Source organism: Cellulophaga sp., assembly GCF_039943695.1.
Taxonomy (GTDB): domain Bacteria; phylum Bacteroidota; class Bacteroidia; order Flavobacteriales; family Flavobacteriaceae; genus Cellulophaga.
In genome coordinates, this window is the sequence record NZ_JBDVAA010000216.1 from 1 (window position 1) to 53,074 (window position 53,074).

40 protein-coding genes are annotated in these 53,074 nt (G+C 32.7%); 11 read left to right on the forward strand and 29 right to left on the reverse strand.

Translation table 11 applies throughout. From position 1 onward, the window contains the following. On the forward strand, positions 1-945 hold a 945-nt coding region (locus ABJD66_RS15795), incomplete at its 5' end, for a hypothetical protein (protein ID WP_348133419.1). Positions 946-1,491: 546 nt separating this feature from the next. Here ABJD66_RS15795 and ABJD66_RS15800 read toward each other — a convergent pair. The 6 genes from ABJD66_RS15800 to ABJD66_RS15825 form a co-directional block, all read right to left on the reverse strand. Continuing rightward, positions 1,492-2,292, reverse strand: a complete 801-nt coding sequence (locus ABJD66_RS15800) for an anti-sigma factor (protein ID WP_348133422.1) — start codon at positions 2,290-2,292, stop codon at positions 1,492-1,494. A gap of 4 nt (positions 2,293-2,296) precedes the next feature. Beyond that, positions 2,297-2,827, reverse strand: coding sequence for a sigma-70 family RNA polymerase sigma factor (locus ABJD66_RS15805; protein WP_100896338.1), 531 nt, complete (start codon positions 2,825-2,827; stop codon positions 2,297-2,299). A gap of 79 nt (positions 2,828-2,906) precedes the next feature. Next, positions 2,907-3,485: a superoxide dismutase family protein gene (locus ABJD66_RS15810; protein WP_348133426.1), complete on the reverse strand. Its 579-nt coding sequence runs from the start codon at positions 3,483-3,485 to the stop codon at positions 2,907-2,909. 106 nt (positions 3,486-3,591) lie between these two features. Then, complete coding sequence (locus ABJD66_RS15815) at positions 3,592-4,248, reverse strand: hypothetical protein (RefSeq protein ID WP_348133429.1); 657 nt, start codon at positions 4,246-4,248, stop codon at positions 3,592-3,594. 52 nt (positions 4,249-4,300) lie between these two features. Then, positions 4,301-7,507, reverse strand: a complete 3,207-nt coding sequence (locus ABJD66_RS15820) for a hypothetical protein (RefSeq protein ID WP_348133432.1) — start codon at positions 7,505-7,507, stop codon at positions 4,301-4,303. Between the two features lie 49 nt (positions 7,508-7,556). Continuing rightward, on the reverse strand, positions 7,557-8,117 hold the full coding sequence (locus ABJD66_RS15825) for a PepSY-associated TM helix domain-containing protein (protein ID WP_348133435.1): 561 nt from the start codon (positions 8,115-8,117) through the stop codon (positions 7,557-7,559). Between the two features lie 155 nt (positions 8,118-8,272). Between ABJD66_RS15825 and ABJD66_RS15830 the strand changes: the two genes are divergently transcribed. Continuing rightward, on the forward strand, positions 8,273-9,400 hold the full coding sequence (locus ABJD66_RS15830) for a VWA domain-containing protein (RefSeq protein ID WP_348133438.1): 1,128 nt from the start codon (positions 8,273-8,275) through the stop codon (positions 9,398-9,400). An 81-nt stretch (positions 9,401-9,481) separates the two neighbouring features. After that, positions 9,482-10,948: a magnesium chelatase gene (locus tag ABJD66_RS15835; RefSeq protein ID WP_348133441.1), complete on the forward strand. Its 1,467-nt coding sequence runs from the start codon at positions 9,482-9,484 to the stop codon at positions 10,946-10,948. A gap of 1 nt (position 10,949) precedes the next feature. Here the strand turns inward: ABJD66_RS15835 and ABJD66_RS15840 are convergent, their stop codons facing one another. Next, positions 10,950-11,525, reverse strand: coding sequence for a YdeI/OmpD-associated family protein (locus tag ABJD66_RS15840; RefSeq protein WP_348133443.1), 576 nt, complete (start codon positions 11,523-11,525; stop codon positions 10,950-10,952). A 64-nt stretch (positions 11,526-11,589) separates the two neighbouring features. Here ABJD66_RS15840 and ABJD66_RS15845 point away from each other — a divergent pair, with 64 nt between their 5' ends. Together ABJD66_RS15845 and ABJD66_RS15850 are read left to right on the forward strand one after the other, a co-directional pair. Then, the gene (locus ABJD66_RS15845) at positions 11,590-12,168 is read left to right on the forward strand and encodes a hypothetical protein (protein ID WP_348133446.1); all 579 of its coding nucleotides are present in this window, start codon (positions 11,590-11,592) and stop codon (positions 12,166-12,168) included. A gap of 36 nt (positions 12,169-12,204) precedes the next feature. Beyond that, on the forward strand, positions 12,205-15,057 hold the full coding sequence (locus ABJD66_RS15850; RefSeq protein ID WP_348133449.1) for a pitrilysin family protein: 2,853 nt from the start codon (positions 12,205-12,207) through the stop codon (positions 15,055-15,057). An 82-nt stretch (positions 15,058-15,139) separates the two neighbouring features. On the opposite strand, the gene ABJD66_RS15855 is transcribed toward ABJD66_RS15850, so the two are convergent. The 5 genes from ABJD66_RS15855 to ABJD66_RS15875 all read right to left on the reverse strand — a co-directional run bounded on the left by ABJD66_RS15855 (position 15,140) and on the right by ABJD66_RS15875 (position 22,208). Then, positions 15,140-16,762, reverse strand: coding sequence for a M1 family metallopeptidase (locus tag ABJD66_RS15855; protein ID WP_348133452.1), 1,623 nt, complete (start codon positions 16,760-16,762; stop codon positions 15,140-15,142). Between the two features lie 110 nt (positions 16,763-16,872). Next, positions 16,873-17,343, reverse strand: a complete 471-nt coding sequence (locus tag ABJD66_RS15860; protein WP_100896327.1) for an FKBP-type peptidyl-prolyl cis-trans isomerase — start codon at positions 17,341-17,343, stop codon at positions 16,873-16,875. A gap of 74 nt (positions 17,344-17,417) precedes the next feature. After that, positions 17,418-18,755 carry a M28 family metallopeptidase gene (locus ABJD66_RS15865; protein ID WP_348133456.1) on the reverse strand — a complete coding sequence of 446 codons (1,338 nt, stop codon included), beginning with the start codon at positions 18,753-18,755 and terminating at the stop codon, positions 17,418-17,420. A gap of 19 nt (positions 18,756-18,774) precedes the next feature. Further along, the gene (locus ABJD66_RS15870; RefSeq protein ID WP_348133459.1) at positions 18,775-19,950 is read right to left on the reverse strand and encodes an MFS transporter; all 1,176 of its coding nucleotides are present in this window, start codon (positions 19,948-19,950) and stop codon (positions 18,775-18,777) included. A gap of 50 nt (positions 19,951-20,000) precedes the next feature. After that, a complete protein-coding gene (locus tag ABJD66_RS15875) occupies positions 20,001-22,208 on the reverse strand; it encodes a bifunctional alpha,alpha-trehalose-phosphate synthase (UDP-forming)/trehalose-phosphatase (RefSeq protein WP_303543929.1) in 2,208 nt (735 codons plus the stop codon). A gap of 102 nt (positions 22,209-22,310) precedes the next feature. On the opposite strand from ABJD66_RS15875, the gene ABJD66_RS15880 reads away from it, so the two are divergent. After that, positions 22,311-24,113, forward strand: a complete 1,803-nt coding sequence (locus ABJD66_RS15880) for a glycoside hydrolase family 15 protein (protein ID WP_348133462.1) — start codon at positions 22,311-22,313, stop codon at positions 24,111-24,113. A gap of 61 nt (positions 24,114-24,174) precedes the next feature. On the opposite strand, the gene ABJD66_RS15885 is transcribed toward ABJD66_RS15880, so the two are convergent. From ABJD66_RS15885 to ABJD66_RS15910, 6 genes are all read right to left on the reverse strand, one after another. Continuing rightward, positions 24,175-25,590, reverse strand: a complete 1,416-nt coding sequence (locus ABJD66_RS15885; RefSeq protein WP_348133465.1) for an aminotransferase class I/II-fold pyridoxal phosphate-dependent enzyme — start codon at positions 25,588-25,590, stop codon at positions 24,175-24,177. Between the two features lie 177 nt (positions 25,591-25,767). Next, positions 25,768-27,576 carry an acyl-CoA dehydrogenase family protein gene (locus ABJD66_RS15890; RefSeq protein WP_100896321.1) on the reverse strand — a complete coding sequence of 603 codons (1,809 nt, stop codon included), beginning with the start codon at positions 27,574-27,576 and terminating at the stop codon, positions 25,768-25,770. Positions 27,577-27,702: 126 nt separating this feature from the next. After that, a complete protein-coding gene (locus ABJD66_RS15895; RefSeq protein WP_100896320.1) occupies positions 27,703-28,893 on the reverse strand; it encodes an acetyl-CoA C-acyltransferase in 1,191 nt (396 codons plus the stop codon). A gap of 74 nt (positions 28,894-28,967) precedes the next feature. Beyond that, complete coding sequence (locus tag ABJD66_RS15900; RefSeq protein WP_303543943.1) at positions 28,968-31,373, reverse strand: 3-hydroxyacyl-CoA dehydrogenase/enoyl-CoA hydratase family protein; 2,406 nt, start codon at positions 31,371-31,373, stop codon at positions 28,968-28,970. Positions 31,374-31,401: 28 nt separating this feature from the next. Then, a complete protein-coding gene (locus ABJD66_RS15905) occupies positions 31,402-31,836 on the reverse strand; it encodes a MarR family transcriptional regulator (protein ID WP_100896318.1) in 435 nt (144 codons plus the stop codon). Positions 31,837-32,004: 168 nt separating this feature from the next. Beyond that, complete coding sequence (locus ABJD66_RS15910) at positions 32,005-33,774, reverse strand: AMP-binding protein (protein WP_348133469.1); 1,770 nt, start codon at positions 33,772-33,774, stop codon at positions 32,005-32,007. 441 nt (positions 33,775-34,215) lie between these two features. Here ABJD66_RS15910 and ABJD66_RS15915 point away from each other — a divergent pair, with 441 nt between their 5' ends. Beyond that, positions 34,216-36,807 (forward strand): T9SS type A sorting domain-containing protein, encoded by a 2,592-nt coding sequence (locus tag ABJD66_RS15915; RefSeq protein ID WP_348133472.1) that lies wholly within the window; start codon positions 34,216-34,218, stop codon positions 36,805-36,807. A 91-nt stretch (positions 36,808-36,898) separates the two neighbouring features. Here the strand turns inward: ABJD66_RS15915 and ABJD66_RS15920 are convergent, their stop codons facing one another. Then, the gene (locus ABJD66_RS15920) at positions 36,899-37,552 is read right to left on the reverse strand and encodes a DinB family protein (protein ID WP_303543954.1); all 654 of its coding nucleotides are present in this window, start codon (positions 37,550-37,552) and stop codon (positions 36,899-36,901) included. A gap of 144 nt (positions 37,553-37,696) precedes the next feature. On the opposite strand from ABJD66_RS15920, the gene ABJD66_RS15925 reads away from it, so the two are divergent. Then, complete coding sequence (locus tag ABJD66_RS15925; protein ID WP_303543957.1) at positions 37,697-38,251, forward strand: hypothetical protein; 555 nt, start codon at positions 37,697-37,699, stop codon at positions 38,249-38,251. Then, positions 38,251-38,703, forward strand: coding sequence for a hypothetical protein (locus ABJD66_RS15930; RefSeq protein ID WP_348133475.1), 453 nt, complete (start codon positions 38,251-38,253; stop codon positions 38,701-38,703). The genes ABJD66_RS15925 and ABJD66_RS15930 overlap by 1 nt, the downstream gene beginning before the upstream one ends. A 4-nt stretch (positions 38,704-38,707) precedes the next feature. Here the strand turns inward: ABJD66_RS15930 and ABJD66_RS15935 are convergent, their stop codons facing one another. Both ABJD66_RS15935 and purL read right to left on the reverse strand, forming a co-directional pair. Further along, positions 38,708-39,190 carry a CIA30 family protein gene (locus ABJD66_RS15935; RefSeq protein WP_348133478.1) on the reverse strand — a complete coding sequence of 161 codons (483 nt, stop codon included), beginning with the start codon at positions 39,188-39,190 and terminating at the stop codon, positions 38,708-38,710. 107 nt (positions 39,191-39,297) lie between these two features. Then, the gene (gene purL, locus ABJD66_RS15940) at positions 39,298-42,957 is read right to left on the reverse strand and encodes a phosphoribosylformylglycinamidine synthase (RefSeq protein WP_348133482.1); all 3,660 of its coding nucleotides are present in this window, start codon (positions 42,955-42,957) and stop codon (positions 39,298-39,300) included. Positions 42,958-43,683: 726 nt separating this feature from the next. Between purL and ABJD66_RS15945 the strand changes: the two genes are divergently transcribed. Then, the gene (locus ABJD66_RS15945; RefSeq protein WP_348133485.1) at positions 43,684-44,118 is read left to right on the forward strand and encodes a hypothetical protein; all 435 of its coding nucleotides are present in this window, start codon (positions 43,684-43,686) and stop codon (positions 44,116-44,118) included. Between the two features lie 80 nt (positions 44,119-44,198). Here ABJD66_RS15945 and ABJD66_RS15950 read toward each other — a convergent pair whose 3' ends face one another. Continuing rightward, a complete protein-coding gene (locus ABJD66_RS15950; protein ID WP_100896309.1) occupies positions 44,199-45,410 on the reverse strand; it encodes a methyltransferase domain-containing protein in 1,212 nt (403 codons plus the stop codon). A gap of 283 nt (positions 45,411-45,693) precedes the next feature. Here ABJD66_RS15950 and ABJD66_RS15955 point away from each other — a divergent pair, with 283 nt between their 5' ends. Then, the gene (locus ABJD66_RS15955; RefSeq protein ID WP_348133488.1) at positions 45,694-46,722 is read left to right on the forward strand and encodes an oxidoreductase; all 1,029 of its coding nucleotides are present in this window, start codon (positions 45,694-45,696) and stop codon (positions 46,720-46,722) included. Positions 46,723-46,738: 16 nt separating this feature from the next. Here the strand turns inward: ABJD66_RS15955 and ABJD66_RS15960 are convergent, their stop codons facing one another. The 7 genes from ABJD66_RS15960 to ABJD66_RS15990 all read right to left on the reverse strand — a co-directional run. Further along, on the reverse strand, positions 46,739-47,188 hold the full coding sequence (locus ABJD66_RS15960) for a hypothetical protein (RefSeq protein WP_303542386.1): 450 nt from the start codon (positions 47,186-47,188) through the stop codon (positions 46,739-46,741). Then, positions 47,178-47,705 carry a hypothetical protein gene (locus ABJD66_RS15965; RefSeq protein ID WP_100896306.1) on the reverse strand — a complete coding sequence of 176 codons (528 nt, stop codon included), beginning with the start codon at positions 47,703-47,705 and terminating at the stop codon, positions 47,178-47,180. The genes ABJD66_RS15960 and ABJD66_RS15965 overlap by 11 nt, the downstream gene beginning before the upstream one ends. Positions 47,706-47,738: 33 nt before the next feature. Continuing rightward, positions 47,739-48,281, reverse strand: coding sequence for an RNA polymerase sigma factor (locus ABJD66_RS15970; RefSeq protein WP_348133492.1), 543 nt, complete (start codon positions 48,279-48,281; stop codon positions 47,739-47,741). 51 nt (positions 48,282-48,332) lie between these two features. After that, complete coding sequence (locus tag ABJD66_RS15975; RefSeq protein WP_348133495.1) at positions 48,333-50,162, reverse strand: ABC transporter ATP-binding protein; 1,830 nt, start codon at positions 50,160-50,162, stop codon at positions 48,333-48,335. Next, positions 50,162-51,871 carry a phospho-sugar mutase gene (locus ABJD66_RS15980; RefSeq protein ID WP_348133498.1) on the reverse strand — a complete coding sequence of 570 codons (1,710 nt, stop codon included), beginning with the start codon at positions 51,869-51,871 and terminating at the stop codon, positions 50,162-50,164. The genes ABJD66_RS15975 and ABJD66_RS15980 overlap by 1 nt, the downstream gene beginning before the upstream one ends. Positions 51,872-51,902: 31 nt before the next feature. After that, positions 51,903-52,853: a glycosyltransferase family 2 protein gene (locus tag ABJD66_RS15985; protein WP_100896302.1), complete on the reverse strand. Its 951-nt coding sequence runs from the start codon at positions 52,851-52,853 to the stop codon at positions 51,903-51,905. 41 nt (positions 52,854-52,894) lie between these two features. Further along, positions 52,895-53,074, reverse strand: a 180-nt coding sequence (locus ABJD66_RS15990; protein WP_348133501.1) for a hypothetical protein, incomplete at its 5' end; no start/stop codon positions are given.

Sequence of the window (53,074 nt, forward strand, 5' to 3'; positions counted from 1 at the left end):
TATATTTCTCAGCATAGGTTTAAAGAAGCTTTAGAAATGGCACTAGCAGCCCAAAAAATGGGAAGTGGAGTAGCGCAAACACATAGCCTTTTGTTTGATGTTTATATGGAACTAGGTGAATATAAAAAGGCAGAAGAAAATTTATTATCATTAAAAGATAAAAACAGCTTTGGTTATTTAATTAGAATAGCAAAATGGAAAGACTATAAAGGAGATTTAGATGCTACTATAGTTTATATGGAAAAAGCGAAACAGTTGGCAGAAATGTCTAACAATACTAATTTAAAAGTATGGTCTTATACAAATATAGCAGACTATTATGGGCACGCCGGAAGAATTAAAGACTCTTACAAGTATTATTTAAAATCTTTAGAATTAGAACCTCACAATGCATATGCTAAAAAAGGAATTGCTTGGATTGCTTTTTCTTATGAACGTAACCCAACAGAGGCATTACGTATTTTAAATGCAATTACTAAAAATTATAACACTCCAGATTATTACTTGTTAAAAGCTGAAATAGCAGAATATCAAGAAAACAAAATAGAGAAGCTTAAAAATATGGATAGATACATAAAAGCAGTCAAAAACCCTGCTTACGGAGCTATGTATAATGCTTATAATGTTAACTTTTATTTAGACTATACAGATTTGTATAGTAAAGCTTTAGAAATTGCAAAAGAAGAGATTAGTAACAGAAAAACACCAGAATCCTATATGTTATTGGCACATAGTTTTTACAAAAAAGGAGATGTATCTAATGCCGTAAACATTATTAAAGAGCATATAGAAGGTAAAACGTTTGAACCGCATATTTTATACAATGTAGCAGAAATATACAAAGCAGCAGGTGATACAGAAAAGGTAAAGGAGCTAAAGACAGAATTAACAGGTGCCATTTATGAATTAGGGCCAAATATGGAGAAGAAAATAACAAATTTATAGGTAGGTAATAAAATATTTACAAGTACAACTTTTGTAGAGTTTAGTTGTAGGTTGTTGCTTAAAGCACTGAAACGGTTGGGTTTCGGTGCTTTTTAGTGAAGTGTAATTTTAAGATTTTTTTATGTTAATATACTAAAACAATAAAAATGTAGTTTTAATAAAACCACTTAACCTAAAACTCCGTATGTAGTAAAAATAGGAGTAGTACTATTTAAGAACTATTGCTATTAAAACATATTTGTTATGGAATATTATTTTTTTATTATTTGGATAGCCGTAATGGCATTTTATTGTTACAAGTTGTTTTCGGCTCATAAGTCTTTGAAAAAAGTAGAGTATAATAACGCTCATAAATTAAAAGAAAAACAGATTAAAATACACAAGTAGTGTTTTTTAAATTCTGAATTAAAATATGTTTGTTTAACATTTATTGGTTTTGTTAAATATAAAGTCCTGTGTTCGCAGGGCTTTTTTTATTGTTTTAAGTTTTACGCATAAAAAAATCCTCTATTTCTAGAGGATTTTTTTATCTAATATGTGATTTTTTTAAGAACTAGCGGCTACACCTAAAGTGTATAATTGCTCCAGTGTAGGAGACTCGCTACCACCTGCAGGTTCTAAGGTAATACCAAAGGCTTCTGAATTGTTGGCATTTGCTAAAGCAAATATTTTATTTTCATCTCCCTTAAAGTCTTCAAGTAATCCTAAGCTAGTTGGTGTTAAAGGATTAAGTTTTAAAGACCACACTTGGTAAACAAAACCATCTGGTGGCTCTGGTAATCCTTTAGCATCTATAAATACTTTTTGTTCCTTTTTGTTCCAATATGCTTTTGCAAATGACTCTGGAGAAACTGTTTGTCCTCCTAAAGCAACAACATCTATATCTTTATCTCTAATTGTATTTAATAAATCTTGTGTTTCAGTTAAAGAATTATTTGCATTGTCAATTTTAGATTCTAAGTCTACTTTCTCTTTTGAAACTATTTCGATCTTAGACTCTAAATCTTTATTCTGGTTGTACATCCACAACATACCTGCAGATAAAACCACAGCAGCAGCCCAACCAGTATAAGTTGCCCAGCTGGTTTTTTGTTTAGGTAATTGTACAACTTTAGTATCTTCTGTAAAATTAAGTTTACGCTTAATAGAGGTAAACATACCACTATTTATTTTAGGCGAAGCAGATTTACTAAGTGCTAGTATAGACGCTTCTATGGCCTCTATTTCTTTTTTAATTTCCGGGTATTGTTCTGCGTCTTTATGTATTTGCAGGTTTTCCTCTTCAGAGAGTAACCCAGCAACATAAAGTTCTAATTTTCCCGACGCTATGTATTCTTCAATATTCATATACCTAGTCTAATACATTTTTTCTTAGTTGCGATATGCAACTTCTATTTCTTGTCTTAATTGTTCCCAATGGAATATCTAATTCTTCTGAAGCTTCTTTTTGAGTGTAGCCTTTAAAGTATAGCATTTCTATAATTTGTACGCACTTGTCTTTTAGATTTACTAAAAACTTTTTAATTCCAATAGCATCCATTTGACTATCAAGATTATTACCATCTTCAAGTATACTTACGAAGTAATCTGCAGATAGGTTTTGTTTACTGTTTTTGTGGGATTTAGAACGCACTTCGTCTATTGCAGCATTACGAGCTATATTTAAAATCCAAGTAAAAAACCTGCCTTTAGAAGAGTTGTATTTGTCTGAGTTATTCCAAATTTTTACAAATACATCTTGACAAATTTCTTGTGAGATGTCTGTGTTTTTTACAATTGTATTTATAACACCACAGATATTTTCAGCATACATATTATATAGCTTTTCAAAAGCTTTGGGGTCTTTCTTTTGAAATTGTATTACTAGGGTTTCTAATTGCATATATTGTATTTACTGTTGTAAGATAATATAAAAAAGCTACATAAGTGTAGCTTTTTTATAATGTATAAGTTTGTTTAATTTATTCTATGATTCCGGCACAACTTACTCTTGTACCAGCATCTCCACTTGGCTGAGATGTAAAATCGTCTACACCTTCATGAACTATTATTCCTTTTCCTAAAATATTTTTTTTGGGATCTTCACAGTCTAGACACCATTCATTGGTGCTAAATTTAATTTCAGAATTACCGTTTTTATCTGTAATAAAATTACCTATATCTCCTTTATGGTATCCTTCTTTATCACCCCATTTTCCGTGTTTTTCAAAAGTAGGATTCCAGTGTCCGCCTGCCGACTTACCATCTTCAGAAGAGCAATCTGCTTTTTCGTGAATATGTATGGCATGTTCACCTTCTTTTAAACCAGTAAGGTTGGCAACCATTGCTACTTTGTTTTTGCTTTGGGTAAAGGTAATTTTACCAGTAACATTACTGTTACTTTTAGGCTCTAATGTAATTGTTAATGATTTTGATTCCTTATTATCAGGAATTACGGTGGCATTTGTAGTAGTAGTTTCCTCCGCTTTTTTATTTTGATTTTTACAGCTGTATGTAAAACTTATAAAAAGAATTGATAGCGTTACTATTATTTTTTTCATCTTATTATGGTTTTCTATTAGTACAAAATTATTGCACTAAACTAAGAGTAATGCTCTTATATCTTTAACCCATAAAAAGTAAATAGTAACGCTATCAATTAAAAAATTACTTCTTAGCTAAAAGTACTTCGCCTTTTATCTGTACATCGCTCCAAGTTTTACTAACACCATCTGCACCAGTATGTAAAGCCTCACAAGCTTTGTTTATAGATGCAACTGCGTCTAAAGCATTCCAGTTTTCTAAATTCATTACACCTGTAAATGTAAATTTAGTATCAGATAATTTTTCAGTCTCTAATGGAATGTTTGCTGTTTCTCCGTTTAAAGTAACATCTAATGAAGCTTTATCATCTTCAACTTTTAAAACTCCAGAAATTAATTCTGTGTTTTTCATCACTCCAAAAAAGAATTCTATAATTTTTGGGTCTCTTGTACCAGTGCCATCATTTGTAAATAAACTACTTACAGGAATGCTAAACTCTGTACCGTTTAAAGCTTCTAAAGGAGTAGATCCTGTGTTAAATTTTTTAATGTTAACCGTCTTAAATGTCCCGCCAACACCAATTTTATCTGTAGTTTTATATGCTGTAAAACTAGCTTTTGTAGAGTCTGCAACTAAAGAATATTGAGCCTCTGCCTCTGTGTGACTATGATCTGCATTTTTATGATCTTCAGAGTTATGAGAGTTTTCTTTGTTTGCATTTTTACAACTAAAAGCTGCTACAGCTAATAAGCTTACACATACTAATTTTATCTTTTTCATAATACTATAAATTTTAAAGTATAAAGGTAAAAAATCTATTACTCTTATCCTTTTAATTAATTGTAAAGGTTTTTATTTCTTTAAAAGAATTGGTTTCTAAACTGCTAATTTTTGTTTTGTACGGATTCCATTTTTCTGAGAAAAAGGTATTTGTTTTTTCTAAAGCCGTTTCTAACTCTTTTTTAGCAAATTGTATTAGGTTGTTTTCTGTGCTAGTTAAACCTGTTTTTCTGCTACGTACATAACCGTTTGCAGCCCCAATTCTTTGCATAACTGTAATTTCTGGGTTTCTTGTAATTCCTTGTCTTTTATCTACTTTACCTATATAAAGAGCAATTACAGCATCTATATCTTTTATAATAGTTGCAGAAGCTTTAATTTCTTCTTTGTATTTTTCTTTGTCTAGTTTTGATAAATCTGACTTGTACTTTGTGGCAGTATTTTTACTTTCTACAAGTTGTTTAACAGCGTCTGCAGCAGTTTGGGTATAACTTGCTAATGTTTTGCTAGCATTGTATATTTCATCAATATTAGCTTTAGATACATTTAACCTTGGGTCTGACTTTACAGTTAGTATTGTTTCATCTGTGGTTAAGCCGTAGGTTAACTGTACTTTATAAGTACCAGGTTTAACTCTTTGTCCGCTTGGTTCTCTTTTAGATTTACGTATGCTACGTGATGGTCTTTCTGAACCTTTTTCAGACATATTCCAGTAGTAACGGTGTAATCCTGTTTTTTTAGGAGCTTTAATTTTAATAGTACGTATTAATTCTTCACCATTAAAAAACTGAAATTGTAAAGAATCTTTAGAAGCTACACCATCTTTTTTTGTAGGAGTATTTTCTTTTTCTTCCTTTTTGTTTTCATCTTTAGGCTTTTCTACTTTTTCTTTCTTTTTATAGAAGTACGTTAGCATAGCACCACCTTTTTTGTTTTCACCATTAAATAATGCATCTGCACCAAATCTGCTACCTGTAGGTTGTTGGTAAGCTGCTTGGTAGGCAACAGGAGGTGTAAATAAAGCAACATCTTTAGCAAGTACAGTTTTGTCTTTTGCTATAGCGCGTAGTGGTCTAATATCATCTAAAACCCACGCAGCTCTACCAAAAGTACCAATTACAAGGTCGTTTTCTCTAGGGTGTATTATTAAATCTTTTGTAGATACAGTAGGGAAACCTTCTGTCCATTTTTGCCATTTACTACCGGCATCAAAAGATATATACAAACCATCATCTGTACCTAAAAATAATAAGTTTGGTGTTTCTGGATCTTCAATAATAGATAAAGCATAACTTTTAACATCGCTCTCATCAACAATTCTAGTCCACGTTTTACCATAATTAACGGTTTTGTAAACGTAAGGTGCGTAGTTAAACCTACGATAATCGTTAGCAACTAATAAAGCTTCTCCTTTATTTTTGTTAGATGCTTTAATTTGTGGTATCCAGCTACCTTTTGGTAGACCTTTTATATTTTTGGTCACATCTGTCCAGTTGGTACCGCCATTCTGTGTTACGTGTACACGGCCATCATCTGTACCAACCCACAACATATCTTTTTCTACAGGAGAAGGTTCTATTACTAAAATAGTACAGTGGTTTTCTGCTCCGGTAGCATCCATAGTTAATCCGCCACTTTCGCTTTGTTTTTGTTTTTCTGGATCATTAGTGGTTAAATCCGGAGAAATAATTGTCCACGTTAACCCCTTGTCTGTTGTTTTGTGTACAAACTGACTACCAAAATATGCTGTAGCATTGTTAAAAGGATCTTGACCAATAGCAGAGTTCCAGTTAAAACGCAATTTTGTTTCTGCGTCTGGTGGTGTTGGTCTTACAGAGTAATTGTTCCCTGTTTTCCAATCATATCTAGATACATTTCCTTGCTGACTCATTGTATAACCAAATTGCGAATCATCTAAATCTGGTACAACATCAAAACCATCACCAAAAGAAATTTCTTGCCAGTAGCTGTTACGTATACCTTGTGCTTTCCAAACAAAAGCAGGTCCACGCCAAGAGCCATTATCTTGCATACCTCCATAAACGTTGTATGGGAACTCGTTATCTACATTAATATGGTAAAACTGCGCTACAGGTAGGTTACCAATAAAACGCCAAGATTTACCACCGTCTTTGGTAATATTTAGTCCACCATCATTACCGTCCATCATAAACTGTCCGTTTTCTGGGTGTATCCACCAGGCATGATGATCTGGGTGTACGCCATTATCTGCACCATAAGCAGGCATTAATTGGCTAAAGTTTTTACCACCATCTTCAGATACATTTATATAAGTAAAAACAGAATAAACTCTATTTTCGTTTTGTGGATCTACATAAATTTCTGAGTAATAAAAAGGTCTATTTCCTATATCAGATTTATCATTAATTTTTTTCCATTTAAAGCCACCGTCGGTAGATTTGTATAATGCATTTTTTTTAGCTTCAACTAAAGCATAAACAACATTAGGTTTGTTGCGCGCAATTGCAACACCAATACGGCCTAAATTTCCTTTAGGTAAACCATCTTCTTCAGTAATTTTTTTCCAGTTTTCTCCACCATCGTGCGTCATATATAAGCCACTACCAACACCACCAGATTTAAAAAACCAAGGGTCTCTTTTGTGCTCCCACATTGCAGCAATTAGCTTGTTTGGGTTTGTAGGGTCCATTACCAAATCTGCAACACCAGATTTATTATTGGTATATAGTATTTTTTTCCAGGTAACACCACCATCTGTTGTTTTAAAAACACCACGTTCTGGGTGCTCTCCCCAAGGAGAACCAATTGCACCAGCATAAACAATGTTTGGGTTTGTTGGGTCTATTACAATTCTGTGTATATGTCTGGTTTTTTCTAAGCCCATTGGTAACCAGTTTTTACCGCCATCTAAAGACTTGTAAATACCATAACCACCATTTAAACTATTTCTAGGGTTGCCTTCTCCTGTGCCTACCCAAATTACAGAAGGGTTGCTTTGTTGTATGGCAACAGCACCAACAGAAGCTGTAACTTCTTTATCAAAAATAGGGTCCCATTTTATACCTCCAGAGGTAGATTTCCATAATCCACCAGAGGCTGTACCTGCATAAATAATATCAGGATTACTATGTACAGCATCTATAGCAGTTACACGGCCGCTCATACCTCCAGGGCCAATATTTCTGGGTTTTAAGTCTTGTACATAATCCATTTTAAAGTCTTGCGCAGACAAGCACAAAACAGTAAAAAAGAATAAAAGTGAGTGTAGTTTTTTCATTTTTTAGAGTTGTTAGTTGATTTTTAAAAATAAGTAATATTGAGTTAAGTTATTGATTATTAGTGGTCTTTATTTTTTTTATCTTCTTAGGGTTTATCCATAGTATAATACCACTTACACTAATAAATATGAGTCCTAAAGCAAGTATAGTAGAATATAAAAGTTTAAATATTGAAGCATCATTTTTTATAAAATAATCTATAATAGATCCATCGTGTATTTTTTCAATAATAGTATCTGTACGTTGCTTTACAGATACAACTTTGCCAGTGTAGCAGTTAATTTGTAACTCTGTAAAATGCTCATCAAACCTAACTTTAGCTATACCTTTTTTAGGTCTGTAATCTATACGGTCTATTATTGTAGATAATTGTAAAGAATCTATATACGCTATGGCATTTTCTTCTATAGTTTTTAAAGGAACAAGAGTATTGTTTTTTGTAGTTATTTTGTGGGTAGAAGGTTTTAAGTAAAGTTCGCTTTTCCAGGCAAGCAAAGCTCCGGTAACACTTATAATTAATATAAAAGCAACCAAAATTATTGCTACTGTTTTATGTAGATTTCTGTATAAACGAGTGCTTTTTGCGAGTTTGTTAATCTTAATTTTCAATAGGAACTTATTTAAAGTTTCCGAAAATAACGAAAACTGCACCAAAATTTCATAATAATATGTTAACAAAGTAAGCTTACATTTAGCAAACATTTAATACAAATACGTTTTTGAAAATAGAAGGTTTATTGAAAAAGCCGTATTTTTATACTTGTATGAAGAATGATAAAATAAACAGAAAAGGTTTTGTGTTTAAGCAATACAAAGCCCCTTCACAAACTCCGTTTGAAAAGCTTTTTGAGATTTTTAAAGAGCTAATTACACATACATCTGGAGATTTTGATGAAGCTATAGATTGGTTGCGGGAGTTAGATAAAGAATATAAGCTTACTACAGAAGATTATACTATTGATGATTTTATAGAAGATCTAAAGGCTAAAGGCTATATTAGAGAAGAAATAAAACCAGATGGTAACAATGGTACTGCTATTACGGCTAAAACAGAAAGAGCTATTAGACAAGCCGCATTAGACCAAATTTTTGGTAAAATAAAACGTAGCGGTTCTGGTAACCATAAAAGCAAAGGTGTTGGAGCAGGTGATGAGCATACTGGCGATTTTAGAAATTACCAATTTGGAGATGCTTTAGATAAAGTGTCTATGACAGAAAGTCTCCGTAATGCACAAGTAAATAACGGTATTGGTGACTTTAGGTTAACGGAAGATGATTTGGTGGTTGAAGAAACTATGCATAAGTCGCAGATGAGTACTGTACTTATGATAGATATTAGCCATAGTATGATTCTCTATGGTGAAGACCGTATTACTCCTGCTAAAAAAGTTGCAATGGCCTTGGCAGAATTAATTACCACACGTTACCCAAAAGATACGTTAGATATACTTGTTTTTGGTAATGATGCTTGGCCTATTAAAATTGCAGACTTACCGTATTTACAAGTTGGCCCTTACCATACTAATACTGTTGCTGGTTTGCAATTGGCAATGGATTTACTCCGTAGAAAGCGTAATACCAACAAGCAAATTTTTATGATTACAGATGGTAAACCAAGTTGTTTACAAATGCCAGATGGTACGTATTATAAAAATAGTGTTGGTTTAGACGAGAACATTATAAATAAATGCTACGGTATGGCACAACAAGCAAGAAAGCTACACATACCTATAACTACATTTATGATTGCGCAAGACCCATATTTAATGCAATTTGTAAGGGAGTTTACACACGCAAACCAAGGAAAAGCATTTTATACAGGTTTAAAAGGACTTGGAGAAATGATTTTTGAAGATTACGAAACCAATAGAAAAAAACGAATTAAAGGATAAAAGAATTTAGAGAATAGAAATAAGATAAGACAATAAAGTCAGTTTTCTTAAATTTATAAACCTCTTTTCTAAAAAGAAAATATGAAAATAGATACAATAAAAACACTAGGCGATTTAAAAAAAGCTGGTTACCAAAGTAAGTCTATAAAGGATGAGCTAAGAGATAATTTAATAGAAAAAATTAAAAATAAGGAAACCACATTTACAGGCGTTCACGGGTATCAAAATACTGTAATACCAGAATTAGAGCGTGCTGTACTATCTAGACACAACATAAACTTATTAGGTTTACGCGGACAAGCAAAAACACGTTTGGCTAGACTAATGCTTAATTTATTAGATGAATATATACCAGTGGTAAAAGGATCTGAAATTAATGATGATCCTTTACAGCCAATTTCTAGATACGCTGTAGAACTTATTAAAGAAGAAGGAGATAGTACACCTATTACTTGGCTACACAGAAGCGAGCGTTTTGCAGAAAAGTTGGCTACACCAGATGTTACTGTAGCAGATATTATTGGAGATGTAGATCCTATAAAAGCAGCAAACTTAAAGTTGAGTTATGCAGATGATAGAGTAATACATTACGGAATGATACCACGTGCTAACCGTTGTATTTTTGTTATTAATGAGCTGCCAGATTTACAAGCAAGAATTCAGGTTGCATTGTTTAACATATTGCAAGAAGGCGATATACAAATTAGAGGATTTAAATTACGTTTGCCTTTAGATATGCAATTTGTTTTTACAGCAAATCCAGAAGATTATACCAACCGTGGTAGTATTGTTACGCCTTTAAAAGATAGAATAGGGTCACAAATTCTTACCCATTACCCAGAAGATATAGAAACAGCTAAAGTAATAACAGCGCAAGAGGCTAAGTTAGACGAAAGGCAGTCTAATGCTGTAATGGTTCCAGAGCTAGCAAAAGACCTATTAGAACAAATTGTTTTTGAAGCACGTAAAAGCGAATATATAGATGCTAAAAGTGGTGTAAGTGCTAGACTAAGTATTACTGCTTTTGAAAATTTATTAAGTACAGCAGAACTTAGAGCATTAAAAAATGGAGACACTAAAACTATGGTTAGACTTAGTGATTTTATAGGTATTATACCTGCAATTACGGGTAAAGTAGAGTTAGTTTATGAAGGAGAACAGGAAGGTGCAGCAAGCGTAGCTTATAATCTAATAGGTGAGGCTGTACAAACGTTGTTTGTAGATTATTTTCCTAAAATTGAAAAACTTAAAAAACAAGAAGACGATAGTCCTTATGATGATGTGGTTTCTTGGTTTTTTAATAATGAAGCCGGATTTGAACTTCTTGATGATTTAAGTGATAAACAATACAAGAATATGTTAGATGCTGTTTCTCCTTTAGATGATTTGTTAGGAGCACATCAACCAAAATTAAAAAAAGAAGAAAGCTATTTTGTAAAAGAGTTTATACTTTGGGGCTTAGTACAGTTTAAGCAATTAAGTAAATACAGATTTACAGAAGGTATACAGTTTAAAGATCCGTATAGTAATTATATAAGCGGATTGTAAACTACCACGTATTCCTAGATTTTATATTAGCATCGCAGAGTTTTATAATCTCTGCGATTCTTTTTTGCTTTGTTTCCTCTCTTTTGGCTTGGTTTAACCAGTATAGATAATGTTTTTTATAGGATGGAGCAAAACTATTGTAGTTGCTAAAAGCATTGGGGTTTTTATTAAACGCTTCTTGTAAGTTTTTAGGTATAACTCCGTTTTCTACATCATCTAAAGCTGTCCAAGAACCATTTTGCTTACCAATTTTAATACTATCTAATCCACTTTGGTGCATTAAATCAGCAGCAATTAGATTTTTTATATGTGTTTTATTTAATTTACTCCAAACGCTTTTTGCTTTTCGTTTGCAAAAATATTGCCTTCTTTTTCCGTCACCTAAATTTTTAACGGTACTATCTATCCAACCAAAACAAAGTGCAACCTTAACCGCATCTTCCCAAAGCATACTTTCTTTAGCGTGACTTACTTTGTATAGTATTATATAAATTCCAGAACTAGTTTTGTGGTTGTTATGCAACCACTCTCGCCATTCGGTAGTGTTTTTAAAATAGAGTTCTGGTTTTGTTTCCATTTTGGCTTGGTGATATTTTAGTATAAACTTTAATGTATATTTATATCCAAAAATAACTAAAAAGATGCAACGTACTTATACCTTTATTGTTTTAACCTTTATAATTATGATGTCTGTAAATGCGCAAGAACTGTCTAAACAAGATCTACCATATTATCAAATACCAGAAGCACCAGACAGTTTTACAGCTGGCACAGTAGCTGCCAGAACTATAGATGCTTTGGGTTTTAGATATTATTGGGCAACAGAAGGGTTACAGCCAAAAGATTTAGAGTATAAACCAAACAAAGAGGGTAGGAGCACTGGTGAAACCGTAGATCATATTTATGGTTTATCTAAAATGATTTTAAAAACAACCAGTTTAAAGATTGATGAAGATAAAAACCAAAAACTAACCTTTAAGGAAAAAAGAAAAAAAACATTAGAGAACTTTAAAAAAGCTAGTGATATTTTAAAAAATGCGACTGACTTAAAAGAACACGAGTTGGTTTTTAATGAAGAATTTAAGCTTCCGTTTTGGAATGCTATAAACGGACCTATTGCAGATGCAATATGGCACAGCGGACAAATAGTAGTTATGCGCAGATCTTCTGGAAACCCAATGACTAAAGGGGTAAATGTATTAATGGGAACTAAAAAATAATTATACTTAACTTAAAACTAATTCATCAATAAAAAAATGAGAAAATTACAATCTTTTTTGGCAGCAGTAACTGTGTTGCTTGTAATCTCTTGTAAAGAGAAAACAGAAAAAACATCAGAAGAAATAGCAAAAACAGAATTTAAAGTAGATTATGATAAATTTACATTGGATAATGGCTTGCAAGTTATTTTTCATATAGATAGGTCAGATCCTGTTGTGGCAGTAGCATTAACTAGTCACGTTGGTTCTGCTCGTGAAAAAGTAGGCAGAACAGGTTTTGCTCATTTATTTGAGCACTTATTGTTTTTAGAATCTGAAAATCTTGGTAAAGGTGGTTTAGACAAAATGAGTGCGCGTATTGGCGGTTCTGGTGCAAACGGATCTACAAGTAGAGACCGTACCAATTATTTTCAGACAGTGCCTAAAGATGCCTTAGAAAAAATGATTTGGGCAGAGGCAGACAAGCTTGGGTATTTTATAAATACAGTTACAGAACCTGTTTTAGCCAAAGAAAAAGAGGTTGTAAAAAATGAGAAAAGACAAAGAGTAGATAATAATCCTTACGGACACGTAAACTATGTGCAAACAAAGGCATTATATCCAGAAGGTCACCCATATAGCTGGACAGTTATTGGGTCTTTAGAAGATTTGCAAAATGCAACTTTACAAGATGTAAAAGATTTTTACAATAAGTGGTATGTTCCTAATAATGTTACATTAACAATTGCTGGTGATTTTGATAAAAACCAAGCAAAAGAATGGGTTAAAAAGTATTTTGATGAAATTAAAAAAGGTGATGATATACCAGCTTTAGAGAAGCAGCCTGTTACTTTACCAGAAACTAAAAAGTTATACTATGAAGATAACTTTGCACGTTTGCCACAACTATCTATAACGTGGCCATCTGTACCAGAGTTTCATAAAGATGCGTATGCATTAGATGTATTATCATCATACCTAGCATATGGTAAAAAAGCACCTTTATATAAGGTTTTGGTAGAAGATAAAAAGCTAACAGATCGTGTGCGTATGTATAATTACTCATCAGAACTTGCAGGTGAATTAACATTATCTGTTACTGCTTTTGATACTACAGAGCTTACAAGTGTAAATAATGCTGTACAAGAAGCTTTTACTAAGTTTGAAAAAGATGGTATTTCTGATGCAGATATTAACAGAATAAAAGCAGGTCAAGAAACAGATTTTTACAATTCACTTTCTAGTGTTCTGGGTAAAGGATTTCAGTTGGCACAATATGAGATTTTTGCAGGTGATCCTGGCTATGTTAGTGAAGATGTAAAAAACATATTAGCAGTAACTAAAGAAGATGTTATGCGTGTGTACAACACGTATGTAAAAGGAAAGAATTTTGTTGCGGTAAGTTCTGTGCCAAAAGGTCAATCTTCTTTGGTTTTAGAAGGGTCTATAAAAGCTGAGGTTGTAGAAGAGAAAATTGTTGAAGGTAAAGAAAGTACTTTTGATCCTAGTATTGCTGCTACTTACCAAAAAACACCTTCTAGTTTTGACCGTAGTATAGAGCCTCCTTACGGAGATAGCCCAGATGTAAAAGTACCAGACGTTTATAAAAAGGAGCTTTCATCTGGAATTAAGGTATTTGGTATAGAGAATAATGAAGTGCCACTAGTAGAATTTAATTTTATAATTAATGGTGGTATGTTACTAGAAGATAAAAATAAAATAGGTGTTTCTAATTTGTTAGCATCTATGTTAACCAAAGGGACAAAAAATAAAACGCCAGAAGAATTAGAGAATGCTATAGAAACTTTAGGAGCAACAATTGTTGCATCTGCAAGCAACCAGTATATTATAATTTCTGGCAATTGTTTAGCTAAAAACTATACAAAAGTAATGGATTTGGTTAATGAAATTATTTTGGAACCACGTTGGGATGCTAAAGAGTTTAATTTGCTTAAACAAAGTACTATTAGTCAATTGCAAAGAGCGCAAGCTAACCCTAATAGTATTGCTAGAAACGAATTTTATAAAGTACTTTATGGTGCAGACAATATTTTAGCAAATAATAATGCAGGTACAACAACATCTGTAAAGGCAATAACTTTAGATGATTTAAAAGAATACTACAATGCAAATGTATCGCCAACGGTTGCTAATTTTCATATAGTAGGAGATATTACTGCAGCTAACGCTACAGCATCTTTAGAGACTTTAAATACTAAATGGGAACAAAAAAATGTAACTGTACCAACAGTAATTGCAGCTAAAACTCCAGAAAAATCTAAAGTGTATTTTTATAATGTACCAGATGCTAAACAATCTGTTCTTTTATTTGGTGCGCCAGCTGTAGCGGCAACAAACAAAGATTATTACCCAGCACAGGTAATGAACTATAGACTAGGAGGCGGTAGTTTTGCATCACAATTAACACAAGAACTTAGAGAAGGTAAAGGATATACTTATGGGGTAGGCTCTAGCTTTAGTGGTGGTAAAACATCTGGTTTATTTACAGTATCTAGTGGTGTACGTACCAATGTAACTTATGAGGCTTCTCAGTTGGTTAAAGATATTATGAAAAATTATAGTAAAGGCTATAACCAAAACGATTTGGAGGTATCTAAAGGCTATATGGTAAAAAGTAATGCAAGAGCTTTTGAAACTATAGGGTCTAAATTAAATATGCTAGAGAATATTAGTATGTATAATTACCCTGTAGATTATGCTAAGCAAAGAGAGCAGGGAGTAAAAAATATGTCTGTAGAAGATGTTAAAGCATTAGCAGATGAATATGTTAATCCAGATAAAATGATTTACTTAATTGTAGGTGATGCTAAAACGCAGCTTAATAAACTTAATAAGTTAGGGTACGGTGAGCCAGAATTATTAAATCCTGATGTGATATTAAAAGACTAAACACTAGTTTTTAATCATAAAAAATCCGCTTTACACATTGTAGAGCGGATTTTTTTATACTCATTTTATAAGTGCTATATATTTATATTTTTTTAAGATTGATGTAAAAATTAGGATCAAAAACTACAGTAGCGTTTTCAGAAGATACTTTAGTTGTTTTCCAATCAGCAGAAGGAAAAACCCATTGTTCTTTATCGTTAATTTTTACTTTTATAGGCATATCAAAACCACTTACAATATTTGTATATCTGTACTTTAGTTTATTGTCTTCAATTTTATATTCTAAGTTAGGAATACGTACGTCTCTTAAATACTGATTAAATATAGTTGTTAAATCTATTCCAGATTGATGACTTAAGTAATCTTCAATTTCATCTGTGGTTACAACAGAATGGTAAAAGTCTTTATTTAACCCTCTTAAAATACGTCTCCATTTTTCATCATTATCAACCAACTGCCTAATACTATGTATCATATTAGCACCCTTGTAATACATATCTCCAGAGCCTTCATCATTTACATTGTAATTACCAATAATAGGAATGTCGTTTGCAATGCTTCTACGAGTACCAATAACGTACTCGTTAGCAGCTTGGGTTCCGTAATAGTAATCTAAAAATAGACTTTCAGAATAAGCCGTAAAACTCTCATGTATCCACATATCTGCAATGTCTTTGTTGGTAATGTTATTTGCAAACCACTCGTGACCAGATTCGTGAATAATTAAAAAGTCAAACTTTAAACCCCAACCAGAACCAGACAAATCTCTGCCCAAATAACCTTGCATATATTTGTTACCATACGTAACTGAACTTTGGTGTTCCATACCTAAATAAGGAGCTTCAACCAGTTTGTAACCATCTTCATAAAAAGGATAAGGTCCAAACCAATGCTCAAAAGCCTTCATCATTTTTGGAGCATCTTTAAAATGTACTTTTGCTTTTTCTAAGTTATCGCGTAGCACATAATAATTCATATCTAAAGGACCTTTTTCACCTTTATAAACTTCAGAAAATTGTACATAGTCACCAATATTAACATTAACACCATAGTTATTAATTGGGTTTTTAACTACCCAATGAGATGTTACAGTATTAGCGTGTTCTTCAATTTTTTCTAGTCTTCCGTTAGAAATGTTAGATAGTCCTTTAGGATTAGTAACACTAATGCGCATACTATCTACTTCATCATACATATGGTCTTTATTTGGCCACCAAACACTGGCACCTAAACCTTGGCAAGATGTAGCTACAAATGGCTTGCCGTTTTTATCTTTAGACCAAGAAAAACCACCATCCCAAGGTGCATTTACAGCTTCTTTTGGGTTACCCTCATAATACACCACAATTTGGTTAACGGCACCAATTTGTTGTTTTTGCTTTAGTTTTATAAAATGCGCATTTGTTGCTGAGGTGAATTTTAGCTTTTTCCCTTTTTGTGTTACTTTGGTTATTTTTAAAGGTGGTTGTAGATCTACCTGAAGCACTTGATTTTCATCTAAAACAGTATACATAATGGTGTTTTTACCAGAAATATACTTTGTAGCAGGGTCTACTGTTACGTCTAAATGGTAGTAATTTAAATCCCACCAAGCGCGTTCTGGAGTAATTGTGCCACGTAAAGTATCTGTTTTTGTAAATGTTTTTTGTGCATATACACCAAAAGATAGGAGTAGGGTAGCACAAATTAATAAAGCTTTTTTCATATGAGTAGTTTGTTAGTAGTACAAATATATTTATCTGTAAATGTAATAAAAAGAAAAAGCCATTAAAGAGTTTCCTAATTAATGGCTTGTTTAACTTGTATTTTTAAGGTTTAATTTTGATTTACACTTAGTAGATTAATATCAAAAATTAAAACAGATCCTCCTGGTATGCGGCTTACATCATTACTGCCATACCCTAATCTAGATGGTATTAGTAACACACCATTACCACCTTCTTTAAAGTAGGTAATACCTTCTGTCCAGCCAGCAATTACTTGTTGTAGGTTAAAAGAAATTCCGTTAGCATCACTTTCATCAAAAGTGTTGCCGTCTGTAAAATATCCTTTATAAGCTACAGTAACATCAGAGCTTGCTGTTGGTCTTATTCCGTTACCTTCATCATTTATTACATAATATAAACCGCTATCACTCTTTAGAGCAGTAAGGTTGTTTTTTTCTATGTAAGTTTTAATTTCTGCTTCGTTTTGTGCAGTGTAATCTACAGGTTCTTTAATTGTAACATCGTCATTTTTACAAGATATAAATAGTGTAAAAACAAGTATCAGTATTCCGTATTTCATTTATAGTTTTTTTTAAGCTTAGCAAATATAAGTGTTTAGCTTTAGCTTTAATTTTAAAAATAAGTTAATGTTAACTACCTCATAATTTTATTAGGAAAAACTACAACACTCTCAAAACCATCTTTTCCAACGGCTGCAACACCAAAAAATGAATTATCAATTACAATACCGTTTAAAGTTTGCTCTGTAACATTACCTACATATTTACTGTTGTCCCAAGTAGGCGAAGTAGTATCTCTCCAATATATTTTATAACCTATAGCACCTTCTACCGGCGACCACTCAAGTTTGGCAGAAGCCTCTACAATACCTCCAATTTTAACTGTTGTAGGAGAAGGAGGTGCCCAAGCTAAATTAGCCATTGTTATAGCATTTACAGCAGTTAGTTTTTTTGCGTATCCAAAATTAACGTGTTCTACAACATCGCCATAAGCAATGCCATTTTCCGTTCTAATATCTTGGTGTTGTTGAGTGTAGTTTTCATGCGCTTCCATTATTCTTATGCCAGGAAAACCAAGATCGTTAAAAGGTCTGTGATGTCCACCTCTGCCAAATCTATCTAACCTATAAATCATCATCGGATTCATTTCTGGCATATATGTTTTTACATTTTTGTGAATGTAGCGTGCTAATTGGCGAGATATACCGTCTACCTCACCACCATAAAAACGTCTTGCTTTACGTTGCCTTTCTGTTTCGTTTGCAGGTACAGGTTCAGAAAAAATTCTAAAATCCCTATTACTTATTACGCCATCAACACCTTTAATATTCCCAATCATATCATTATTTAGAATACCAATAATATCCCATTCTTTTTCTTTGGCATATTTAGCTAAACCAGCACCACCAAATAAGCCTTGTTCTTCACCAGATAAACCTACATAAATTATACTATTTTCAAATTTATATTTTGATAAGACACGTGCAGCTTCCATTGTGCCAGCCATACCGCTAGCATTATCATTTGCGCCGGGAGCATCTGTAGTAAAATCCATAGTGTCACTAGCTCTAGAGTCTATATCGCCACTCATAATTATATATCTGTTAGGGTATTTTGTGCCTTTTTGTATAGCAACAACATTTACAACCCACGCATCATGCGGTACTCTACCGTTTCCTTTTTTTGTAACAAAATCTTTCTGATAAAATACATTTAAGCAGTTGTTACATTCGGTAGACATTTTGTCAAATTCAGATTTTATCCATCTTCTTGCAGCTCCAATTCCTCTTGTATTAGATACAGTGTCACTAAAGGTGTTACGTGTGCCAAAGTTAGCTAGTGTAGTAATATCATTTTTAATGCGCTCTTCTGAAACCGCATTTATAATATCGTAAATTTTAGAGTTTGTTTGTGCATATGCAAACGTTACACCAATAATAAACAAGAGCGAGAATAATTTTTTGAGTGTCATTTTTTAGTTTTTATGTGAGTTAGTTGTATTTCTTTTTAAGTAAAGCAAATAAACCAATAAGTGGTCCAATGCCTAAAAATAAGAAAATAAAAGAAGCATTAATGCTTGTTGCTAAAGCTGCTAAAAGCTGAATACTTAAAATGCTAATAGCAAACCCTATAGAGTTTACAAGTGTAAGTCCAGTTCCTTTTAATTCTGTTGGTGCGGCTTGTGCAACTAGACTAGAGAATTGTGGAGAATCTGCTGTTACTGCCATTCCCCAAATACACCAACTAATAATAAAAAATAGCGCAGGTAGTTTAAAAAATAGAGGAGATAAAAAGCAGCAGAGTCCAGAAATAAATAAAGCAATTACAGCTACTTTATAGCTACCGTGCTTTTTAGAAAAAGAGCCGCCAACAGCACAGGATACTGCACCTAAAGCAATAACCATAAAGGTAAAAATAGGAACAGAATAGTTGGTGTTTTGTATGTTGTTTATTGTTTTTATAGCTAATGGTGTAAATGCCCAAAATGCATAGAGTTCCCACATATGACCAAAGTAACCTATTGCAGCTTTTGTAAAAATGGGATTTTTAAACAATTGTACGCCTGCTTTTAGTTTAAGTTTAGAACTTTGTTTTCTGTAAGGTCCGTTAGGAACAAAAATAACAACTACTAAGCCTCCTAGTAAAGCTAAAATTGATGTTGCTTGTAATATTGTTTGGTAATTACTGCCCCAATTTAAGCCACTAATTAAAAAAGGAAAAGCTGTTCCTAGAACTAAAGCACCAACTAAATAGCCTAACGCTTTACCAAGTCCGTCTTTGTAATAATCAGAGGCAATTTTCATACCTACAGGATATATTCCGGCTAAAAAAAAACCGGTTCCGAACCTAGCACCTAAAATGTGCCATTTGGTAATAGTATCTGCAAGTAAACTAAAATTGCATAATGCAGCAAACAAAGCACAAATTGCAAAAACCTTAGATGGTGAAAACCGGTCTGCAATCATTAATAAAGCAAACACCAAAGTACCTAATATAAAACCTAATTGTACAGAGGATAAAACATAACCTATTATACTGTTTCCTAGTCCGGTTTTTAAAGCTAAATCGTCTACAATAGCATTACCAGCAAACCATAAAGATGTACACGCAAATTGCGATACTATTAATAATGGTAAAATATAGGATTTCCTTGTTAAGCTATTCATATAGGTTTTTGGTTGGTCGTACAAAAGTACTAAACCTAAATCCTAAAATATTAATCTATAAAACGTTTTAATAGTTTGCGCACATCTGTAGTACCATCTACATAATATTTTGCTTGTGTTTTTTGGTGACCTACTTTTACGGTAATAGCACTTTCTGGTAATTCTTGAAACATAAATTCATCTGTCCAGTCATCACCAATAGCAAAAACAAAATCATACGTATCATCATTATAAACACGCATAGCAGCACGACCTTTGTTTACGTTACTACTTTTAATTTCCATTACTTTATTACCATTTAGTACGCTTAAATCATCATTAGCAATTAAACTGGTTAGTACTGTGTTTAATTCTGTTGCTCTTTTGTTTCCAAAATCTGGATCTGTTTTTCTATAATGCCAAGCTAAAGAATAATTTTTTTCTTCAATAAAACTACCAGGTGTACGGTCTACAAATGATTCTAAAACAGGATGAATTTTTTGCATCCATTCTTTCTTTACATTTTCTAGCATTCTAAATTCTTCTCCGTTTTGAGAAATCCAAACACCGTGTTCTACAATCATATTATATTTTTTATGTAAAAACCACTTGGTAAAAGTTTCTTTATCTCTACCGCTAATTAAGTACATATCTGTATTTGGTTGTGCAGCAATATTATCTAATAAAGTGTAAAGCTCTTCGTCTGGACTAGCCTTTTGAGGATCGTTTTTAAAGGCAGCTAAAGTACCATCATAATCTATAAATAATAACTTCTTTTTAGCTAGTTTGTAGTTTTTTTCTACAGTACTTAAAAGCTCTTTTCCTAATTTTTTAGATACATAAGAAATGCTATTTTCTTTTTGTTCTTTTAAAGAATTTACAAAGTCGTTAGCCCATTTTTCTACATTATAACGCTCTAGTCTTTTTTGCAAAATATCATTACGTTCTTGTTGCTCTTCTACAGGCATATTAATTGCTTGCTGCAGCGCTTCTACGGTTTGCTCAAAGTTATTAGGGTTAATTAGTAAGGACTCGTTCATTTCATTAGCAGAGCCAGCCATTTCACTTAAAATTAATACCCCTGTTTTGTCTGTTCTAGTAGCAATATATTCTTTAGCAACAAGGTTCATACCATCACGAATAGGGGTAAGCCAAGCAATATCACAAGAGGTATATAAATCTATTAAGTTCTCAAAAGGCATAGACCTGTAGAAATACCATATTGGAGTCCAGTTCACTGTAGAAAATTCTCCGTTAATTCTACCAACCAATTCATCAACTTCTTTTTTCAGTAGTTGGTATTGTGGCACGTTAGATCTAGATGGTACGGCTAAGATTATTAGTCTAACTTTTTCTTTATACTCTGGATGCTTGTTTAAAAAATACTCAAAAGCGTTTAATCTTTTTGCAATTCCTTTAGTGTAATCTAACCTATCTATAGATAAAATTAGTTTAGCGTCTTTAGTAGATGCTTTGTGAGCGTTTAATCGTTGTTGAAAATCTGACTGGTTTTCTGTAGCGTTTAATGAGTTTGCTTTACCAGCTTCACTAAACTTTTTATAATCTATTCCCATAGGAAAAGAATCTACTTTTACAATTCTGTTTTCTATATGTACTTCATTAAAGCTAACGTCTAAACCAAGTAAACGTCTAACAGAACTTAAAAAATGTCTTTCGTAATCATAGGTATGAAAACCAATAAGGTCTGACCCCATTAAGCCTCGTAAAATTTCTTCACGCCAAGGTAGCGTTCTAAAAATTTCGTAAGACGGAAAAGGAATGTGCAAAAAGAAACCAATAGAAATATCTGGTTTTTTCTCTTTAACCATTTGTGGTACTAACATTAATTGGTAGTCGTGTACCCATATAATATCATCATCGTCTGCTTTAGCTATAATTGCGTCAGCAAATTTTTGATTTACAGCTTTATATATCTCCCAATTATCAAGTTCAAATTCAGAATACTCTAAAAAATAATGAAATAAAGGCCAAATAGTTCTATTACTAAATCCAAAATAAAATCCGTCTACCTCTTCTGCATTTAATTTAACTTTAGCACAACCGTGATCTTTTAAGGTAGCATCAATATTACTTTCTAAACCTTCTGGTATATTTTCATCTGTTAAACCACTCCATCCTATCCATAAATCATTACTTCCAGAGTGTACAGATTTCATACCAGTTGCCAATCCGCCAACACTAGGTGTTGTTTTTATTTCATTATTATGAATTTCTAATTGTACTGGTAGTCTATTTGAGATAATGATAGTTTTACTCATAAATCGGTATTTTTTGCTAGAATTTAATTGATTTTTGTATAAATTTCGATAAAATTGGTAATAAAACCTACTAATTAGAAATGTTTAACCCTAATTTATTATATGGATAATTTAGACTATGGAATTATAGGAAATTGTAGAAGCGCAGCCCTTATCTCTAAGAATGGTGCAATTGAATGGAGCTGTTTGCCTGCATTTGATTCTTCCTCAGTTTTTGCTAAAATTTTAGATGAAAATAAAGGGGGTAGTTTTGAAATCCTAACAAGTAGCGATTATAAAATTACTCAGAATTATATAACACAAACTGCAATATTAGTTACTACATATACTAATGGTGATCATATTTTTGAAGTACGTGATTTTATGCCAAGATATAAGACTGAAGACGGCTCTTATAATTCGCCACCAGAAATTATACGCTATTTAAGGTACGTGTCTGGTAAGCCAACTTTTAAGGTATTGTATAATCCTAAGTTAGAGTATGCAGCAGGTGAAACAAAAACATATATAAAAAAAGATTTTGTAACCAGTTTAACCCACGGAGAAAAGTTTGATACCGTTTTTTTATACACTTCTTTTAATAAAGAACGCGTAGTTAGTGGTAATGAAATAGAGCTTACCCAAGATGGTTATTTTTTATTTGGGTACAATGAAAAGATTTTTTCGCCATCAGTAAAAAAAGTTTATTTAGAACAACAACGCACCAAAGTTTATTGGTTAAACTGGAGTGGAAAAATTCCTAAGTATCATTTATACAATAAAGAAATAAACAGGAGTTCTATAACCTTAAAGCTATTAACTTACGATAAAACTGGAGCTGTTTTGGCCGCTGCAACCACATCTTTACCAGAAACTATTGGAGAAGTAAGAAACTGGGATTATCGTTTTTGTTGGATTAGAGATGCTTCTATGGTTATAAAAGTAATGTCTGAGCTTGGACACAAAAACGTAGCCAAAAGATACTTGCAATTTATAATAAATCTTATACCAGATAAGGATGAAAAATTGCAAATTATGTACGGTATTAATGGCGAAAAAGAACTTACAGAAGAGACACTAGAGCATTTAGACGGTTATAAAGGCTCTAAACCTGTACGCGTTGGTAATGCTGCATACAAGCAAAAGCAGAACGATATTTATGGCATTCTTATGGATGTTATTTATGAGCAACTAGTAAAGTTTTCTACAGACTTAGAAAATGGAGAAGATCTCTGGGGAATAACAAAAGGTATTGTTTGGATAGTAGATAAACACTGGAAAGAGGCAGATAAGGGAATTTGGGAATTTAGAGCAGAAGATCGTCACTTTACCTTTTCTAAAGTTTTATGTTGGGTTGCAATAGATAGAGCTATTAAAGTTGCTAGAATTTTTAATAAGTCGCACAAAATTGAAAAATGGACTAGGTTAGAGCAGGCAATTAAAAAAGACATTCTAGATAATGCTTGGAATGATGAAGTTAATGCGTTTACCCAGTCTTACGGTTCTACTTATTTAGACGCATCTGTTTTGTTAATGGAATCCTACGGTTTTATACACGCAAAACATCCTAAATTTGTAGCAACGGTAAAAGCTATAGAGAACAACTTATGCAACGATGGTTTGTTGTATAGATATAAAAATGAAGATGATTTTGGGTTGCCATCGTCATCGTTTACAATTTGTACTTTTTGGTTTATAAATAGCTTATTTAAAATAGGCGAAGAAGAAAAAGCACGTATGTATTTTGATAGGTTACTAGGCTATAGTAACCATTTAGGATTGTTTAGTGAAGATGTAGATTTTAAAACAAAAAGACTCTTAGGTAACTTTCCGCAGGCATACTCTCATTTAGCATTAATAGAATGTGCACTTAATTTTTCTGCTAAGGAGAATGATGAAAAAGTACTAGAATCTATGAGAGAATAATTTTGTAGTTTTTTTGAATAAAAGCAAAACCCTTATCTATACAAAAGATAAGGGTTTTGTTTTAGTTAATTTCTTCTAAAACACATTCTAGTAATTGCTTTAAATGTACCTTGGTTGTAAAAGGATTCATAATAGTAACACGTAAATAATGTATACCTCTTAGTTTTGTTTGTACAATGTAAAATTCTCTTTTTTCTAATATAGATTGACGAATTTTTTCATTTAAAGTATTTGTTTCTTTTTCTGATAAGTTTTGGTTAACATACCTAAAGCATACAATGTTTGATGCAGGTTGTACTGCAATTTCAAAATTTGGATCAGCAACAACCATTTCTGCAAACTGATGACCTAAGTCATAAAGTGTGGTAACATATTCATCAAAAATCTCATCTCCATAAGTTTTTAAAATTGTATACCAATGTATGCTTGCCATTGTTTTAGTGCACTCAAACGTGCGTTTTGCAATATTATACCAGTCTTCCTCTTTAGACTCTTCTAATAAATAATCTGCTTTTTGACTAAAAGTAGCGTGTGATGTACTGCCATCCTTAAATAGTAGAGCAGTGGTTAGTGCTGGCATCATCATCATTTTATGACCATCAATAACAATAGAATCAGCTTTTTCTATACCCCTTACAGTGTGTTTGTAGGTTTTAGAAAATATAGCTGCACCACCGTGAGCACCGTCAACATGAAACCATATGTTTTTTTCTTGGCTAAAGTTTGCAATGGCATCTAAATTATCATAAATACCAGTAGATGTAGAGGGTGCACTACCTACAATAGCAAATACTTTTATACCATTGTCTTTTGCTTTTTGATAATATTCCTCAAGCAAATTCAGATTCATATTAAAATTTTCGGTAGAAGGTATTTTTATAATTCCAGCATCGCCTAACCCCATAATTCTAGCTGCCCTGTCTACACAATAATGCGCTTCTTCACTAACCATAATTCCTAATGAGTTGGTGCTACCCTGTGCCCATACATTTGTAGATGCTTTTGCTTTGCGTGCTGTAAGTAATGCGGTTAAATTAGCCAGCGTACCACCAGATGTTAATATGCCATTTGCTGCTTGTGTATAGCCTGCTTTTTTGCATAAATAATCTGTAACTATACGTTCTATAGCAGAGGCAGCAACACCCATTTCATATACAGCCATACCATTGTTTAAAGAAGCGCTTACAAGTGCGCTTAATGCTGTTATTGGTAGGGTAGGGGTTACTTGGTGACCAATGTATTTTGGATTATGTACGTGTATAGAGTGACTAATTATTGTGCTAAATAAGTTTTTTTCATCACCATTTTTTAAATAATCTTTCCAGAAAAGATGTTCATCCTTTGGCTGATTCCAATGTATGGTTTTGTTGTTCTTATTTTCTAAAGTGTTTTCAAAATGGTCTGCTAGTTCATTTATTAACTCGTGTCCCCTTTTTCTAAAGTTTTCTGGACTGTATGCTTCAACTAATTTTTTCAATCTTATGCATTTAAAATACTAGTTGTAAAATTAGGTCTTTTAAAAACAAAAAACCATCAGTAAAACTGATGGTTTTGTTAAATCTCTGCTTTATAAGCTTCAATTTGAATTAGTCAATCATTGTATACAAACTAAATCTATGTAGGTTGTATCTTTGTAAATGTACGGTTTTATCTGTTAAAAACAATATTTGTTTTCAGCTTTTACTTTTTCAGCAATTTCATTACGTAAGTCTACAATGTCTGGGTAGTTTTGGTACTTAGTAAAACGTTTAAGTCCCATTAACATCATACGTTGCTCATCACCTTCAGCAAAAGAAATAATGCTTTCTTTACCTTTTTTCTCAATAATATCTACAGCGTTGTATAAATATAATTTAGACATTGCTATTTGTGTTTTCTGAGAATCTTCACCAAAACGTTTGGCATTTTTCTCAGTTCTAAGAATAGCAGATTCTGCCATATAAATTTCAATTAAAATGTCAGCAGCAGCAATTAATAACTGTTGGTGTTCTTCTAATTGCGGTCCAAATTTTTGAACAGCACCACCAGCAACCATTAAAAAAGTTTTCTTTAACTTCTTAATCATTACTTTTTCTTCTGAAAACAACTCAGAAAAATCTGGAGTTTCAAAAGATGGTATACCCATTAGTTCACTTTGTACTTCACTAGCAGGGCCTAATAAATCTACGTGACCTTTCATTGCTTTTTTAACCAACATACCTACAGAAAGCATACGGTTAATTTCGTTTGTACCTTCGTATATACGAGCAATACGAGCATCTCTCCAAGCAGCTTCCATAGGTGTCTCTTCAGAAAAGCCCATACCTCCAAAAATTTGAATACCTTCATCTGCACAACTCTGTACATCTTCTGATACTGCAACTTTTAATATAGAACACTCAATAGCATATTCTTCTACACCTTTAAGTTCTGCCTCTTGGTGTGTGTTACCAGCAGCTTCACGCATAGCAATACGGTCTTCTATATTTTTAGAAGCTCTGTATGTTGCAGACTCACCAACGTAAGCGTTAGTTGCCATTTCTGCTAATTTTATTTTAATAGCTCCAAAGTCTGAAATAGGAGTTTTAAATTGCTTACGTTCGTTAGCATATTGTACACCTGTTGTTACAATTCTACGTTGAGAATCTAAACAAGCAGCAGCTAATTTAATACGACCAACGTTTAATGCGTTCATTGCAATTTTAAATCCTTCTCCACGACCGGCAAGCATATTTTCTGCAGGAACAACAGTATCGTTAAAGAAAACTTGTCTTGTAGATGAAGCTCTAATACCTAATTTATGCTCTTCTTCACCTAATGTAATTCCGTTTGCATTTTCTGGATCATACTCAACAATAAAACCAGTAATGTTTTTATCATCTTCAATACGAGCAAAAACAATCATCAAGCTACAGAAACCTGCATTTGATATCCACATTTTTTGTCCGTTAATTTTGTACGATTTTCCATCCTCAGAAAGTGCAGCAGTAGTTTTACCTGAGTTAGCATCAGACCCTGCACCTGGCTCTGTTAAACAGTAAGCGCCAAACCACTCGCCAGTAGCTAATTTAGGAACGTATTTTTGTTTTTGTTCCTCTGTACCATAAAGAGTAATTGGCATAGTACCTATACCTGTATGTGCACCAAAAGCAGTACTAAAAGAACCTGTACCACTAGAGATATAATCACACGTTAATACTGTAGATACAAAGCCCATTCCTAAACCATTGTACGCTTCTGGTACGGCAACACCTAAAAAGCCTAATTCCCCAGCTTTACGCATAACTTCTTCTGTTAATGCATAATCTTTAGCTTCAAACCTTGCTTTGTGCGCTATAATTTCACGTTCGTTGAATTCAGCTACCGCTTCTTTCATCATTGTTTGTTCTTCTGAAAAATCTTCAGGAGTAAAAACGTCTTCGCAATTTGTTTCTTTTACTAAGAATTGACCTCCACGTAGGATATCTTTTTCTGTATCTGCCATTTGTTTTTTTATTAGATTTTAAGATTTCTAGAACCAAGAATCAAGACAGCTTAAGTCTGGATTTGAAACTTGAAATCATTTTTGTATTTGTTTATTTTCTTCTGAAATTTAATTTATTTGAATTTCTTAATTAAGAAATTCAAATATTCCGCAAGCTCCTTGTCCTGTACCTACGCACATTGTAACGGCTCCATATTTACCTTTCATATCACGCTTACGCATTTCATCAAATAACTGAACAGAAAGTTTTGCTCCTGTACAACCTAATGGATGACCCAATGCAATTGCACCACCGTTTACATTTATAATATCTGGATTAAGATCTAATTCTCTAATTACAGCTAAAGATTGAGAAGCAAATGCCTCGTTTAACTCAATTAAACCTAAATCTTCTTGTTTTAAACCTGCTTGCTTTAATGCTTTTGGAATGGCTTTAACTGGGCCAATACCCATAATACGAGGTTCTACACCTGCAGCAGCATAGTTAACTAAACGTGCAATTGGCTCTAAGTTTAACTCCTTAACCATATCCTCGCTCATTACCATTACAAAAGCAGCACCATCACTCATTTGAGACGAGTTACCTGCAGTAACACTACCACCAGCAGCAAATACTGCACGTAATTTAGCTAAAGCTTCTTTACTTGTTCCTTTACGTGGACCTTCATCTTTAGTTACGGTATATTTCTTTGTGGCTTTTTTACCATTAGCATCAACATAAGTTTGTTCTACATCTATTGGTACTATTTGATCCTGAAAACGATCTTCTGCTTGTGCTTTTAACGCCTTCATGTGAGAGTTAAATGCAAATTCATCTTGATCTTCACGAGAAACTTTAAACTGCTTTGCAACCGCTTCTGCAGTGTTACCCATTCCCCAATAATAATCTTCATGACCAGCTTTAACTATGTCATAATTTAATTCTGGTTTAAAACCTGTCATTGGTACACTACTCATACTTTCTGCACCACCAGCAATAATACAATCTGCCATACCGGCTTGTATTTTTGCTGTAGCCATACCAATTGTTTCTATTCCGGAAGAACAAAAACGGTTTACAGTTACCCCAGGAACATCTACAATATCTAATCCCATTAAAGAGATTAAACGTGCCATATTTAAACCTTGTGCACCTTCTGGCATTGCGTTACCCACAATAACATCATCAATGCGCTTTGGATCTAAACTAGGTAGCTCAGTCATCATATGTTTAATGGTTTCTGCAGCTAATTCATCTGTTCTTTTAAAACGGAACACGCCTTTTGGTGCTTTACCAACTGCGGTTCTGTATGCTTTTACTATATATGCTGTTTTCATTTTTTTTCTTTAAGATTAATAGAATCAAGAGTCAAGACAAATTTTCTTGAATCTCCAAGTCTTACTTCTTGTTTCTAGTTTCTAAGAGGTTTCCCTTTAGTTAACATATGCTGAATTCTTTCTAAAGTTTTACGTTCTGTACATAAACTTAGGAAAGCTTCTCGCTCTAAATCCAATAAATATTGCTCACTTACCAATGTTGGTTCAGATAAATCTCCACCAGCCATTACATAAGCTAATTTATTTGCAATTTTATGATCGTGCTCACTAATGTAGTTACTATCTTCCATAGAATCTGTACCTACTAGGAACATACCTAAAGCTTGTTTACCTAGTACTTTTACATCTGTTCTGCGTACTGGTTGTGTATAGCCCATATCTGCCATTAGTTTAGCGTGCTGCTTTGCAACTGCTATTTGGCGTGCTTTGTTAACAACAACTATATCTTTTCCTTTTTGTAAAAGGTTAGAGTCAAAGGCTTCATAAGCAGAAGTAGATACTTTTGCCATACCAATAGTTAAGAAGTGCTCTTGTAGTACATTTAACTGTACATCTCCTTTGCTAAAAAGATCAGAAGCTCTTAAAGCCATTTCTTTAGAACCACCACCACCTGGTATAACACCTACACCAAACTCTACTAATCCCATATAAGTTTCTGCTGCAGCAACTACTTTATCTGCGTGTAATGATAGTTCACAGCCACCACCTAATGCCATTCCGTGAGGAGCAGAAATAGTTGGTATAGATGAGTAACGCATACGCATCATTGTATCTTGGAAGTATTTAATAGCCATATTTAGCTCATCATACTCTTGTTCGGCAGCCATCATAAATATCATACCTATGTTAGCACCTACAGAAAAGTTTGCCGCTTGGTTACCTACTACTAATCCAGCAAAGTCTTTTTCAGCAAGGTCAATAGCTTTGTTTAATCCTGCTAAAACATCACCACCAATAGTGTTCATTTTAGATTGGAACTCAACATTAAGTATACCATCACCTAAATCTTCAACAACAACGCCAGAGTTTTTAAATACTTCTGATGTTTTTCTAATATTGTCTAAAATTATAAATGAATCCTGACCTGGAATTTTTGCTTGTTGTTTAGAAGGAATATCATAAAAGAATGAAGCACCATCTTTAACTGTGTAAAAAGATGTATTACCAGAAGCAACCATTTCATTTACCCAAGCAGCAGGCTCTAAACCTTCGGCTTTCATTAATTCAATACCTTTTTCTACTCCAATTGCATCCCAAATCTGAAAAGGACCGTGTTCCCATCCAAAACCAGCTTTCATTGCATCATCAATCTTATATAGCTCATCTGTGATTTCTGGAATACGATTAGATACGTAAGCAAATAAGGCAGTAAAGCTTTTTCTGTAAAACTCACCCGCTTTATCTTTTCCTTTTACTAATATTTTAAATCTGTCTACTACTTTATCTACTGTTTTGGTAAGTTCTAAAGTTGCAAATTTTGCTTTTTTAGCAGATCTGTATTCTAATGTGTTTAAGTCAAGAGATAAAATTTCTTTTTTACCTTCTGCTGAAACTGTTTTTTTATAAAAACCTTGTCCCGTTTTACTTCCTAACCATTTGTTCTCCATCATTGTATTAATGAAGTCTGGTAGTTTAAAAAGCTCTAAACGTTCGTCTTTAGGACAGTTTTCTCTAATACCGTTTGCTACGTGTACTAAAGTATCTAAACCAACAACATCTACTGTACGGAAAGTTGCAGACTTAGGACGACCAATTACTGGTCCGGATAATTTATCTACCTCTTCTATAGTTAAGTCTAAATCTTTAACTGCGTGAAATAAACTTTGAATACTAAAAATACCAATACGGTTACCTATAAAAGCAGGTGTATCTTTAGCTACTACAGATGTTTTACCTAAAAATTTCTCTCCGTAACCGTTTAAAAATTCTAATACCGCAGCATCAGTTTTTGGTCCCGGAATAATTTCAAATAAGTTTAAGTAACGTGCAGGATTAAAAAAGTGAGTTCCGCAGAAGTTTTTCTGAAAATCTTCAGAACGACCTTCACTCATAAAGTGTATAGGAATACCAGAAGTGTTAGAAGTAATTAACGTACCTGGAGTTCTGTATTTTTCTAATTTTTCAAAAACTTGTTGTTTAATATCTAACCTTTCAACAACAACTTCCATAATCCAGTCTACATCTGCAACTTTAGAAATATCATCTTCTAAGTTACCTGTTGTAATTCTGTTTGCAAATTTTTGACTGTAAATAGGAGAGGGTTTAGATTTTAAAGAAGCTTTTAGAGCATCGTTTACCAATCTATTCCTAACTACCTTATCTTCTAGTGTTAAGCCTTTTGCTTTTTCTTTGTCGTTTAGTTCTCTAGGAACAATGTCTAACAATAGCACTTCTACACCAATATTTGCAAAGTGACAGGCAATGCCACTACCCATAATACCAGAGCCAATTATGGCTATTTTTTTAATGTGTTTGTTCATTTCTATTTAGACCTATTTATTAGTTATATTATTTAAAAATCTCTTTTTTAGCTATAAGCGAGTTGATTGTTTCTGTAACCTCAAAAAAATTGTTTAGCTTTTCTTCTGATATATTAGCTTTAACAGTACTGTTAAACTGAAAGACAGTGTCTTTAGATAACGTTCTTTTTTGTAATCCAATATCTGTTAAGTGAATAATTACACCTCTGCCATCATTGGGGTTGGGTTTACGAACTATAAACTCTTTTGCTTCTAAACTTTTAAGTATTCTAGATAAGCTGGTGGCTTCCATCCCCATTTTGGGTCCTAATGCAGTAGATGCAGTACCTGTTTTTGGGTCTATGCTTAATAAAGTAAAAGCCATTGCCATTGTGTTATTATGGTTTTTTGCTTCTTCATTATACATCTTAGCTACCGCTAGCCAAGTTTCTCGTAAAGCATAATCTATGGTAATCTCTTTCATTTGTAATTTGAATAGGTTACCAAATATAGTGAAAATTTATTATGCATGCATAATAAATTTAAGAAAAAATGTGTCCTTAATATATACTTAACATTAAAATTAAGTAGAGTGGGTAGAAGTGTAGTTAATTAGCTGCTAAGGTTTTAGAGTCTTAGCAGCTAAAAAAAATTAATATCCGTAAATATCATTGTAAAGAGCCTTGTATTTCTCTTTTATTATTTTTCTACGTAATTTTAAAGTAGGAGTAACTTGTCCGCCTTCTATACTCCAAACATCTGGAGTAAGTCTAAATTGTTTAATTTTTTCCCATTTAGCAAAGTTTTCATTGGCAGCGTCTACCTCTTCCTGAAAACGAGCTATTACCTTTTCATTAGTAACCAAGTCCTCATTACTTGTAATGGTAATATTGTAACGTTTAGCCCATTCTTTAACAAAATCAAAATCTGGCTGAATAAAAGCTGCAGGCATTTTTTCGCCTTCACCAATTACCATTACTTGATCTATAAACCTAGATTGTTTACATCTGTTTTCTAATAACTGTGGAGCTACATATTTACCACCAGATGTTTTAAACATTTCTTTTTTACGGTCTGTAATTTTTAAGAAACCATCTGAATCTATTTCTCCTATGTCTCCTGTATGAAAATAACCGTCTATAATTACTTCTGCAGTTTTAGCATCATCCTTGTAATAGCCCATCATTACTTGTGGACCTTTAATGCATATTTCTCCGTCTTCAGCTATTTTAACTTCTGTGCGGTCTAATGGTTTACCCACGGTACCAATTCTAAATCCGCCATTACGCATATCGTTTACAGATATTACTGGCGATGTTTCAGTTAGTCCGTATCCTTCCATAACACCAAATCCAGCAGCGTTAAATACACGTGCAAGTCTTGGTTGTAAGGCAGCACTACCAGAAGCCATAACACCAACTTCGCCACCAAGGGCAGCTTTCCACTTGCTAAAAACTAATTTCCTAGCCAAGCCTAATTTTTTCTCGTACCACCAGCCATTTTGTTGGTATGGTTCATATTGTAAACCTATTTCTACAGCCCAAAAGAATACTTTTTTTTGAAAACCAGTTAAAGTAGTTCCTTTGGCAATAATTTTATCGTATACTTTTTCTAATAATCTTGGTACAGCCGTCATTACTTGCGGGTGCACTTCTTGTGCATACTCACTAATTTGATCTATTGGAGCATAGTGTATAGCTGCACCACAGTACTGATATAAGTAAATAAGCATGCGCTCATATACGTGGCACAATGGTAAAAAGCTTAAGGCTTTTGATGTTCCTAATGCTATTGGTATTCTTTTAAAACTTTCTAACGCGTTGCTTACTAGGTTATCGTGTGATAACATAACACCTTTAGGTCTTCCGGTTGTACCAGAAGTGTATATAAGTGTTGCCAAATCTGTTGGCTTAACAGAGTCTTTTAATTTTTCTACTTCATCTTGGTTAGATTTGTCTTTACCTAGATCTAAAATTTCAGACCAGTTTTTACAATTATCTAATTCATCAAAAGAGTAAACTTCTATTAAAGACGGTACTTGGTCTTTTATTTGATTTACTTTGTCAAAAACATCTTTACAAGAAATAAAGCAATATTTTGCTTCAGAATGATTTAATACATATGCATAATCTTCTTCTGAAATAGTAGGGTATACAGGTACATTTTGCGCACCCAATTGAAGAATACCAATATCCATAATATTCCACTCCATTCTATTGGTAGAAGATATCACGGCAATTTTATCGTTTTTAGAAACACCTAATCTTAATAGGGCTCTACTCATTGTATTTGCTTTGTCTAAGTACTCTTGGGTAGACATATATTCCCACTTGTCATTGTGCTTAGTTGCTAATGACTTTTGTAGGTTGTACTCTTTTAATTGATAATAAGGAAAGTCAAATAATCTAGTTACTTCTTGCATAAGAATTGATTGTATCAGTGTTGCAAATTAAGAAAAGGAATGCTTATTTTAAAATTAGATTCGTAAAAAAATAGCATAATTTCTATTATTTTCTTAGTTAGTATTATTAATCAGCTATAATATAACAAGTTAAGTTTTTGTTAAAATTTAAAAAAATATGAACATTTGTTTTGTTTTTATACTTGTAGAGCAGTTAAACGGTTTAATATTTTAATAATCTATACCCTAAATTAAACTATTTACTCGTATTGGAAGTATAATAAATTGTTATATTTTTATTTAAAAATGAGTCTATTTGCCTCTTTTATTGCGAATTAACCGTTTGTCTACACTAAACAGCATTTTATCGCACTAAATAAGCCTTTAATCTTGTGCTACTACTAAAATAAGAAGTAAAGAGGCATTTTTGCTGTAATTAATTAACGCCCCAAATCATTAATTATGACTAAAATTTTACCTTTAAAAACCTACTTGTTGCTACTTAGTGTAGTATTCTGTGCTTTAAGTACAACTGCACAGTCAGAGCCTTTTGAGTGCGATTATAATGCGTACCTCTTTCAAACAAATGATATTTATGCTCTAGATCTAGCATCTGGAAGTTCATACTTGGTAGCAGCCGATGTTGTAACAGGAAACATTAATGCTGCAGCATACAACTCTGCAGATGGTTACATTTGGGGGTATTTGTCTTCTCCGCAAATTTCTATTGTGCAAATAGGTAAAGACTTTACGCCTACAGTGCACACTATTCCTGAATTACCAAATAATGGAAATAAGTATGTTGGAGACATTAACTTAGATGGAATTTATTATTTAAGGGCAGGAGGTTCTACATATTACGCAATAGATTTAAATCCTGAATCTAATAATTACTTAGGGTACATTGGATCTTATACTTTGGATACTAGTATTAGTATTCATGATTGGGCTTTTAATTCTGTAGACGGTAAATTATATGCGGTTAGTAAAGGTACAAATAGGTTATATAGAATTACAGCAGAAACAGGTGCCGTAGAAGATTTGGGTGAAGTACCAATCTTATCGGGTTTTAATTACACCTATGGAGCTGTTTATTTTGATGTAGATGGTAATCTTTATATATCTGCAAACCAAACAGGATCTGTTTACAAAATTAATGAGGTGCAAAACATAAGTTCTAACCTTATGATATCTAATATTTTTGCCTTTGGACCAGCAAGTTCTTCTAATGACGGAGCACGTTGTCCTACAGCTCCAGTACCACAAGAAGATTGTATTAATGGTATAGATGATGACGGAGACGGACTTGTAGATTGTGATGATCCTTCTTGTTCAGGAATTAGTTTATGTCCTGCAATTACAACAACATCTGGAGGTAATGATGGAGGTTTAGAGAGTAATGATAGACTTGCAAACCTTATTACAAACAGAAATTACAATAGAGCAAAGAACAATTATATTTTTGATAAAACTACAGCCAAGCAGGTTATAAAAGATAAAGGATACAAATTAAGCGGAAAATATTCTAGTGATAATATACCGTTATCTGCTCTTGTACCATTAAATGTTTTAGGAGAAACTAGTACAATAGAATCTTCTCCTGCAGATTTGTTAGCATTAACTAATGCAAGTGATATTTTTTCTGTAGATTATTTAAAAGGAGAGCAAACCATTGGTGCTCTAATGGTTATAAAAACAGATAATACTGTTTATGAACACAGTAAATTTATATGCGATCGTTTTTTAGGAGCAGAATTACTTTCTGTATCTAATTTAAATATAAGAGATAATAATTTTATAAAATCTATAATTAAACAAGCAGATGGTAGCAAGGAGTTTGCTTTGTCTTTTTCTGCAAGAGTTAATCCAAATAATAGTTTTACAGTAGAGTCTCACTGGAATATTGATGCATATGAAAAAGATAATATGTTTTACAATTTTCAAATATGGTCTAATTCTGTAGATGATTTGGTTGTTATGGCAGAAGAAATTTTATCTCTGCTTGAAGCCAATGCTACAATAGAAGGTTATAAGGGTTCTACACCACCACCTGTATTTGTAAGATCTGCAAAATATACAAATGGTACTGTAGAAATGACAGTTGTAAACACAAACGTATCTAAAAAAATGACTTTGGAGGGTGGTTTAAAAAGAACAGAAACTAGTGAAACTGATATGGTTACATTACAGGCTTCTTTAGATAGGTATATAGACACAGTAGTTGTAGAAACTGGTGCTTTGTTTGATTTAGGTTTTAGGCTTAAAAATGAAAAAGGAGATACTCCTGATGATTTATTTGTTGCAGATGCACCTTGGGGAGTAGATAGTTCTACAGCTACTACAGATGTAACAATCTATGAAGTGGAACAAAACAGTTCGCCTTATTTAGGAGATGGGTATAGAATAGAGCGTAATGTACATTTAAAAGGAATAACACAAGAGTATATTGGTACTTACAGAGCGTTTAATCCAAGGTTTTTAGCAGTAGATTTATCAGAATATAAGCAGTTGTCTTTTACAGCTTCTGGTACTGGTACATTAGAAGTAAAACTATTAAAAGCATCAGGAGAGCCTTATGTAGCAACAGTAGAATTAACTAATGAGGAACAACGTTTTGTACTAGAAGACAATGACTTTAAAAATGAATTTGGTGGCGATACAGATTTTAATTCATTAAAAGTATTGTTATTTAACTTAAAGTCTGGTGATGGCTCTTTACAGGAAAAAGAATTGCAATTATCTGATATTGATTTTAATAACACAGAAGAGCGTAATGCTTATTTAGAAAAAAATAGGACTAAATCTGTATTATTGCCTAACCCAGTACAGGATAATACAACACTATACTTTTTTGAAGAGTTACCAAGTACTTACACACTAGAAATTTATACTGTATCAGGAACATTAATGCCTGCGTACACTATAGTTGGCAGTGCAAAACAAGGACAAAATAGCATAGATGTTAACGTGTCTAGTTTGGCAACAGGAATTTACCTGTACAAGTTAATTAGCTCTAACAATGCTATTTGGAGTGGTAAAATGATAAAAAAATAAATACAACCATTAATGTAAACACTAACCATTACATAAACACAACCATTCAAAAAAAGAGCAGGATTTTTATAATCCTGCCTTTTTTGTTTTTCTATGCTGGTATTCTACTTTTTATAAATTTAAATTGCCCATTGTGGTTAGACTCATGCTCACATACGTGAAACCATTTACAGTAGTTATTTGTTGGACCCCAAGGAAATTTTTCGTCAACTTTTAATAACCATTTATCATCTCTATTAGCAAATTCTTTTAGTGTATTTTGCCTTACTTCGTCTAAAGCATCTAAATAATAACTTAATTCATTACCTTTTATTTTTTTACGAGCTTTATCTCCCAATCCAGAAGCAATACTCCATCTTTTAGTATCCTCTTTAGGCCAATCTCCCCAAGCTTTGTCATTAAAAGTATGTATTTGGTAAAAGCGTTCTGTTGCAGCTAAATGCATGAGCATTGCTCCAATAGAGTTAGCATTGTCATCTACTAAATAATCTAAATCAGAAATACTCATATTACGCACTGGAGCAAGTATAACCATTCGCATCCATGTCATCATAGAAACCAAGGTTCCTATTTGCGGACTGTAACCTTCTTTAGGACCAATAATATTTATATCTGTATCTTGTGTGTAGATAGTAGTTGTGGGTTTGCCTAGCGGAAAAGCTAATAAACTACTTGTTCCCATTGTAAGCAAAGATGCATTTTTAATAAAAGATCTTCTACTGCTGTTTTGTTCTTTTTTTTCCATTTTTTTTTAGATTGATGATTTATGAGGTAAGTTACAAAAATCACCTTAACAGAAATACATCTTTTTTTTGCTCTTATTTCTTACAGTTTAATTGATTTTAAAGTTGTTATATTCCTTATTTTTGCAACTTGTAAATTTGTTAGTATGATTAAGAAGCGTGCAAAACAGCTTACTTTTATTCTTATAATTCTATGTCATCTAGGTTTTTTGACAGCTATTTTGTTTGAAAAACAGAACAATTATTTAATTACGGGCTTTTTAATTATAGCTTTAATTTTATTATTTGTTACCTATAAAAAAACACCTCTAAGTGCTAAAAATCACACGTTAGAGCATATTTTAACTATTTCATTTGTGTTTTTTGGGGCAATAATCACATACTTATTACATACTTCTTTTGGTTTTACAGCTGTTTTGGCAGCATCTGTTGTAGGTTTAGTTATTAGTTTTTTGCCCAATTTAATTAAAAATAATACGCTTGTTAATACAATACCTACCGCTGTGTATTGCGGTGCTTTTGTGGGTATGACAAATGCTAGCATAGCACCAGATTATGTGTTTATCTCCTTGGCTAGTTTGTTTACAGGAGTATTATTGGTGGGGTCTAAAGACAGTTTTAACGGAGTGGGAGGCAAGCTTGGTACGCTAGCTTTTGGAGGTGTAGTATTGGCCTTTTTTATAACCTTTTTACTATCATAATGAGAACAGAACACTTTGTATTGCTACTTGTTGGAAGTTTATCTGCTATTGTAACTTTTTTATTGCAGTTTAAGTATAAACAAAGCGCTGTTAGAGCATCTGCATTAGTGGGATTTTTGTCTGGCGGATTTGTATTTATATTTCCTAATTTGTTGCCAACTTATTTTTCTCATCATTTACCTTTGGTTTGTTTTGGAGCATCGTTTATAGGTATGGTGTCTTCTAGTGTTACAAAGAGTTATTGGGTAATAAGTATTTCTGGAGTAATTTTCACTGTACTTTATTTAAATACAAGTACTTACTTTACAGGTTTTGGAGGCGGATTAGGTTCTGCAGCGTGTATTGCTCTTTTGGTAACTTTAGCCATACCCATTGTTGTTAATAAAGGAAATATAACCAATGGTTTTTTACAGTTAAAAAGACTTATAAGTAAGCAAAATTTTAAGAAGTAAGCTCTTATTTTAGCGTAATATTTTTAAGTTCTAATTTAAAATCCTCTGCTTTTTTATTACCTATTAAAAAGGCAATCTCATGTATACTATCACCATTAAAGTTAGGAATGTTAACCTCATTTCCTCTAAACATTGCATACATACTACTTAATTTAATATCTATAGTCTGCCATTCTCCATTAGTAGTAAAAGGAGCAATAAACCAATGTTTAGTTTCTGTGTTTTCTTTTATTCTAAATTGATATGCCTTGCCATCACCTTTTAATGTAATACAAATAGTGGTGTAATTTTTACAATGTAACGTTGTTTTATGTTTAACCATAGCAAAGCCACCATTATTATCTAGTGATACGTGACCATTAAAAACGCCAATATGATCAGTTAAAACTTCAAAATTACTTTTAGATACGCCACCCATAACAACATCTGTTATCGTATGCCATTCTTTAGAGTCTGTTGACGAAGTAAAATCGATAATAGTTTTCATATGATTTAAAGAGTTTTATTGCGTGAAGATAGTCTGTTTTTATTGGATGTAAAAAATCCCGTTTCATAATTGAAACGGGATTTTACTTTATAATTCAAAAAGAAATATTATCCTTTTTGTTTTAAAATCCACTCCCTAGCATTTGTAAATGCTTCTAACCAAGGTGTAACTTCATCCTTACGGTCTGTTGGGTAATTTGCCCAGTTCCATTGGAATGTAGAACGCTCTATGTGTGGCATTGTAACCAAGTGTCTTCCTGTTTTATCGCACAACATAGCAGTATTAAAATCACTGCCGTTTGGATTTGCAGGATAACCTTCATAACCATAAGTAGAAACAATATTGTAGTCCTCTTTGTTTTGTGGTAAGCTAAATTTACCTTCACCGTGACTAATCCATACACCTAATGTAGTGCCCGCTAAAGTAGATAGCATTACAGAGTTGTTTTCTTCAATTTTAACAGATGTAAAGTTGCTTTCGTGTTTATGAGAATCGTTATACGTCATTTTTCCGTGTTGCTCATGCTCAGGGTTAATAAGGTCTAACTCCATAAATAACTGGCAACCGTTACAAATACCAATAGACAATGTATCTTCTCTTTTAAAGAAGTTGTTTATTACTTTGTTGGCTTTTTCGTTGTATTTAATGGCACCAGCCCAACCTTTTGCACTGCCTAATACATCTGAGTTAGAGAAACCACCAACGGCTCCTAAAAACTGAATGTCTTCTAGGTTTTCACGTCCCGATATTAAATCGGTCATATGCACATCTTTTACATCAAAACCAGCTAAATACATTGCATTTGCCATTTCACGTTCAGAGTTACTTCCTTTTTCACGTAAAATTGCAGCTTTTGGTCTTTCTCCGTTTACTGTTGGTAACTTACCAGTAAAGTTAGCAGGGAAAGTGTATTGTAAAGGCTGATTTTTATAATTGTCAAACCTGTCTTTAGCTAAATTATTTGCTGTTTGTTTGTTGTCTAATAAGTATGATGTTTTAGACCACGTATCTCTTAACGAAGTTACGTTTAGTCCCATTTCCATACCGTTATTTTTTATTGTTAATGTAGCTTCTTCAACCACAGAACCAATTTTAGTAGCAGTTACACCAGCGTTAGCAAATAAAGTTTCTACACTTTCATCTGCCTGAAAAACAACACCAGCATTTTCAGCAAATAATAATTTAATGGTATCTTCTTCTCCTAACGCAGATAAGTCTAAGTTGGCACCCAAATTAACATCAGCAAAACACATTTCTAGTAAAGTTGTAATTAAACCACCAGAGGCAACATCGTGTCCGGCGTTAATTTTATCAGCTTTTATTGCGTCTTGTAATGTGTTAAACACTGTTTTTACATAAGCAGCATCTGTAACATTTGGTGCATTGTTTCCTATTTTGTTTTGAGTTTGTGCAAAAGAAGAACCACCTAATTTAAAGTTGTCTTTAGATAGGTTTATGTAGTAGATAGCATTGTTGTTTTTTTGTAAAACAGGCTCTACTACTTGGTTAATATTGTTGCAGTTTGCAGCAGCAGAAATAATTACGGTTCCAGGAGCTATAACTTCTTCATTTTTGTATTTCTGCTTCATAGAAAGCGAATCTTTACCAGTTGGTACGTTAACGCCTAAAGCAATACTAAACTCAGATACCGCTTCTACAGCTTCGTATAAACGCGCATCTTCACCTTCGTTTTTACAAGGCCACATCCAGTTAGCAGATAAAGAAACAGATTGTAAACCATCTTTTAAAGGAGCCCAAACAATATTAGTTAAAGCTTCTGTAATACTATTTTTACTACCTGCAGCTGGGTCTATTAATCCTGAAATAGGTGAGTGCCCAATAGAAGTTGCAATACCTTCTTTACCTTTAAAATCTAGCGCCATAACACCACAATTGTTAAGTGGTAATTGCAATGGGCCTGCGCATTGTTGTTTGGCAACACGGCCACCAACACAACGGTCTACTTTGTTAGTTAACCAGTCTTTAGAGCCAACGGCTTCTAATTGTAAAACTTGCTCTAAATAATCGTGAAAAAACTCTAATGAATAACTAGCATCTTGGTAATTACGAGTAACAGTTTTATCTGTCATTATTGTTTTAGGAGAACTCCCAAACATATCTTCTAAAGCTAAATCCATAGGTTTTTCTCCTGTAGTTTTAGACTCAAATGTAAATCTATGGTTGTTTGTAACCTCACCAACTTCGTACATTGGAGAACGCTCACGCTCTGCAATACGCTCTAGCAAGCCCATATCATCTTTACCTATAACAAGTCCCATACGTTCTTGAGACTCATTACCAATAATTTCTTTAGCAGAAAGTGTTGGGTCACCAACTGGTAATTTGTCTAAATCTATATGTCCGCCTGTATCTTCAACAAGTTCAGACAAGCAGTTTAAGTGTCCGCCTGCACCATGATCATGAATAGAAACAATTGGGTTTTCATTGCTTTCTACTAAACCACGAATAGCATTTGCAGCTCTTTTTTGCATTTCTGGGTTAGAACGTTGCACGGCATTTAATTCAATACCAGAAGCAAATTCACCCGTGTCTGCACTAGAAACAGCTGCACCACCCATACCAATACGGTAATTGTCGCCACCAAGAATAACAATTTTATTGCCTTCTTTAGGTTCGTCTTTTAAAGCTTGGTTATCTTTACCGTAACCAATACCACCAGCTTGCATAATAACTTTATCAAACCCAAGTTTACGAGCATCTTCTTGATGCTCAAACGTTAAAACAGAACCAGTAATTAAAGGTTGCCCAAATTTGTTTCCAAAGTCAGACGCCCCGTTAGATGCTTTTATTAAAATATCCATTGGTGTTTGGTATAACCAAGGACGTTCTTCCATTGCTTTTTCCCAAGGTCTGTTTTCTTCTAACCTAGAGTAAGATGTCATATAAACCGCAGTACCTGCTAAAGGTAAAGAACCTTTACCACCAGCTAATCTGTCTCTAATTTCTCCTCCAGAACCAGTTGCAGCACCATTAAAAGGCTCTACAGTTGTAGGGAAATTGTGTGTTTCTGCTTTTAATGATATAACAGAGTTAAATTCTTCTTCTGTATAAAAATCTGGCTTATCTGCTGTTTTTGGTGCAAACTGAGTTACAGTTGGGCCTTTTATAAAAGCAACATTGTCTTTATAAGCAGATACAATGGTACCTGGATTTTCTTTAGATGTTTTCTTTATCAATTTAAATAAAGAAGATGGTTTTTCTTGTCCATCTATTACAAACGTACCATTAAATATTTTGTGTCTACAGTGTTCTGAGTTTACTTGGCTAAAACCAAAAACTTCAGAATCTGTTAGTTTTCTGCCAATTTTTGTAGCTACACTTTCTAAATACTCAACTTCCTCATCACTTAAAGCTAAACCTTCTTGTTGGTTATAAGCAGCAATATCTTCAATAGGTAAAACTTTTTCTGGAGTAATAGCTATTGTAAAAATATCTTGAGTTAAAGCAGTATATTTTTGAGATATCATAGGGTCAAAATCTTTTGCATCTGCAGTAGAAGCAAAAAATTCTTCAATTCTTAAAATGCCTTCAATACCCATATTCTGAGTAATTTCAGTAGCATTGGTACTCCAAGGAGTAATCATTGCTGCTCTTGGGCCAACAAAAAAGGCGTCAAGAGACGCCGCATTTATTTTAGTATTGTTGCCAAAAAGCCATGTTAATTTAGAAATATCTTCTTGTGTAAGATTATTTTTGGTTTCTACAGCAAAAATTTTGCTGGTCTGGTCTCCGAAAAAGTGAATCATTGTAGCTCTTGTGTTGTTTTGTTTAACAAGCCACAAATTTACACTTTTTAAGTGTAAATTTTTAGAAGAATAGTTAACAGTTTTTGGTGGAGATTGTTAATTTCTTCTATGTTTAATTTTTATTCATATAAATATAAAAGCTACTTAAAAAGAAAAAGAGTCTTGTTGGCAAAAACAAGACTCTTTTTACGAGAACACTATATGAAAATGAAAAATTTTTATTCTGACTAATTATACTACAAATATATAATGGAGATGTAGTTTACTAAACTTTATGTTGTAAATAACACTATAGTTGTTGTTAGCCAAGGAGCTTTTGTTGTTTTGCTTTTTTATCTATTAAAAAAATGAATGTAGATTGTTCTTTGATGAGCTGTATAGATGTGTCACACGCTTATCTTGTTACTACTAAAATAAAAAAGGTTTAAAAAGAAAAAGAGTCTTGTTGGCAAAAACAAGACTCTTTTTACGAGAACACTATATGAAAATGAAAAATTTTATTCTGACTAATTATACTACGAATATATAAAGGAGATGTAGTTTACTAAACTTTATGTTGTCAATTGCTATATAATTGTTGTTAGCTAAGGTGCTTTTGTTGTAGTGAATTTTATTAATTTAAAATAATTTGAAATTTTTGGTAGGGTTTTCTTTTTTGTAATTGTTATAGTGGTGTATTACAATGTTATTAAGTGTTGTAATAGCTTAAATTAAAAACCAAGTTTTATGAAGAAAGTACATTTTTTACTTACGGCAATTTTAGTAACTGTATCATTTACTGCAGTAGCGCAAGAAAAAGAACCTACAGAAAAGGAAAAGTTGTCTTATTACGAGCAAAGAGCAAAACAAGATGCTGCCTATGAACAATCTACAGAAGTAGCTGTAGAAGATGAAGAAGAATTTTGGGAAGATCAAAAAGCTTATGAGAAGAATTTAAGGAAAAGAGATAAAAAAGCCTATAGAGCGTATATTAGAGGAAAAAGAGATGCATATGCAGAACACGCTGAGCACTGTAATTCTCATTGTCACCATAGTGATTATTACCATAGTCACACAACGTATTACTATAGCTACAATAATTACAGAAGAGCACCAAGACGCTCAACTGTTGTAAGAACTAATGTTGGTATTAGGGTACCTAGCGTTAGAATTGGATTATAATTGATAATTTATAATTTGTATTTGGGAACAAAAAAGTCGGCTGGTTAGAGCCGACTTTTTTAATTTATATATATTAGGTTTTATTTTTTTTCTAATAAAGCCATATAAAACCCATCATAACCAGAGTCAGATGCATATACTTTATTTTCTTTAGTAAGTGTAAAATCTGCACCAGCCTCCGAAGCTAAAAAAGCAATTACTTGGTCGTTGTTTTCTTGAGGTAAAATAGAACACGTAGCATAAACTAACTTACCACCACTTTTAACCATTCTACTGTAACTTTGTAAAATTTCTTGTTGTGTTTTTGTAATCTTATCTAAAAATTCTGGTTGTAATTTCCATTTTGCATCCGGATTACGTTTTAAAACTCCAAGACCAGTACAAGGTGCGTCTATTAAAACACGGTCTGCACTGTTGTATAGTTTTTTAATTACTTTGGTAGAGTCTATTTCTCTTGTTTCTATATTGTGAGCGCCATCTCTTTTGGCACGTCTTTTTAGTTCTTTTAACTTATTACCATAAATATCTAAAGCAATTAAAAGTCCTTTGTTTTCCATTAAAGCAGCTATATGCAAAGCTTTACCACCAGCACCAGCACAAGTGTCTATAACACGTTGACCTGGTTTTACGTCTAAAAAGTGACCTACTAATTGTGATGACGCATCTTGCATTTCAAACATTCCGTTTTTAAAAGCCTCTGTTCTAAAAACATTGGCTCTTTCTGTAAGGGTTAGTGCATCTGGGTATCCTTTTATAGGGTTGGCAACAATATTTTCTTCTAATAATGCTTTTTGTAAGCTGGCTTTTGTTGCTTTTAAAGTATTTACTCTTAGTACAACTTCTGCTTGCTTATTAAGTGCATTAATTTCTTTTGTCCATTTTTTGTCACCTAAAGCTTTTTCACCCAATTCATCCATCCAATCTGGAATAGATTCTTTAAATTTTCTAATTTTAGATAATTCATCAAATTTACCTTTAATTCTACGTGTAGGAGTAGGTTCTATTTGTTTCCAATCTGGTAATTCAATTCCTTTTAAAACTGCCCAAACAGCCCAAATTCTAAAAAGGTTAGGTCTGCTAAATGGTGCTTTAACATCTGCAATTTCTGTGTACAGTCTTTTCCAACGAACAATTTCGTATGTAGTTTCTGCTATAAAACCACGGTCTCTAGAACCCCAACGTTTATCAAACTTTAAAACTTTTTCTACAACCTTATCTGCATATTCATCTTCATTAAAAATAAGGTTTAGTGCGTCTATAACCGCAAATACTAAGTTTCTGTGTAATTTCATTTTTACTTTTTATTTTTTTTTGATTTCTAGGAGTTTTTAAAACAAAAACATATGCTAGAATACATATAAATTTAATTTGACGCTATGTAAATTTTCATAGTAGAAAAATTACATTTAATTCGTTTAAAAAAATATGGCTGCAAAGGTATTGTTTTAGAAAGGAATACGCTTATTTTTGATGAAATATATGTGTGTAAAGAGCTATTTAGTCCTGTAACTGCGTATTTAAATAGTAGAAAGCCGTAGTTTACGGTATTTACAGAATGCACAAAATTAAATGAAAATGAAGAAAATAGTATTTGCAATTTGTGCGCTAGCACTTTTTGCTTGTGAAGAAAAAAATGAGGTAAAACCATTTACAGTAGTTACGGTAAAAGATGTGTATACTAAAAATGTTAGTGTTAGGGCTATTGAGGTTTTAGATGGTAGTATTGGTTTTGCTGGTAGTAATGGTGTTTTTGGATCTGTAAATTTAAAAACAGATGAAGTGTTGACCAATGTACAGAAGTATGATACTATTTTACCAGAGTTTAGAGCTGTTGGTACAACGGGAACAGATTTTTTTATGCTTTCTGTAACTAACCCTGCGTTATTATACAAAACCGGTGAAAACGGAAAAATGGAATTAGTGTACACAGAAAAAGGAGATGGTGTTTTTTATGATGCTATAAATTTTTGGAACACAAAAGAAGGTATTGCAGTTGGCGATAGTGTAGATGGTTGCTTGTCTGTTATTGTAACCAGAGATGGTGGTACTACTTGGAACAAAATAACTTGTAATAATTTACCTGAAGGCATTGCTGGTGAAGGAGCATTTGCTGCAAGTAATACCAATATAAAAATTGTTGGAGACAAAACTTGGGTTGCAACAACTAAAGGTCGTATTTTTTATTCTGCAGATAAAGGGGTTACTTGGGATGTGTATAGCGTGCCAATGACAGGTTTAGGAGAAACACACGGAATTTTTTCTATAGATTTTTATAATGAAAATTTAGGTTTTGCTATTGGAGGCGATTTTACTAAGCCAAAACAAAACATAAAAAATAAAGCTATAACTACTGATGGTGGTAAAAATTGGACGTTGGTAGCAGATGGTAAAGAGCCAGATTATAAAAGTTGTGTGCAATTTGTTCCTGGGCGTAAAGGTAATGAGCTTGTTGCTGTTGGTTTTACAGGAGTAGCATACTCTAAAGATAAGGGGCAAACTTGGAAAGAATTGTCTAGCGAAGGCTTTTACACTATAAGATTTGTAAATGATAGTATTGCTTACGCGGCTGGTAAGGACAGAATATCTAAATTGATTTTTAAATAAATAAAAAAAGGAAAGCTTATTGCTTTCCTTTTTTATGTTTGTTTCTATATTCGCTTATTAAACGACGTTTAAACTCTTCCTCTACGCGGGCAAGTTTATAAGATTTTTTATAGTTTAAAACTTTACTAATTTTTGCATAGTATCTTTTAGTAATATCAACCTTTTCTTTTTCAAAATCTAAATACGTTTCTAGTAAGTGTTTAGAGTCTTCTTCAGATAAGTTGTTATAATCGTACTTTCTTTTTAAATCTCTTCTACTATCATATAGTGTATGTAGTTCTTTTTCAAACTCATCATAAACAGGCCAAAAATCTTTAGCCTCGTTGCTAGATAGCTCTAATTTATCAGTAAAGTAGGCTACTTTTAATGATTTAATTTTTTCCCAGTCGTTTTTTTGACCATAAAAGAGTGTAGTTCCTAAAAAGAAAACTAAAATTGTAAGTATGTTACGGGTGTTATTTTTCATCTTCATTTAAATAAATACCTTGTATGTCTATACCGTTGTTAGACTCCAAATAGTTCATAATTTCATCTTCGTTAAATTCACTTTCTACAACGTCAGATATATTAATGTCATCTACGGGTAATATTTGGGCTAAGTCGTAAGTAGAAAATTCTACGTTACTTTCATTAAAATAGCTTTCAATATCTGATGCCGCTATATCTTGAAATGAGATAGGAGTGGAGTTAGAGTTAAAAACTATAGCTACTGTTAATATTGCTACCGCTGCTGCAATGCTAGATGCTGCATAGAGTTTCTTTTTAAAAGAGCTTAGTTTTATAACCTTAACTTCTGTTTTTTGGTTTAGTTTGGTTTGTATGTTTTTGTGTACGTTATCAAAATAATTATTAGGTACAGTAAAGCCTTCTTTTTTTGGTAAAGCAGTTTCTTCTTGGTTAATAGAATTATTCAGTTTTGCAGAGAAATTATCTAAATAAGACTCTGGCATTTTAAATCCGCTATTTTTTGGTAGGCTTTTCATACTTATAATTTGACTATCAATACTCTAAATGGTTTAATTGCTTTTTAAATAATTTTCAATTTTTTTTGCTGCTTGATGGTAAGATGCCTTTAAACCACCAACAGAAGTGCCCAGTATCTCTGATATTTCTTCGTATTTTAACTCGTCAAAATATTTCATATTAAATACCAATTTTTGCTTTTCTGGTAATGTACTAATCGCTTTTTGTAATTTTAGTTGTATTTCATCTCCTTCAAAATACACATCAGATTGTAAGTTGTCTAGCAATAAATTTTGTAATTCTTCACTAGTTACACCAAGCATTTTAGATTTTGTTTTTAAAAAAGATAACGACTCATTAGTAGCAATACGGTAAATCCAAGAGAATAACTTACTGTCTCCCTTAAATTTATCTATATTTCTAAATACTTTAATAAATGTGTTTTGAAGCACATCATCAGCGTCATTGTGGTTTAGTACAATTTTACGTATGTGCCAATAAAGCCTTTCTTTATAGGTGTCAACCAGCACCTCAAAAGCCTTGGCTTGGGAGGATTTATCTTTAAGTTGATGTACTAAAGCTTCTTCGGTTACCAAAAAATATACTTATTTATAGGTTTGACTTAATTAAAATTAAAAGGTTTAAAGCTAAACGTCAAAAGACTGCATATCTACTAATTTTTTGTAGACGTTGTTGTTGTTTATAAGTTCTGAGTGTGTACCTTTTTCTACAATTTCTCCTTTTTGTAAAACTACAATAGTATCTGCACTTTGTATGGTAGATAGCCTGTGAGCAATTACAATAGAGGTTCTGTTTTGCATCATTTTTTCTAATGCATCTTGTACCAAGCGCTCACTTTCTGTGTCTAAAGCAGAAGTGGCCTCATCTAATATCATTATAGGAGGATTTTTAAGTACCGCACGTGCAATGGATAAACGTTGTTTTTGTCCGCCACTTAGTTTGTTTCCGCTATCACCAATGTTAGTGTCATAACCATTTGGTTGTTCCATTATAAAGTCATGTGCATTTGCAATTTTTGCAGCTTCAATAATTTCTTCTTCAGTTGCATTTGTTTTACCTAATGCAATGTTATTTTTAATGGTGTCATTAAATAAAATAGAATCTTGTGTAACTAATCCCATTAAATCTCTAAGAGATTTTTTAGTTAAGTCTTTAATGTTATCATTATCTATAACAATTTCACCTTCGTTTACATCATAAAAACGTGTAACTAGGTTTGCAATGGTGCTTTTTCCACTACCAGACTGACCAACAAGTGCTACGGTTTTTCCTTTGTTAACTGTTAAATTAAAGTTTTTAAGTACATAATCATCTTCATACTTAAAAGAGATATTTTTTAGAGTAACGTTGTTGTTAAACTCTTTTTTATCAATTGCGTTTTCTTTTTCAGCAATAGGATTTTCAGTTTCTAAAATTTCTAAAACACGCTCTGCTGCTGCATTACCTTTTTTAACACCATAAGATGCTTTACTTATGGCTTTTGCAGGAGTTAGTATTTGGTAAGCAAGTCCCATATAAGTGATAAAAAGTTCTGGTTCTATGCTTTTTTCTACCAATACCATTTGTCCGCCATACCAAAGTAAAATGCCAATAACGCCAATGCCTAAGAATTCACTAGCCGGTGAAGCTAAATTTTGTCTATTTAATAAGCTATTAGAGAATTTAAAAAATCTGTTGGTTGATTTTTGAAATGTACCTGCAAATGTTTTTTCTGCATTAAAGGCTTTTATAACTCGTAAGCCTCCTAAAGTCTCTTCTAAAATTGATAAAAAAGTACCTTGCTCTTTTTGTACTTTATCAGATTTCTTTTTTAATGATTTACCTATTAACGAAATAATAAAACCAGAAATAGGAAGAAAAATAAATACAAAAATTGTTAGTTTGGCGCTAAAGGCAACCATCATTGCTATGGTAAAAATAATGGTAAGTGGCTCTCTAACAGCTAACTCTAAAACAGATAAAAAAGAATGCTGAATTTCTAAAACATCAGATGTAATACGTGCAATAGTATCTCCTTTTCTTTTTTCTGAATAGTAAGATATTGGTAACTCTACAGTTTTATCATACAAAGCATTTCTTAAATCTTTTAATACACCGTTTCTTAAAAAGGCAATAAAATACATAGCTAAGTAGCCAAATAAGTTTTTTAAGAAAAACATACCTATTACTAACCCAACCATTAACATTAAAGCATCTCCTTGGTTACCGCTACCAACATTTTGCGTAATGTAATAGTTTAAGTAGTCTATAGTATAATCTTTAATTTCTGTGATACTTGTCCATTCTGGCGCAACAGTGATAGATTCAGTTTGTCCAAATAATACAGATAGCATAGGAAATAACGATACCATTGCTAACGTGCTAAATAAAGCGTAAAAGATATTAGAAATTATGTTTAGTATTGCGTACGTCTTATAAGGCTTGGCATATACTAGTATTTTATTAAAATATTTCATTAATTTAAATTCAGTTCTTTTAGAATTCTGTTTATTTTTTGTTCTAATTCGTCGTTTTTAGCCGTAAAATCTTCAGCTTTTTCTAAATTGGTGTTTACACTAAAATAGAATTTTATTTTTGGCTCTGTACCACTTGGTCTTGCAGCCATTTTTGTGCCGTCTTCTGCTATGTAAATAAGTACATTAGATTTAGGAATTGTAATCTCTTTTTCTTCACCTGTAATTGCGTTTTTAGCTGTAGATGTATTATAGTCTTGTATCCACTCTACTTTAGAACCATCTATTGTAGTAACAGGATTGTCTTTAAAATCTGCCATCATTTGTTTAATCTCTTCTGCACCAGAGGCACCTTTTTTGGTTAAAGAGACTAACTTTTCTTTGTAGAAACCACAGTCAACATAAGTATCTATTAAATCTTTGTAAAAAGAACTTCCGTTAGCTTTAGCATTTGCTCCTATTTCACAAGCCAATAGGGTAGAGGTAACTGCATCTTTATCGCGTACAAAATCGCCTACCATAAAACCAAAACTTTCTTCGCCACCACCAACAAAATATTGGTTAGGTGCGTCTTTTATCATTTTAGCTATCCATTTAAAGCCTGTTAAAGCAGTTTTGCATTCTACTTTATATAAATCTGCTAACTTGTTCATCATTGGTGTAGATACAATAGTAGAACCAATGAACTCATCTCCTGTAAATCCTTTTTGCTTACGTTGTTCTAAAAGAAACTTGGTCATTAGAACCATAGTTTGGTTACCATTTAGTAGCTCTAGTTTCCCTTCTAAATTACGAACAGCAATACCTAGTCTGTCACAATCTGGGTCTGTACCAATAACCATATCTGCTCCAATTTCTTCTGCTTTTTTTATAGCTATAGAAAGTGCTTCTGGTTCTTCTGGGTTAGGAGAAACTACAGTTGGAAAATCACCATCTGGTTTAGCTTGTTCCTCTATTATAGTTACATTTTTATAACCAGCGCGTTTTAAAACTTCTGGTACAGCAGTAATAGAAGTACCGTGTAAGGATGTAAAAACAATTTTAAAGTTGTCTTTATCTTTAGCATTAAAACTACCATTTTTTACAGATGCACTTAAAAAAGCTTCATCAACTTCTGTATCAATCAATTCAATTTTAGTTTCATCAGCATTAAAGTTAATTTCACTAAAATCTAGTTTATTTATTTCTGCAATAATTTCCTTGTCTTGTGGTGGTACAATTTGTCCGCCATCTGTCCAGTATACTTTATAACCATTATATTCTGGTGGATTATGAGATGCAGTAAGTACAATACCAACGTGACAATTTAAGTGCTTTACCGCAAAAGATAATGCAGGTGTGGTTCTTAAATCTGAAAATAAGTATACTTTAATACCATTAGCAGAAAATACCTCTGCAACAGTTTTAGCAAGTGTATCACTATTGTGTCTGCAATCGTAAGCAATAACAACTTTTAATTCTTCATTAGGGTATACTTTTTTTAGATAGTTGCTAATCCCTTGGGTGTTTTTACCTAATGTATATTTATTAATACGATTGGTGCCAACGCCCATAATACCACGCATACCACCAGTACCAAATTCTAAGTTTTTGTAAAAACTATCATTAAGTTCTTCTGTATTGTTTTTTATTAAATCTTCTACTTTTGTTTTTGTATCGGTATCAAAAGTAGTTGTAAGCCAAGTTTTTGCTGTATCTAAAATTGAACTCATATCTAATGGTTTTTTAAGTGTACAATATTTTTTAGTTGATATTTAACTCTTCTGAGATAGAATATCTTGTTTCATTTTTTTTAGAACGGACAATAATTTCTCCTATAAAGCCAGCTAAAAATAACTGACTGCCCATAACCATAGCGGTTAAAGAGATATAAAATTGTGGTCTTTCTGTAATTAACCTGCCAAATTTATTAAGAAAAAGTTTATCTATTCCTAAATACAGAGCAAAACCAAAACCAATAATAAACATAACAGCTCCTAAGGCTCCAAAAAGGTGCATTGGTCTTTTTCCAAATTTAGATAAAAACCAAATTGTAATTAGGTCTAAAAATCCATTTACAAACCGTTCCATTCCAAATTTAGTGCTTCCGTATTTACGTGCTTGGTGTTGTACCACTTTTTCATCAATCTTTGTAAAACCTGCATTTTTTGCAAGTACAGGAATATAACGGTGCATTTCTCCTGATACTTCAATGTTTTTAACAACATCTTTTTTGTAAGCTTTTAATCCGCAGTTAAAATCATGTAGTTTAACACCAGATGTTTGCTGTGCAGCCCAATTAAATAGTTTAGATGGTAAATTTTTAGCAATTACAGAGTCGTAGCGCTTTTTTTTCCAACCAGAGATAAGATCAAAGCCATCTTTAATAATAAGGTTGTATAATTCTGGTATTTCTTCAGGATTGTCTTGTAAATCTGCATCCATAGTAATTACAACATCACCTTTTACAGCTTTAAAACCAGCGTGTAGTGCTTGCGACTTACCAAAATTTCGTTGAAAACGAATGCCTTTTACATTGGCGTTAGTGGTAGATAATTCTGAAATAATTTTCCAAGAATTATCTGTGCTACCATCATCTATAAATAGTATTTCATACAAAAAATGATTGGATTGCATTACGGATACAATCCAATCATGTAATTCTTTTAAAGATTCTTCCTCGTTTAAAAGAGGAATAACAATAGATAAATTCATAGGGTACTCTTGAAAATATATTCAAAAGTACAAATATTAAACTATTCTAACTTCTTTGTTTTTAAAACTGCACCAATAATAGCAGATATTATTAAGCCAAGTATGCTAAATCTAACAATAGTAATAAATATTGCTGTAATATTTGTTACCGGAGGATTGTCTTTTATTTGTTGGTTTATTGCTTGCTCTGCTTCTGGGCCCCACATTTGTCCCCAACGAAT

Coding starts and splice junctions, on each gene's coding strand:
- ABJD66_RS15815 (WP_348133429.1), bottom strand. CDS start 4,248: ATGAAAAAGATAAAATTAGTATGTGTAAGCTTATTAGCTGTAGCAGCT.
- ABJD66_RS15965 (WP_100896306.1), bottom strand. CDS start 47,705: ATGAAAAGCCTACCAAAAAATAGCGGATTTAAAATGCCAGAGTCTTAT.
- ABJD66_RS15860 (WP_100896327.1), bottom strand. CDS start 17,343: ATGAAATACGGAATACTGATACTTGTTTTTACACTATTTATATCTTGT.
- ABJD66_RS15855 (WP_348133452.1), bottom strand. CDS start 16,762: ATGAAAAAAGCTTTATTAATTTGTGCTACCCTACTCCTATCTTTTGGT.
- ABJD66_RS15800 (WP_348133422.1), bottom strand. CDS start 2,292: ATGAATATTGAAGAATACATAGCGTCGGGAAAATTAGAACTTTATGTT.
- purL (WP_348133482.1), bottom strand. CDS start 42,957: ATGATTCACTTTTTCGGAGACCAGACCAGCAAAATTTTTGCTGTAGAA.
- ABJD66_RS15890 (WP_100896321.1), bottom strand. CDS start 27,576: ATGGCAGATACAGAAAAAGATATCCTACGTGGAGGTCAATTCTTAGTA.
- ABJD66_RS15820 (WP_348133432.1), bottom strand. CDS start 7,507: ATGAAAAAACTACACTCACTTTTATTCTTTTTTACTGTTTTGTGCTTG.
- ABJD66_RS15925 (WP_303543957.1), top strand. CDS start 37,697: ATGATTAAGAAGCGTGCAAAACAGCTTACTTTTATTCTTATAATTCTA.
- ABJD66_RS15920 (WP_303543954.1), bottom strand. CDS start 37,552: ATGGAAAAAAAAGAACAAAACAGCAGTAGAAGATCTTTTATTAAAAAT.
- ABJD66_RS15955 (WP_348133488.1), top strand. CDS start 45,694: ATGAAGAAAATAGTATTTGCAATTTGTGCGCTAGCACTTTTTGCTTGT.
- ABJD66_RS15805 (WP_100896338.1), bottom strand. CDS start 2,827: ATGCAATTAGAAACCCTAGTAATACAATTTCAAAAGAAAGACCCCAAA.
- ABJD66_RS15975 (WP_348133495.1), bottom strand. CDS start 50,162: ATGAAATATTTTAATAAAATACTAGTATATGCCAAGCCTTATAAGACG.
- ABJD66_RS15960 (WP_303542386.1), bottom strand. CDS start 47,188: ATGAAAAATAACACCCGTAACATACTTACAATTTTAGTTTTCTTTTTA.
- ABJD66_RS15985 (WP_100896302.1), bottom strand. CDS start 52,853: ATGAATTTATCTATTGTTATTCCTCTTTTAAACGAGGAAGAATCTTTA.
- ABJD66_RS15840 (WP_348133443.1), bottom strand. CDS start 11,525: ATGGAAACAAAACCAGAACTCTATTTTAAAAACACTACCGAATGGCGA.
- ABJD66_RS15905 (WP_100896318.1), bottom strand. CDS start 31,836: ATGAAAGAGATTACCATAGATTATGCTTTACGAGAAACTTGGCTAGCG.
- ABJD66_RS15900 (WP_303543943.1), bottom strand. CDS start 31,373: ATGAACAAACACATTAAAAAAATAGCCATAATTGGCTCTGGTATTATG.
- ABJD66_RS15835 (WP_348133441.1), top strand. CDS start 9,482: ATGAAAATAGATACAATAAAAACACTAGGCGATTTAAAAAAAGCTGGT.
- ABJD66_RS15865 (WP_348133456.1), bottom strand. CDS start 18,755: ATGACACTCAAAAAATTATTCTCGCTCTTGTTTATTATTGGTGTAACG.
- ABJD66_RS15950 (WP_100896309.1), bottom strand. CDS start 45,410: ATGAAATTACACAGAAACTTAGTATTTGCGGTTATAGACGCACTAAAC.
- ABJD66_RS15915 (WP_348133472.1), top strand. CDS start 34,216: ATGACTAAAATTTTACCTTTAAAAACCTACTTGTTGCTACTTAGTGTA.
- ABJD66_RS15870 (WP_348133459.1), bottom strand. CDS start 19,950: ATGAATAGCTTAACAAGGAAATCCTATATTTTACCATTATTAATAGTA.
- ABJD66_RS15945 (WP_348133485.1), top strand. CDS start 43,684: ATGAAGAAAGTACATTTTTTACTTACGGCAATTTTAGTAACTGTATCA.
- ABJD66_RS15930 (WP_348133475.1), top strand. CDS start 38,251: ATGAGAACAGAACACTTTGTATTGCTACTTGTTGGAAGTTTATCTGCT.
- ABJD66_RS15980 (WP_348133498.1), bottom strand. CDS start 51,871: ATGAGTTCAATTTTAGATACAGCAAAAACTTGGCTTACAACTACTTTT.
- ABJD66_RS15845 (WP_348133446.1), top strand. CDS start 11,590: ATGCAACGTACTTATACCTTTATTGTTTTAACCTTTATAATTATGATG.
- ABJD66_RS15935 (WP_348133478.1), bottom strand. CDS start 39,190: ATGAAAACTATTATCGATTTTACTTCGTCAACAGACTCTAAAGAATGG.
- ABJD66_RS15895 (WP_100896320.1), bottom strand. CDS start 28,893: ATGAAAACAGCATATATAGTAAAAGCATACAGAACCGCAGTTGGTAAA.
- ABJD66_RS15910 (WP_348133469.1), bottom strand. CDS start 33,774: ATGCAAGAAGTAACTAGATTATTTGACTTTCCTTATTATCAATTAAAA.
- ABJD66_RS15875 (WP_303543929.1), bottom strand. CDS start 22,208: ATGAGTAAAACTATCATTATCTCAAATAGACTACCAGTACAATTAGAA.
- ABJD66_RS15830 (WP_348133438.1), top strand. CDS start 8,273: ATGAAGAATGATAAAATAAACAGAAAAGGTTTTGTGTTTAAGCAATAC.
- ABJD66_RS15810 (WP_348133426.1), bottom strand. CDS start 3,485: ATGAAAAAAATAATAGTAACGCTATCAATTCTTTTTATAAGTTTTACA.
- ABJD66_RS15850 (WP_348133449.1), top strand. CDS start 12,205: ATGAGAAAATTACAATCTTTTTTGGCAGCAGTAACTGTGTTGCTTGTA.
- ABJD66_RS15880 (WP_348133462.1), top strand. CDS start 22,311: ATGGATAATTTAGACTATGGAATTATAGGAAATTGTAGAAGCGCAGCC.